The 48,938-nt window shown below is 60.1% G+C and carries 42 protein-coding genes, 4 tRNA genes and 2 pseudogenes (1 of these 48 running past the window's edge); 28 read left to right on the forward strand and 20 right to left on the reverse strand.

From position 1 onward, the window contains the following. Positions 1 to 3,173 carry the 5' portion of a dermonecrotic toxin domain-containing protein gene (locus GIW79_RS08670; protein WP_236455670.1) on the reverse strand. Its footprint begins 589 nt before the window's first position, so the window shows 3,173 of its 3,762 coding nt (coding positions 1-3,173); the start codon lies at positions 3,171 to 3,173; its stop codon lies off the left edge, out of view. Between the two features lie 216 nt (positions 3,174 to 3,389). Between GIW79_RS08670 and GIW79_RS08675 the strand changes: the two genes are divergently transcribed. Beyond that, positions 3,390 to 4,130, forward strand: a complete 741-nt coding sequence (locus GIW79_RS08675; RefSeq protein WP_034127195.1) for a DUF599 domain-containing protein — start codon at positions 3,390 to 3,392, stop codon at positions 4,128 to 4,130. 84 nt (positions 4,131 to 4,214) lie between these two features. On the opposite strand, the gene GIW79_RS08680 is transcribed toward GIW79_RS08675, so the two are convergent. Beyond that, positions 4,215 to 4,472, reverse strand: coding sequence for a hypothetical protein (locus GIW79_RS08680; RefSeq protein ID WP_034127196.1), 258 nt, complete (start codon positions 4,470 to 4,472; stop codon positions 4,215 to 4,217). A 157-nt stretch (positions 4,473 to 4,629) separates the two neighbouring features. Between GIW79_RS08680 and GIW79_RS08685 the strand changes: the two genes are divergently transcribed. The 4 genes from GIW79_RS08685 (at position 4,630) to GIW79_RS08700 (ending at position 8,478) form a co-directional block, all read left to right on the forward strand. After that, positions 4,630 to 5,106 (forward strand): PaaI family thioesterase, encoded by a 477-nt coding sequence (locus GIW79_RS08685; protein WP_197900605.1) that lies wholly within the window; start codon positions 4,630 to 4,632, stop codon positions 5,104 to 5,106. Further along, positions 5,103 to 5,555, forward strand: a complete 453-nt coding sequence (locus GIW79_RS08690) for a PaaI family thioesterase (protein ID WP_054898383.1) — start codon at positions 5,103 to 5,105, stop codon at positions 5,553 to 5,555. The genes GIW79_RS08685 and GIW79_RS08690 overlap by 4 nt, the downstream gene beginning before the upstream one ends. An 89-nt stretch (positions 5,556 to 5,644) precedes the next feature. Further along, complete coding sequence (gene htpG / locus GIW79_RS08695) at positions 5,645 to 7,549, forward strand: molecular chaperone HtpG (RefSeq protein WP_014717738.1); 1,905 nt, start codon at positions 5,645 to 5,647, stop codon at positions 7,547 to 7,549. Positions 7,550 to 7,749: 200 nt separating this feature from the next. Continuing rightward, entirely contained in the window at positions 7,750 to 8,478 is a 729-nt protein-coding gene (locus tag GIW79_RS08700; protein WP_054898384.1) for a dienelactone hydrolase family protein, read from the forward strand. A gap of 98 nt (positions 8,479 to 8,576) precedes the next feature. Here GIW79_RS08700 and GIW79_RS08705 read toward each other — a convergent pair whose 3' ends face one another. Both GIW79_RS08705 and GIW79_RS08710 read right to left on the reverse strand, forming a co-directional pair. Next, positions 8,577 to 9,443, reverse strand: coding sequence for a pirin family protein (locus tag GIW79_RS08705; protein WP_054899020.1), 867 nt, complete (start codon positions 9,441 to 9,443; stop codon positions 8,577 to 8,579). Positions 9,444 to 9,505: 62 nt separating this feature from the next. Continuing rightward, the gene (locus GIW79_RS08710) at positions 9,506 to 9,922 is read right to left on the reverse strand and encodes an OsmC family protein (protein ID WP_034127200.1); all 417 of its coding nucleotides are present in this window, start codon (positions 9,920 to 9,922) and stop codon (positions 9,506 to 9,508) included. Positions 9,923 to 10,061: 139 nt separating this feature from the next. On the opposite strand from GIW79_RS08710, the gene GIW79_RS08715 reads away from it, so the two are divergent. From GIW79_RS08715 to GIW79_RS29780, 3 genes and pseudogenes are all read left to right on the forward strand, one after another. After that, entirely contained in the window at positions 10,062 to 11,084 is a 1,023-nt protein-coding gene (locus GIW79_RS08715) for an amidohydrolase family protein (protein WP_054899021.1), read from the forward strand. Between the two features lie 96 nt (positions 11,085 to 11,180). Continuing rightward, positions 11,181 to 11,951, forward strand: a pseudogene (locus GIW79_RS29775) (MCP four helix bundle domain-containing protein); the annotation flags it as partial. Next, positions 11,943 to 12,806 (forward strand): methyl-accepting chemotaxis protein, encoded by an 864-nt coding sequence (locus GIW79_RS29780; protein ID WP_405647825.1) that lies wholly within the window; start codon positions 11,943 to 11,945, stop codon positions 12,804 to 12,806. The pseudogene GIW79_RS29775 and the gene GIW79_RS29780, both read left to right, overlap by 9 nt. A 185-nt stretch (positions 12,807 to 12,991) precedes the next feature. Here the strand turns inward: GIW79_RS29780 and fabB are convergent, their stop codons facing one another. The 5 genes from fabB to GIW79_RS08745 form a co-directional block, all read right to left on the reverse strand. After that, a complete protein-coding gene (gene fabB / locus GIW79_RS08725; protein ID WP_197900608.1) occupies positions 12,992 to 14,212 on the reverse strand; it encodes a beta-ketoacyl-ACP synthase I in 1,221 nt (406 codons plus the stop codon). 11 nt (positions 14,213 to 14,223) lie between these two features. After that, positions 14,224 to 14,739, reverse strand: coding sequence for a 3-hydroxyacyl-[acyl-carrier-protein] dehydratase FabA (gene fabA, locus GIW79_RS08730; protein WP_003190035.1), 516 nt, complete (start codon positions 14,737 to 14,739; stop codon positions 14,224 to 14,226). 249 nt (positions 14,740 to 14,988) lie between these two features. After that, positions 14,989 to 16,890 carry an ATP-binding protein gene (locus tag GIW79_RS08735; RefSeq protein WP_054899022.1) on the reverse strand — a complete coding sequence of 634 codons (1,902 nt, stop codon included), beginning with the start codon at positions 16,888 to 16,890 and terminating at the stop codon, positions 14,989 to 14,991. Next, positions 16,887 to 17,816, reverse strand: a complete 930-nt coding sequence (locus GIW79_RS08740; protein WP_054899023.1) for an ABC transporter substrate-binding protein — start codon at positions 17,814 to 17,816, stop codon at positions 16,887 to 16,889. The genes GIW79_RS08735 and GIW79_RS08740 overlap by 4 nt, the downstream gene beginning before the upstream one ends. Before the next feature lies 1 nt (position 17,817). After that, complete coding sequence (locus GIW79_RS08745) at positions 17,818 to 19,938, reverse strand: TonB-dependent receptor plug domain-containing protein (RefSeq protein WP_082631547.1); 2,121 nt, start codon at positions 19,936 to 19,938, stop codon at positions 17,818 to 17,820. Between the two features lie 193 nt (positions 19,939 to 20,131). Between GIW79_RS08745 and GIW79_RS08750 the strand changes: the two genes are divergently transcribed. The 9 genes from GIW79_RS08750 to GIW79_RS08790 all read left to right on the forward strand — a co-directional run bounded on the left by GIW79_RS08750 (position 20,132) and on the right by GIW79_RS08790 (position 28,639). Then, a complete protein-coding gene (locus tag GIW79_RS08750) occupies positions 20,132 to 21,157 on the forward strand; it encodes an NAD(P)H-dependent glycerol-3-phosphate dehydrogenase (protein ID WP_034127205.1) in 1,026 nt (341 codons plus the stop codon). Positions 21,158 to 21,167: 10 nt separating this feature from the next. Then, complete coding sequence (locus tag GIW79_RS08755) at positions 21,168 to 21,515, forward strand: DUF4389 domain-containing protein (RefSeq protein ID WP_054899024.1); 348 nt, start codon at positions 21,168 to 21,170, stop codon at positions 21,513 to 21,515. Then, positions 21,512 to 21,961 (forward strand): phosphohistidine phosphatase SixA, encoded by a 450-nt coding sequence (gene sixA / locus GIW79_RS08760; RefSeq protein WP_236454913.1) that lies wholly within the window; start codon positions 21,512 to 21,514, stop codon positions 21,959 to 21,961. The genes GIW79_RS08755 and sixA overlap by 4 nt, the downstream gene beginning before the upstream one ends. 741 nt (positions 21,962 to 22,702) lie before the next feature. Continuing rightward, entirely contained in the window at positions 22,703 to 24,355 is a 1,653-nt protein-coding gene (locus GIW79_RS08765) for an AMP-binding protein (protein ID WP_236454915.1), read from the forward strand. A gap of 30 nt (positions 24,356 to 24,385) precedes the next feature. Then, a complete protein-coding gene (locus tag GIW79_RS08770; RefSeq protein ID WP_014717751.1) occupies positions 24,386 to 24,829 on the forward strand; it encodes a hotdog fold thioesterase in 444 nt (147 codons plus the stop codon). A gap of 97 nt (positions 24,830 to 24,926) precedes the next feature. Continuing rightward, positions 24,927 to 25,730: an alpha/beta fold hydrolase gene (locus tag GIW79_RS08775; RefSeq protein ID WP_236454918.1), complete on the forward strand. Its 804-nt coding sequence runs from the start codon at positions 24,927 to 24,929 to the stop codon at positions 25,728 to 25,730. Then, complete coding sequence (locus GIW79_RS08780; RefSeq protein ID WP_236454920.1) at positions 25,727 to 26,581, forward strand: alpha/beta hydrolase; 855 nt, start codon at positions 25,727 to 25,729, stop codon at positions 26,579 to 26,581. Before GIW79_RS08775 ends, GIW79_RS08780 begins: the two co-directional genes overlap by 4 nt. 102 nt (positions 26,582 to 26,683) lie before the next feature. Beyond that, on the forward strand, positions 26,684 to 27,502 hold the full coding sequence (locus GIW79_RS08785) for a DUF4892 domain-containing protein (protein ID WP_197900612.1): 819 nt from the start codon (positions 26,684 to 26,686) through the stop codon (positions 27,500 to 27,502). 72 nt (positions 27,503 to 27,574) lie between these two features. After that, positions 27,575 to 28,639, forward strand: coding sequence for an AI-2E family transporter (locus GIW79_RS08790; protein ID WP_197900613.1), 1,065 nt, complete (start codon positions 27,575 to 27,577; stop codon positions 28,637 to 28,639). Between the two features lie 156 nt (positions 28,640 to 28,795). On the opposite strand, the gene GIW79_RS08795 is transcribed toward GIW79_RS08790, so the two are convergent. Together GIW79_RS08795 and GIW79_RS08800 are read right to left on the reverse strand one after the other, a co-directional pair. Then, the gene (locus tag GIW79_RS08795) at positions 28,796 to 29,827 is read right to left on the reverse strand and encodes a sensor histidine kinase (protein WP_054898848.1); all 1,032 of its coding nucleotides are present in this window, start codon (positions 29,825 to 29,827) and stop codon (positions 28,796 to 28,798) included. Further along, the gene (locus GIW79_RS08800) at positions 29,827 to 30,591 is read right to left on the reverse strand and encodes a response regulator (protein WP_034127268.1); all 765 of its coding nucleotides are present in this window, start codon (positions 30,589 to 30,591) and stop codon (positions 29,827 to 29,829) included. Before GIW79_RS08800 ends, GIW79_RS08795 begins: the two co-directional genes overlap by 1 nt. A gap of 259 nt (positions 30,592 to 30,850) precedes the next feature. On the opposite strand from GIW79_RS08800, the gene pyrF reads away from it, so the two are divergent. After that, positions 30,851 to 31,549 carry an orotidine-5'-phosphate decarboxylase gene (pyrF, locus tag GIW79_RS08805; RefSeq protein WP_161907402.1) on the forward strand — a complete coding sequence of 233 codons (699 nt, stop codon included), beginning with the start codon at positions 30,851 to 30,853 and terminating at the stop codon, positions 31,547 to 31,549. A gap of 122 nt (positions 31,550 to 31,671) precedes the next feature. On the opposite strand, the gene GIW79_RS08810 is transcribed toward pyrF, so the two are convergent. Further along, positions 31,672 to 32,679 carry an NADP-dependent oxidoreductase gene (locus GIW79_RS08810; RefSeq protein ID WP_089042713.1) on the reverse strand — a complete coding sequence of 336 codons (1,008 nt, stop codon included), beginning with the start codon at positions 32,677 to 32,679 and terminating at the stop codon, positions 31,672 to 31,674. Between the two features lie 229 nt (positions 32,680 to 32,908). Here GIW79_RS08810 and GIW79_RS08815 point away from each other — a divergent pair, with 229 nt between their 5' ends. The 4 genes and pseudogenes from GIW79_RS08815 (at position 32,909) to GIW79_RS29790 (ending at position 37,364) form a co-directional block, all read left to right on the forward strand. After that, complete coding sequence (locus GIW79_RS08815) at positions 32,909 to 33,670, forward strand: SDR family oxidoreductase (protein WP_003190072.1); 762 nt, start codon at positions 32,909 to 32,911, stop codon at positions 33,668 to 33,670. A gap of 200 nt (positions 33,671 to 33,870) precedes the next feature. Further along, a complete protein-coding gene (locus tag GIW79_RS08820) occupies positions 33,871 to 35,283 on the forward strand; it encodes an aminotransferase-like domain-containing protein (protein WP_054898851.1) in 1,413 nt (470 codons plus the stop codon). Positions 35,284 to 36,278: 995 nt separating this feature from the next. After that, positions 36,279 to 36,506: pseudogene (locus GIW79_RS29785) on the forward strand (HAMP domain-containing protein); the annotation flags it as partial. A 15-nt stretch (positions 36,507 to 36,521) separates the two neighbouring features. Next, positions 36,522 to 37,364 (forward strand): methyl-accepting chemotaxis protein, encoded by an 843-nt coding sequence (locus GIW79_RS29790; protein WP_371264160.1) that lies wholly within the window; start codon positions 36,522 to 36,524, stop codon positions 37,362 to 37,364. A 35-nt stretch (positions 37,365 to 37,399) separates the two neighbouring features. Here GIW79_RS29790 and GIW79_RS08830 read toward each other — a convergent pair whose 3' ends face one another. Both GIW79_RS08830 and GIW79_RS08835 read right to left on the reverse strand, forming a co-directional pair. After that, entirely contained in the window at positions 37,400 to 38,212 is an 813-nt protein-coding gene (locus GIW79_RS08830) for an alpha/beta fold hydrolase (protein ID WP_054898853.1), read from the reverse strand. Positions 38,213 to 38,504: 292 nt separating this feature from the next. Then, positions 38,505 to 39,275 carry a hypothetical protein gene (locus tag GIW79_RS08835; RefSeq protein ID WP_034127216.1) on the reverse strand — a complete coding sequence of 257 codons (771 nt, stop codon included), beginning with the start codon at positions 39,273 to 39,275 and terminating at the stop codon, positions 38,505 to 38,507. A 359-nt stretch (positions 39,276 to 39,634) separates the two neighbouring features. Here GIW79_RS08835 and GIW79_RS08840 point away from each other — a divergent pair. From GIW79_RS08840 to GIW79_RS08860, 5 genes are all read left to right on the forward strand, one after another. Then, positions 39,635 to 39,710: transfer RNA gene (locus tag GIW79_RS08840), tRNA-Glu, on the forward strand. Positions 39,711 to 39,713: 3 nt separating this feature from the next. Beyond that, a tRNA-Gly gene (locus tag GIW79_RS08845) sits at positions 39,714 to 39,789 on the forward strand. A 105-nt stretch (positions 39,790 to 39,894) separates the two neighbouring features. Next, positions 39,895 to 39,970, forward strand: a tRNA-Glu gene (locus GIW79_RS08850). 3 nt (positions 39,971 to 39,973) lie between these two features. Beyond that, a tRNA-Gly gene (locus tag GIW79_RS08855) sits at positions 39,974 to 40,049 on the forward strand. Between the two features lie 226 nt (positions 40,050 to 40,275). After that, positions 40,276 to 42,219 (forward strand): tyrosine-type recombinase/integrase, encoded by a 1,944-nt coding sequence (locus GIW79_RS08860; protein ID WP_023103875.1) that lies wholly within the window; start codon positions 40,276 to 40,278, stop codon positions 42,217 to 42,219. A 37-nt stretch (positions 42,220 to 42,256) separates the two neighbouring features. On the opposite strand, the gene GIW79_RS08865 is transcribed toward GIW79_RS08860, so the two are convergent. Then, positions 42,257 to 43,225 (reverse strand): Dyp-type peroxidase, encoded by a 969-nt coding sequence (locus GIW79_RS08865; RefSeq protein WP_020924940.1) that lies wholly within the window; start codon positions 43,223 to 43,225, stop codon positions 42,257 to 42,259. Positions 43,226 to 43,343: 118 nt separating this feature from the next. Beyond that, on the reverse strand, positions 43,344 to 43,997 hold the full coding sequence (locus tag GIW79_RS08870; RefSeq protein ID WP_023106332.1) for a substrate-binding domain-containing protein: 654 nt from the start codon (positions 43,995 to 43,997) through the stop codon (positions 43,344 to 43,346). A 119-nt stretch (positions 43,998 to 44,116) separates the two neighbouring features. Here GIW79_RS08870 and GIW79_RS08875 point away from each other — a divergent pair, with 119 nt between their 5' ends. Continuing rightward, positions 44,117 to 44,410 (forward strand): helix-turn-helix domain-containing protein, encoded by a 294-nt coding sequence (locus tag GIW79_RS08875; RefSeq protein ID WP_009459591.1) that lies wholly within the window; start codon positions 44,117 to 44,119, stop codon positions 44,408 to 44,410. A gap of 22 nt (positions 44,411 to 44,432) precedes the next feature. Here GIW79_RS08875 and GIW79_RS08880 read toward each other — a convergent pair whose 3' ends face one another. From GIW79_RS08880 to GIW79_RS08895, 4 genes are all read right to left on the reverse strand, one after another. Then, complete coding sequence (locus tag GIW79_RS08880) at positions 44,433 to 45,323, reverse strand: LysR family transcriptional regulator (protein ID WP_023103878.1); 891 nt, start codon at positions 45,321 to 45,323, stop codon at positions 44,433 to 44,435. A gap of 484 nt (positions 45,324 to 45,807) precedes the next feature. Continuing rightward, entirely contained in the window at positions 45,808 to 47,022 is a 1,215-nt protein-coding gene (locus GIW79_RS08885; protein ID WP_023093406.1) for a glutathione-independent formaldehyde dehydrogenase, read from the reverse strand. Between the two features lie 466 nt (positions 47,023 to 47,488). Then, positions 47,489 to 48,430, reverse strand: coding sequence for a LysR family transcriptional regulator (locus GIW79_RS08890; protein WP_028698648.1), 942 nt, complete (start codon positions 48,428 to 48,430; stop codon positions 47,489 to 47,491). 232 nt (positions 48,431 to 48,662) lie between these two features. Then, positions 48,663 to 48,938: hypothetical protein (locus tag GIW79_RS08895; RefSeq protein ID WP_218777672.1), on the reverse strand; the 276-nt coding region annotated here is incomplete at its 5' end.

A 48,938-nucleotide genomic window follows, 5' to 3' on the forward strand; every position in this document is an offset into this window, starting at 1 on the left:
ACCCATTCGCCGTTCCCTTTGTTCAAAAGCGTAGCCACCCGACGCTTTGTCTCGGGGTTTATAACGTTTACAAATCCTGATTCGAATTTGAACGCTGGGCTTATTTGATAGACCCTGCTCACGTCTGAGTTATCGGTGTAACGGATCAACCATTTTTCACCGACTTGTTGTGGCCCGGTGGCGCTGAGCGGTTTTCCTGCCAGTAGCTGATTATCCAGTGCGTGCGCGGCGAGGTCCCCACGGTTCTGTACAGGGTGGGCCGGGTTCGGCAATTGAGTCGGGATGCTTGAGGGGCGGCCGGCCGATATCGACGTACCCGGAACCGGTACGACGTGACCGCTTGGCGTACCGTTTGTACCTGCCGTGATTGTCAGTCGCTGTTGGAGCGTGCGCCCAGGGGTTCTGAACACTGGGCGCAACGGGGTCCTTTTGAGTAAAGGGATACCCGACGCAGCCATGGCGAAGTCGTTGTACACCGCCCCCCAGCGTCCCGGTTGGGTGAGGAGCTTGGGCAGGCTTTGTCCGGGTGTACGCAACGTTCTTAGCGCAGCCTTGGAGAGCCTGTTGGTGGCTGACATACCAGCGTTGACCGGTATGAGGCTTAGAACGAATTGGGCTATGTCTGCGGCGAACATTAATTTGTTGGCTGTGGATCGGGCCGATATCTCTGCGCTGGTTGTCATCCCAACCGACGCTCTCCCTCTGAGTAACCCCACCTCCTGCATGTACAGGTTTTCAGTGATGCTACCTTTGAACGGCTTCAGCCGGATGCCCGCTTCATGGTCGGCCGCGAATTTCTTGAGCCACGTGCCGAGCTGAGGCAAAAACAGGGTGTCGTGAATATTGTATCGATCAACAGGTGATACCCGCTGATCCATGTAGGACATCCACTCGGACGTGTTCAGCAGCGTGTTAAGTTGATCCTCGTCCACAATTTCTCTGAAAGGACGTCCGTCGGGAGCATCCGGGCTGTACAGCACCAGCGAGGGGTGGTTGGTCGGTTTGATGACCATCATGCCCTGGACGGGTTTGCCGTTCAGGACCACTCTATGCGAGACGATGGACGCACCATTCACGATTGGCCAGGTGGTGGAGTCGCTATGCTCAAGCGTCGCTTCGATCCATTGTTCGGCGATTTTTTGCCTGTTCAGATAGGCGTCGGGATCCAGGCTGGTGATGAACGCGTCCTTGGCCATCCTTGCCTTCAGATGGTTTTTCCACGCGTCGGGCAGCACCCTGGCTTCGTCGGAGGTGGCAGTGGGGCTGAGTTTGTCATCCAGTAGTTTGAGGTATTTGCCGCCCACATCGGTTTGGCTGATCAGGTCCTCGAGAAACGGCTTATCCAGGGTCAGCAGGTATTTTCCATTGGCACTTACGACGCGAGCGGCCCAGGTGCTCGTCGGCGAGCGTTCATGCCATGGCGTTGTGTTCATGAGCGTCAGGTCGGTAAGCGATCGGGTGTGGATCTTCGGCTTTGGTGCGTTTGCGGAACCTAAAAGGCCGCGATTGCTCGACTGCTGTGTGGTCATCTGAACCATCACGTGGTCAGGGTCTATTTCCTCGTGCCGGTAGCGGTCCGGCAGCTTGGCTTTCAACGCCTGGGCCAGCAACTGTTTGGCGAAAATGTTGGGGGCCGGGATGTTTGCCAATAGCGCTTGCAAGTGCGTAAGGCTTGTATCCTGTGCTTCCTCCAGCTCCCTATAGCTCGTTTCTTGTTGGGGAGTCAGTTCTTTAAGCCATTGTGGCTGCAGTTTGTTGTGCAGTTGCTCATTGCGTGCGAGCAGGGCATTACTGCCATCGAAATGCAGTGAAAGATCCGCTGCATCATTGATGGTTTCGACAGTTTGGGCAGAGAGCAACGACGGTGTGCGAGAGGAGCCAGCTTCGGCTTGCGCTTGGGCGAACCCGGCCTGCATGGTTTCATTGACCTCGTCAGCCTGTCGCTGCAACAACTGGGGAAAGGTTTGTGCCACTACGTCGCCGCAGACGGGGGCGAATCCCAGCATTAAATCATCACCCCACGGAGGGTTTCGACTGTGCTCTACCGACACCGGTAGACTTTTGAGTAGCAGGTTGGCCTTCTCGTCATCATTATCGATTCTCTGCATCAATGCTTCGCGGGCTTTGCCAGGGCTCGCGAACTCCTCGAAACCGTCCCCGGGGGTGTAAAGCACTACAGGCCCGGTGGTGTCATCCAGCCCGATATTACGGGTGTCACTTGCGGTGTAAGGTGCCTCGGCCGACGAGCCGTCGCTGCGAGTGATAAGAAAACAACCGGCTAAAAATGCGCCGCTTGCGGAGTTGTCATCTATCCGGATCGGATACACCCCAGGCCGATCCCCTGCGGGAAGTTCGCGCTCGCGTGCTTCAAGGGTGGGGTACTGAAAGGCGGTGTCGATCAACTTTTTGCCAGCCTCGCTGAGGGTTCCGTCTTCAACCCGCAGGGCTGCCTCGGTGGAAAGCATTTGCCGATGCAGGGCGAGCAGTTGGGCTGAACGTGATGGCTGCTTGGGGGAGCCTACGGGTGATCTTTTCCAGTAGCTACTGAGCGCGCCTGAAAAGCGGGTTGCGATATCGTGTGCAAGCGTCAGCAGGGAACCCTGATGCTCCAACCTGGTTTGGGGAGCACCCGCAGGTCCGTCAATGTAAAAGCCCGTTTGTATGTCGGCACTGTGCTCTTCAGTGTTGGGCGTGCCAGTGACGGCGTTTATGTGGACTTGCGCGACTTTTTCGAGCAATGCCTCCGATAAGGTTTGCGTAGAAATCAGCACGGGCTCTGCCGGCGGCTGTTTTCGATAGGTGTTGACGTGGATAATGTTCGGGTCGATTGATGTGAGCTGGGGAAAGGCTTTTTTCAACTGAGCCTGGGTGAAGCGTTGGAATGTCATCTGGTGACTGAGTAAATCAATAATTTTCTGGTTGTACGCCTGATGCTGCTCAATCAATTGGGATTGCGCGGCGACTGCGTTCGGCCCTGTATCATTGGCAACGACTGGCTTTATGCCGGCTACTTGGATTTTGATCCGATCATCCGGGTCTAGTCCCAACGGCTTGGGCTGAGGGTGATGCGATAAAGGCGGGTGTTGCGTTGTCGATTCAGAGGCTGTGCCCACGGACAGTTGGATCGCTTGCGGTGCAGGTGTTTGGCTGACGGAGAGAGACGTTGAGCGCATTTAACATCCTAAGGATAGATATGCAGTTCCTTCCGCCTGAGAAATGATCAAGGCTTCGTGCCCTGGGGCCAACTAAGTGAGTGGAGGCGTTCTATTGGTTCCAAGGCCCAGCTCATGTACATCTGGAAACAGGAATTCTCATAAAAGACAGGTAGTACGGCCGGGGTTTTGATATTTGTTGCACAACTCACCGGGCTCACATTTAGAAGGACCCGCATGTCGTTCGTCGAAACCAATCAAGTCCACCTGCTTGCCGCTCTTTGGTTCATCCTCTGCTGGGGCGGCTACACCCGTTACGCAACGTGGAAGGCTCGGGACACGGCCTGCCTGGCCAGCGTGTTGCACCTGTACCGTGAAGACTGGATGCGCCGCATGCTGTTGCGCGATAACCGCATCGCCGATGCCAGCGTGATCGGCAACCTGGAGCGTAATGCCTCGTTCTTTGCCTCCAGTACCTTGATCATCCTTGCGGGTATCCTGACCGTGCTCGGTGCTTCGGAGCGGGCGGTGTCGTTGCTGGCAGACATTCCGATGGTGCAGCAGGCGTCCCAGGGCATGTCGGAGGTCAAGTTGCTGTGCCTGGCCCTGGTATTCGTCTATGCGTTTTTTACTTTCAGCTGGTGCATGCGTCAGTACAACTTCGCGGCGGTGCTGGTGGGCTCGGCGCCGATGATTGGTGAACGACATGTGTCGGAGCAGGAGCGCAATGCATTTGCCTTGCGGGCGGCGCGGGTGATTTCGATGGCGGCCAACCAGTTCAACTTTGGCCTGCGTGCGTATTACTTCGGCATGACCATGCTGGCCTGGTTTGTCAGCCCCTGGTTGTTCATGTTGATGAGCAGCGGGGTGGTGCTGGTGCTGTACCGCCGCGAGTTCCATTCCGATGTATTGCAGGTGATGGTGTATACCCCGACCGATATGCCAGCAGTCGACGCTGTAAAAGAGGGCGCATCGTAGCGCTGGCAGTAAATCGCAGACAAAGAAAAGCCCGCTTAGTCAGCGGGCTTTCTTTTTGCTGCAATACAGCTTCAAACCCTGCGATTACTGCTTGGCAGGTTCTGCAGGTGCGGCAGGTGCAGCTTCTTTTGCAGCAGCTTCGTTCGATTCGGCCTGAGCTTTGGCAGCTTCGGCGTTTTCTTTCGCAGCGTCGTTCACTTTATCCTGTGCTTTAGCCATATCTTGCTGAGCTTGCTCAGCATGTGCAGCAGCGTCTTGGGCTTTGTCTTCGGATTTCTTGTCGCAGGCAGCCAGACCGAGAGCAGCGGCCAGCATCATGGAAATAGCTAATGTCTTACGCATGGGGTGTTTCTCCTTATTGAAGATATCTACTGGCCTTTCGAACCCAAGGGGCCAGCATTAGTTCCTTATGTCCCACAGATATATAGCATGTTTCGTACAGGAACTTTACCCAGTCATTCCAATCCGCCGAATTCACACTAATAAGAGTCTAAAAACAATGACCGTAAACCCTTTGTTGGAGCGTGCCGTGCGCTTCGTTTCGGCCCTGCGCCATTGCCAGGTGCTGGGTGTGGCGGTGCATGAAGCCAGCGAGGAGGGCATGACCCTCGTACTGCCTTATGGGCCGCATATTGTCGGTGATCCCCTGACCGGGGTGATCCACGGCGGCGCGCTGACCTCCTTGATGGACACCGCTTGCGGCATGGCGACCCTGTGCGTATTGCCCGAGTTCGAGGTTTGCCCCACCCTGGACCTGCGTATCGACTACATGCATCCCGCCGAACCCCATAAGCCGGTGTATGGCTTCGCGCAATGCTACCGGGTCACCACCGACGTGATCTTCACCCGTGGCGTTGCCTATCAGGATGACCCGCAACAACCTATCGCCCATGTGGTAGGCACGTTCATGCGCATGGGCAAGCGCCTCAAAGGGACTCAAGGCTTGGGCGCTGTCATCAAGGGAGAACAGGCATGACGCATCGGTTCAAGACGCGCCTGGAGCAAGCCCTCGACCGTGGCAACTACGATGCGCTGCTCGAGTTGGTGCCCTATGCCAGGCTGATCGGCATCGAATGCACCCGCCTGGGGGATGAGTTGCTGTTTCGCCTGCCGGCCAGCAAGGACAATATTGGTAACCCCATATTGCCAGCGCTGCATGGCGGGGTGATCGCCGGCTTCATGGAGCTGGCAGCCGCCATGCACCTGCTGGTGTTCACTGGCGCTCCGGGCCTGCCGAAAATCATCGACTTCTCCCTGGATTACCTGCGCGCCGGCCAGTTTCGGGACACCTATGCCAAGTGTCAGGTATGGCGCCAGGGCCGGCGCGTGGCCAACGTGGCGATTACCGCTTGGCAGAGCACGCCGGCCGAACCGATTGCCACTGCCCGGGCACATTTCAAAATTGAGGAATTGGTCCGCCCTTGAAATCCTGGTCTTAGTCCCCAACTTTGATGACAACCCGCCGCCAACCCTCAAGGGCGCGGCCACTGCCATCCAATTGGAGTTTGATGACCATGAGTGTGGAAACTCAAAAGGAAACCCTGGGCTTCCAGACCGAGGTGAAGCAACTGCTGCACCTCATGATCCATTCGCTGTATTCCAACAAGGAAATTTTCCTTCGCGAATTGATCTCGAACGCCTCTGACGCTGTCGATAAATTACGTTTCGAAGCCCTGTCCAAGCCCGAGTTGCTGGAAGGCGGCGCGGAACTCAAGATCCGTGTGAGCTACGACAAAGACGCCAAGACCGTCACCCTCGAAGACAACGGTATCGGCATGAGCCGTGACGATGCGATCACCCACCTGGGGACCATCGCCAAGTCCGGCACCGCAGATTTCATGAAGAACCTGTCGGGCGACCAGAAAAAAGACTCTCACCTGATCGGCCAATTCGGCGTGGGCTTCTATTCGGCCTTCATCGTCGCCGACAAGGTTGAAGTATTCAGCCGCCGCGCCGGCCTTGACGCCAGCGAAGGCGTGCACTGGGCTTCCAAAGGCGAGGGCGAATTTGAAATCGCCACTATCGACAAGGCTGACCGCGGCACCCGCATCGTGCTGCACTTGAAAGCCGGTGAAGACGAATTCGCCGATGGCTGGCGTCTGCGCAACATCATCAAGAAGTACTCCGACCACATCGCGTTGCCGATCGAGTTGCCCAAGGAACAGACCGTTGCCGAAGGCGAAGAAGCCCCTGCGGTGGAGTGGGAAACTGTCAACCGCGCCAGCGCCCTGTGGACCCGTCCGCGTACCGAGATCAAGGACGAGGAATACCAGGAGTTCTACAAGCACATTGGGCACGACTACGAGAACCCGCTGAGCTGGAGCCACAACAAGGTTGAAGGCAAGCTCGAATACAGCTCGCTGCTCTACGTACCGGCCCGTGCTCCGTTCGACCTGTACCAGCGCGAGGCGCCAAAAGGCCTGAAGCTGTACGTGCAGCGCGTGTTCGTAATGGACCAGGCGGAATCCTTCCTGCCGCTGTACCTGCGCTTTATCAAAGGTGTGGTCGACTCCAACGACCTGTCGCTGAACGTGTCTCGGGAAATCCTGCAGAAAGACCCGATCATCGACTCCATGAAGTCGGCGCTCACCAAGCGCGTACTCGACATGCTGGAAAAGCTGGCGAAGAACGAGCCTGAGCAATACAAGAGCTTCTGGAAAAACTTCGGCCAGGTCATGAAAGAAGGCCCGGCGGAAGATTTTGCCAACAAGGAAAAAATCGCCGGTTTGCTGCGTTTTGCCTCGACTCAAGGCGAAGACGGCGAGCAGGTTGTGTCCCTGGCTGACTACCTGGCACGTGCCAAGGAAGGTCAGGACAAGATCTACTACCTGACCGGCGAAACCTACGCCCAGGTCAAGAACAGCCCGCACCTGGAAGTCTTCCGCAAGAAAGGCATCGAAGTGCTGCTGCTGACCGACCGTATCGATGAGTGGCTGATGAGCTACCTCACCGAGTTCGACGGCAAAACCTTCGTCGACGTGGCCCGTGGTGACCTGGACCTGGGTAACCTGGACTCCGAAGAAGAGAAGAAAGAAGCCGAAGAAGTCGCCAAGTCCAAAGAGGGCCTGGTTGAGCGCATCAAGGCTTCCCTGGGTGAAGCGGTGAGTGAAGTGCGGGTTTCCCACCGCCTGACCGATTCCCCGGCGATCCTGGCCATCGGCGAGCAGGACCTGGGCATGCAGATGCGCCAGATCCTGGAAGCCAGCGGCCAGAAAGTGCCGGATTCCAAGCCCATCTTCGAATTCAACCCGTCTCACCCGCTGATCGAGAAACTCGATGGCGAGCAGAGCGAAGAGCGGTTTGGTGACCTGTCGCACATCCTCTTCGACCAGGCCGCCCTGGCAGCCGGCGACAGCTTGAAGGACCCGGCCGCGTATGTGCGCCGACTGAACAAGCTGTTGGTTGAATTGTCGGTTTAACACCGTTGTAGAAAAACCCGCTTCGGCGGGTTTTTTCGTTCTGGCTCTACTGTAGGAGCGAGCTTGCTCGCGAAGAACGTCAACGATAACGCGCAAATGCTGAATGAGCGCGGTGATCTCACGTTTTTCGCGAGCAAGAACTAGGCTTCACCCTCGCTCCTACAGGGAGCATCGTCAATCCATCTGAATTGGAGAAAATGATGAGCCAAGTCACTGTACGTTCCGTGGTCTATCAGATTGATGGCCAGTCTTATGAAAGCCGTCTGGCATTCGATGCCAGCCACAAGGGCCCGTTGCCGGGACTGCTGATGGCGCCGAACTGGATGGGCGTAAGTGCGGGGGCCGAAGAGATTGCGAAGGCCGTTGCCGGCAAAGGCTACGTGGTGCTGATTGCCGACCTCTACGGGCAAAACGTACGTCCTTCAAATGGCGATGAAGCGGGCGCGGCGATGATGCCGTTGAAGAATGATCGCCCGTTGCTGAACAAGCGCATGCAAGCCGCCTTCGAGCAATTGCAAGGCCAGGTTGAAGCCGCGGTGGACACGTCCAAACTGGCCACCTTCGGCTTCTGCTTTGGCGGTTGCTGCTCCCTGGAACTGGCCCGTACCGGCGCGCCGCTGAAGGCTGCCGTGTCGTTCCATGGCACTCTGGATACACCGAACCCCGCAGACGCGAAGAACATCAAGGGTTCAGTGCTGGTGCTGCATGGCGCCTCGGACCCGTTGGTGCCCAAAGAGCAACTGCCAGCGTTCGAAGATGAAATGAACGCGGCGGGTGTGGATTGGCAGTTGCTCAGCTACGGCGGCGCGGTGCATTCCTTCACCGACCCCCATGCCAATGTGCCGGGCAAGATGATGTACGACGCCAAGACCGCCGCACGGGCTTTCCAGTCGATGCATAACTTGTTGGATGAAGTGTTCAAGGGCTGATGCTTCGGCGCTTGTTCGGGCCTCTTCGCGAGCAAGCCCGCTCCCACATTTGACTGCGTTCACAGATCGAAATGTGGGAGCGGGCTTGCTCGCGAATGCTATCTAACAGGCAACTCGATTCTTTCTGACTCCCCCGGCACAGTCGGCCAATCCCCAGCCGCCCAACGCTGTCTCGCCTGCTCGATCACAGCCGGGTCGCTCGCCACAAAATTCCAGTTGATCCGCCGTGGCCCATCCAGCGGTGCCCCGCCAAATACCATCAGGTGGCAATCACTCTCGGCATACAGAGTCATCTCCTGCCCAGTCGGCAATACCACCAAGCTGTTGACCTCCAGGGCTTCACCGTCCAATTGCACCTCACCCTCCAGCACATACACCGCGCGTTCCTCATGTTCATCAGGAATCAACAGGGTGGTGGCGGTTTGCATCTGTACTTCGGCATACAGCGTCGGCGACAGCACCGGCACCGGTGATCTGAGGCAAAAACCATCACCGGCGATCAAACGCACCTGCACGCCGAGGTTATCGCTTATCGGCAAACTTGCGGCTGGGTGATGGCTGTAGTGTCCGGGCCCGGTCTCGTGGTCCTTGGGCGAGGCCAGCCACACCTGCAGGCCATGCAGGTTGAAACCCCTGGCCTTGACCGCTTCAGGTGTGCGCTCGACGTGGGCAATCGCGCTGCCGGCGGTCATCCAGCTGACATCGCCGGCTTGCACCACCTGGTCCGAGCCAAGGCTGTCCTTGTGCTGCAAGGTGCCTTCAAACAGGTAGGTGAGGGTGGACAGGCCGATGTGGGGATGCTGGCGGATATTCATGCCGTTACCCGGTGCGTAGCGGGTCGGCAGCATATGATCGAAAAATACAAAGGGACCGACGCTGCGGCATTCACGTGAGGGCAGGGGCCGCAGGATAGGCTGGCCTTCTACATCTTCGGGGCGAGGGCGAATCACGGTGAGGGTGGTCATGGGCATCCCAGTCTGAGCGGGTTGGATGCTTTGAGCATAACCCGCTCGATGGGAAGTTGGGGCTATTGGCTGAAGGCGCCTTCCGACAATTTCGTCTCGATAGTGACTTCGGCGGTGGTCATCAGCTTATGTACCGGGCACTTATCGGCCACGCGATGCAGTTCATCGCGCTGGGCGTCGGTGAGTACGCCCTTGAGGGTCAGCTTGACGTTGAGTTTGTATTTACCCTTTTGCTCTTCGTCGCTGTCGTGAGTGACCTCCACGGTCACGCCGGTCAGCGGGATATCTTTTTTCTGCGCGTAGAGCCTTACGGTCAAGGCTTTGCACGACGCCAGCGCAGCATCGAAATAATCGTGGGGGGAGGGCGCCGAATCGTCACCGCCCAGGCTCTTGGGCAGGTCGGTAAACAGCTCGTGATTATTGATATTCACGCTGTGACGGAAGTTTTCAGCGTTCAGCGTATTAACGGTAACAGGCATGGCAAACCTCATAAGGGCGCAGGATGAAGGTCATGCAGTTATAGAGCATGCTGGCACCCCAGTGTTCCGGTTTTTTCCATGCTGAACCCTGAAGGCTGGCGCAAGGTCTACCCGTATCAACCCTTATTGAGGTTTTACCGTGTCTGGAGCCCGCCTGAGTCTTGCCTTGTTGCTCGCCGCCAGCAGCCTTGTCGTGCAGGCCCGTGACTATGCCTACAGCGACGCGCACCTGCACTACGTGGATTTTTTCCAGGAAACCGCCGGCATGGACAAGCTGCTCAAGGCCATGGCGGACAACCGTATTGAGCACGTCATGATTTCCGGGATTCCCGTGGCCAAGAAATGGCACGAAGACGAGCCCAAGCGCCCGCGCTACTACGCCGGTGACGACGCCGATGCCTATTGGTACAGCGCCACGGATGTGATCGTCGCGGCGGCGGTCAATAAACTTTCCCCCGAGCAACGCCAGCACTTTCATCCCTTCCTCGCCGGTTTCAATCCCAACGACAAAAACTCCGCCGCCCACATCCAGCGTATGCTCGACCTCAACCCAGGGCTGTGGCAGGGCATCGGTGAAGTGTTCACCCGGCACGATGACCTTACCGCCCTGACCTCCGGTGACACCCCGCGCGCCAATAACGAAGCCATGACGCGCATCTATCACCTGGCGGCCGAAAACGACCTGCCGGTGATGCTGCACTCCAACATCACCTCCAAACGTGAGCGCAACCCGCTGTACCTGGCGGAAGTCGAGCAGCCGTTACGCAATCACCCGCACACGCGTTTTATCTGGGCCCATGCCGGTACCAGCAAGGAAATTCACCGTCATCAGGTGCAGATGGACTTTTTGTTGCCTACCCTGACGCGCCTGCTTGAGGCGTACCCCAACCTGTATATCGACCTGTCCTGGAGCATGCTCACGCCCTATCTGCTGGATGACGCCGGCAAGCCACGGCCGCAATGGGTTGCGCTGGTGGAGCGCTTCCCGGATCGCTTCATGCTCGGCTCCGATGTTGTGGGGCGCTTCAATAAGTTGGGCAAAGAGATGCGCCGTTTCGATCCTTTCCTCGATGCGTTGCCCGAAGACGTTGCCCACAAGGTTGCGCGCGACAACTTCCTCGCCATCCTGCCCAAGCCGCATCGCGATGGCGACGCGCCTTGATATCGCGTTTTGATCTTACGCCAATGACCTGAGGTGCCGATAACGTCCAAGAGACCCGCTGCAGGTGGATGCAGTACTTTTGGAAGGAACCCTGGCATGAATATCCGCAGTTTGAATATCGCCCCTCGCGCCGGCCTGGGCTTTGGTGTGCTGGCGTTGATGGTGTTCGTCTTGGGCGGCTTTGCCCTGTTGCAGATGGCCAATATGCGCCAGCAGTCGGACCAGGTGGAGACCAACTGGCTGCCCAGCGTGATGGCGGTGGGGGAGATGAACCAGGATGTGTTGCGCATTCGGGCGCTGACGTTGCGCTTGCTGGTCAACCGCGACCCCCAGGCGGTGGCGCAGAACGAGCAGAAAATTGCCGAAATAAAAACCGGTTTGCACCACGCTGAAGGCGTGTACGAGGCATTGATCGTCTTGCCTGAGGAGCGCGTGCTGTTTGATCGCTTCAAGGTCGAGGAGCAGCAGTACCTGCAACGCCAGGAGCAGGTGGTGGGCTTATCCAAGGCCAATCGGCTGGAGGAGGCCATTGCGGTGGTCAATGGCGAAATGAATCAGATGGCTGACCAGATGGCCGTGACGCTGCGTGAGTTGGTCAATCTGAACAAGTCCAGCGCCAACGAGGCCGCCCGGCTGGCACAGCAGGTGTTCAGCCAGTCGCGGGTTTGGGTGATGACCATGATTGGCGTCACGGCGTTGGTCACGATTGGCCTGGCGGTGTGGCTGACACGCAGCATCGTGCTGCCGCTGGCACAGTCGTTGAAAGTGGCCCAGGGCGTTGCCAGTGGCGACTTGACGGGCGACATCAGGCTCAGTGGCAGCGACGAGCCGGCGCGCTTGCAACAGGCGCTCAAGCGTATGCAGGAGAGCTTGCGCGACACTATCCGGCGCATATCAGAATCGTCGAACCAATTGGCGTCGGCTTCCGAAGAGCTCAGTTGCGTCACCGAGGATGCGACCCGTGGTTTGCACCAGCAGAACCAGGAAATCGAACAGGCGGCCACGGCAGTCAATCAGATGACGGTGGCGGTGGAGGAGGTGGCGAGCAATGCCGTGGCCACTTCCCAGGCGTCTCGCGAATCCGACCGGATTGCCCAGCAAGGGCGTGAGCAGGTGCAGCAGACGGTGGTGTCGATTGAAGCCCTCGCGACCGATGTGACCGCCAATGTGACCCAGGTCGAAGCGCTGGCGCAAAAGGTCTATGGCATCAGCACAGTGCTGGATGTGATTCGCTCGATTGCCGAGCAAACCAACTTGCTGGCACTGAACGCGGCGATTGAAGCGGCGCGAGCGGGGGATGCCGGGCGCGGGTTTGCGGTGGTAGCCGATGAAGTGCGGGCCTTGGCCCATCGCACGCAACAGTCGACCCAGGAAATCGAGCAGATGATCAGCGGGATTCAGCAGGGCACCGACCAGGCTGTCAGCTCGATGCAGCAGAGCAATACACGGGCGCGCTCTACATTGGATCTCGCCAAATCGGCGGGCATGGCCCTGGAAGAGATTGCCTCGGCATTCACCTTGATCAACGAACGCAACCTCGTGATTGCCAGCGCGTCGGAGCAGCAGGCGGCGGTGGCTCGGGAGGTGGATCGTAACCTGATGAATATCCGCGACCTCGCGCACCAGACATCGACCGGGGCCAACCAGACCAGTGCAGCGAGTCAGGAGTTGTCGCGGTTGGCGGTGGATCTGAATTCGATGGTGGCGCGGTTTTCGGTGTAGGGCGGGGAACCGGGTTGGCCCAGCCGCAGGCAAGCCAGCTCCCACACTGGACCGTATTCCTCCAGGATGAACGCGGTCGAATGTGGGAGCTGGCTTGCCTGCGATGAAGGCGACGCGGTTTCAAATCAAACGCAAAAAAAAGCCCCGAACCAGTCGGGGCTTTTTCGTGTGATCAACCTGCGGGCTTACTTGCCCTGCCAGCGCTTGAGTACCAAGGTGGCATTGGTGCCACCAAAACCAAAGCTGTTGCTCATCACGGTGTCGATCTTGGCGTTTTCAACGGTCTTGGTCAGGATCGGCATATCAGCCACAACCGGATCAATCTCGTCGATGTTGGCCGAGCCGGCCATGAAGTTGCCTTCCATCATCAGCAGGCAATAGATCGCTTCGTGAACGCCAGCGGCGCCCAGGGAGTGACCCGACAGGCTCTTGGTGGAGCTGATTTTCGGAGCCTTGTCGCCAAATACCGCACGCACGCCTTCCATTTCCTTGGCATCGCCGACCGGGGTCGAGGTGCCGTGGGTGTTCAGGTAGTCGATTGGGGTGTCGACGGTGGACATTGCCATCTGCATGCAGCGGATGGCGCCTTCACCGCTTGGCGCAACCATGTCGTAGCCGTCGGACGTCGCGCCGTAGCCAACGATTTCCGCGTAGATCTTCGCGCCACGGGCCAGGGCGTGTTCCAGCTCCTCGACCACCACCATGCCACCACCGCCGGCGATGACGAAACCGTCACGCTTGGCGTCGTAAGCGCGGGAGGCTTTTTCTGGGGTTTCGTTGTACTGGGTGGACAATGCGCCCATGGCGTCGAACAGGAACGACTGGCTCCAATGCTCTTCTTCACCGCCGCCGGCAAATACGATGTCCTGCTTGCCCAGTTGGATCTGCTCAACGGCAGTCCCGATGCAGTGGGCGCTGGTGGCGCATGCGGAGGAGATCGAGTAGTTCACGCCCTTGATCTGGAATGGCGTAGCCAGGCAGGCGGAAACGGTGCTGCCCATGGTCCGCGTGACACGATAAGGGCCGACGCGCTTCACGCCTTTTTCGCGCAGGATGTCCAGCGCTTCCATTTGGTTGAGGGTCGATGCGCCGCCGGAGCCGGCGATCAGGCCGGTGCGTACGTTCGAAACCTGGTCTTCGCCCAGGCCGGAGTCGGCGATCGCGTCTTTCATGGCCAGGTAGGCGTAGGCGGCAGCGTGGCCGACGAAGCGATAGATCTTGCGATCGATCAGTTCTTCGAGGGGCAGGTCAATGGAGCCGGAAACCTGGCTACGCAGACCCATTTCGGCATATTCCGGGTTGAAGCGGATGCCAGGGCGACTTGCACGCAGGTTAGCGGTGACGGTCTCTTTGTCATTGCCCAGGCAAGAAACGATGCCCAGACCAGTGATAACGACGCGGCGCATGCGGATAACCCTTAAAAGTTGTCAGTGGAAGTAAATACGCCGACCCGAAGGCCTTCGGCAGTATAGATCTCGCGACCGTCGACAGTCACCGAACCGTCGGCGATGGCCAGGTTCAGCTTGCCCTTGAGGACGCGCTTGATTTGAATGTTGTAGGTGACTTTCTTGGCGCTCGGCAGTACCTGGCCAAAGAACTTCACTTCGCCCGAACCCAGGGCGCGACCGCGGCCCGGCAGGCCTTGCCAGCCCAGGTAGAAGCCAACCAGTTGCCACATGGCGTCAAGGCCCAGGCAACCTGGCATCACAGGGTCGCCTTCGAAGTGGCAAGCGAAGAACCACAGGTCAGGGGTGATATCCAGCTCGGCGACCAATTCACCTTTGCCGTACTTGCCACCCTCTTCGCTGATATGGGTGATGCGATCCACCATCAGCATGTTCGGGGCGGGCAGTTGCGCGTTACCTGGGCCGAACAGCTCACCGCGACTGCAGCGCAGCAGGTCTTCCCGAGTAAAGGCGTTTTGTTTGGTCATGCGAGCTCCTCAATAATCCCATGCGGCAGGGTAGGGCAAATCTTCCCGAACCGAATGAAGCGTTCATGCCTCATAGCGGCAGCCTACACATAGACTATTGCGTTGTAGTGAAAGTCACAGCGGCAAGGCACTGAATGTACACTTGTTCACTGAAATTTTAAACCGGGCCTGTTTATCAGCCCGTTCGGGTGCCTAAGACTGCCGCACTTTCGTCTTTCACGCCAGTCGCAGTTGGCTGATGGCGCGGCGCTATTGCACCCAGCGCTGCAGGATTTGCTGCAAATCCGTGCGTTTGAACGGCTTGGCCAGGTAATCGTTCATTCCGGCTGCCAGGCAGGCTTCGCGATCGCCCTGCAAGGCGTTGGCCGTCAGGGCGATGATCGGCAGATCGGCGCAACCGGGCAGTTGGCGAATCTGCCGTGTGGCTTCGTAGCCGTCGATCAAGGGCAGGCGACAATCCATCAGGATAGCGGTGAAAATCAGGCTCTCGGCGCTGCGGATCGCCTCGGCGCCGTCCGTGGCCAGGCTGACTTCAAAACCCAGGCTGCGCAGCATCGCTTCGACCACGGTGCGGTTGACCGGGTTGTCCTCTACCAACAGCACGTGGCGCCCATCGCCGGCGCTGGCTTTGCCAAGCGCGTCAGGTGCGGTGACCGGGGCATGCTGCTGGTCAATGGCCAGCGGAATCTCCAAGGTGAACACTGAACCTCGACCTTCTTCGCTCTGGGCGCGCAAGGTGCCACCCATACGTTCGGCCAGGGTGCGCGCAATCGGCAGGCCCAGGCCCGTGCCACCGTAACGCCTGGAAATGGAGCTGTCTGCCTGCTGGAATGCATCGAACATCAAATCCAGGCGTTCGGCGGAAATACCGATACCGCTGTCGCGTACGGTGCAGGTGAACCACACCAACTCATGGTCCAGGGTTTGCCAGTGGGGCTCGACGGTCACGCTGCCATGTTCGGTAAATTTCAATGCATTGCCGATCAGGTTCACCAGAATCTGGCGGATCCGCGTCGGGTCGCCGCGCACACGCAGAGCCTCCATGCCCATGGGAATGGGCAGTTCCAGGCTCAGCCCGCGCTGCTGGGCGCTGTGCTGGAAAGCCTGGGCGCAGCTGTTGATCAGATCGGCCAGGTTGAACGGAATATGTTCCAGTTCCAGGGCGGCGCGTTCAATGCGTGAGAAATCGAGGATGTCATTGATCACCTTGAGCAAATGCTCGGTGGACTCGCACGCCAGCGCCGCGTACTCGGTCTGCTCCTCGGTCATCTCCGTGGTTTCCAGCAGTTGCAGCATGCCCAGCACGCCATTCATGGGCGTGCGCAGTTCGTGGCTCATCATCGCCAGAAAATCCGACTTGGCGTTGTTCGCCCGCTCGGCTTCTTCACGGGTCTGGATCAACTGGGCCATGGCTTGTTGCTGTTCGCGACTGGCCTGTTGAAGGCCCTCGGCCAGGTTGTTGATATGCCGCGAGAGGTCGCCCAATTCCGAGTCATCGACGATGGGCAGTGGCGTCTTGTAATCGCCTTGCTGGATGGCCTTGACCGCGTGCCCCATGGCGCTGATCGGCTGTGACAGGCTCGCCGACAAGCGTCGCGCCAGCAGGAAGGTAAACAGCAGGGCAAACAGCGCCAGGACCCCTGCCTTGAACAGGATTTCCTGCTGGCGCTGGCTGAAGGCGTCGTTGGACATGCCCACAATCACTCGCCCCAGGTAGTCCGCGCGGGGTGCCTTGGGTTCGCTGAGGTTGTCCTGGAAAAAGTCATTGTTGAGCTGGATGTGTTGCAGGCGGATCGGTGCCTGGAACACCTTCACCGACAGCGAACGGTCATGCCGCTCGGACGGCTGCTCCACATACACCAAGATGTTCTCGGCGCTGTCCTGGATCTCCAGGAAGCGCACATGGGGTGTGGCCAAGGTCGCACGCAGCAGGGTTTCAAGCACATCGTTGTTGCCGGAAATCACGCCGTACTCAGTGGCAGGCGCCAGCTGGTTGGCGATCAATTGACCGGTGTGGTCCAGCTCCTGGCGCAAGTCCTGGATGCGCACGAAGGTGAAGAAGGTGATGAGCAGCAGGGTCAACAGCAGCGCGGGGCCCAGGGTAATGAGCTGGGTGCGGGTGTTGATATCCCAACGACGGCGCAAGGTCATGGGCGTTGTTCTCCTTCGGCCAGGCGGGCGGCAACGGCGATTTCATCGACCTGTTCGATGCCCAGTGAGCGCGCGACTTGTGGGTTGCCCACGACTTTGAAGTACTGCGGGTAGAGCGTGCTGGGCCAACTGGCCGGCGGCTGGTCCAGCAGTCGGTCCAGTACCGCGAGCCAGTCGGATTGATCGCTGTAGGTGCTGGCCAGGCTGCCGGCCCGCACAAACCCAGCGTTGGGCCCCACCAACGGCAGTTGTTGGGCGTAGCTGCTCAGCAACAGGTTTTTTACGGTCTTGGGGTTGTACAGCTGCGGATCGTCGAGGCCCAGTAGCACGTCGCTGTTTTTGAACAGGGTTTGCAGCGGGCGACTGTCGCTGGTGTTGTCCCATGGCTGGGGCATGATTTCCAGGCCCATGGGTTTGGCGAACTGGATCAGTTCGCGCAGCAGGAATTCGCTATCGACGCCGTACAGCACGCCGACGCGCCGGGCCTGGGGCAGGATATTGGCGATCAGGCGCAGCTGACGCTCCAGCGGCGGGTCGCTCCATAGCAGACTGATTTTTGCCGGGTGGGAGTTGCCCAGGCGTTGTCGGGCCTGCAGGCGGCTGATGCGCAGCACAAGGGTTGGTGGCCCCTGAGCATCCTGCAGGCGCCAGTCCAGACCCGGCAGGTCAAGGAGAATCAGGCGGGTGCTGGCAGGCAGGTGACTGGGCGCTGGCAACTGCTTGAGTGGCGTGAAGCTGACCTGGTCTTCGGGGCGTTGTTGGGCAAGGGCCTGGGTAAAAGCGCGCACGCCGGCGCTGTCTTCGGCGGCCGTCAGCAGAATGTCGGCACTCCACGCCGGCGCTGTCAGCAACAGGCAGGCGAGCAGCAGGCCGCGGCGCCAAAACCGTGAAACCAACAAGAGGGTCATCCGTGACTGGTCGGCCATGTCAGAAGTCCAGCTCGGCGCTGAAGTAGAGAACGTGGCGATGGTCGTAGTTGTTGTCGGCCCAGGTGGTGGGCTGGTCATCCAGGCGTTGCTGCAACATGCCCGCCAGCTCCACATTGGCTTTGCCTACGGCAATGCGCTTGGCCACCCGCAGGTCGACCCGCTGGAAGCGATATTGGTTGAGTGCGTCGTCGCCATAGTAGAACAAGGCGCTGGACCAACCCTGGCCCCACTCACGCAGCCAACCGGCCGAGCCACTGTTACGCGCGGTTTGCGCTTTGTCCAGCGGGTTGCTGGAGGTGGCGTCTACATAAGCATAGGTCAGGCGCAGGCGGTCGGCGTCACTCACGCGCCAGTCGAACTGCGACTCGGCACCGCTAAAACGCGAGCTGTTGGCGTTGCTGGCGATGTATTGGTTGTTGCGCAGCGGCGAGCTGATCATGTCGGTGATTTCGTCATAGAACAGCTTCACGTCGACATTCAGCCCCAGCTCGGCAAAGAAGCCGTTGTAGCCCAGTTCGCGCGAGCGCATCAACTCTTTGTCGAGGTTGCCAGGGCCGCGCGTCACGACAAAATATTGACCGGCGTTTTGCCCGTAGGTCGGGGAGCTGAGATTGGTGACGCGGTAGCTCCAATTGACGTTGTTCTCGAACATGTCCGGCGAGCGGATTGCCTCGGAGTACACCGCGCGCAAGCCGTGGCGAGGATTGATCAGGTAATTGACCGCCACACGCGGCGTGAGCGAGTTGCCGCTCAGGTGAGTGTCTTCGTACATGGCGCCACCTTGCAGCAGCCAGTGCTCGCTGGCGCGCCATTCCAGGTGGCCGAACAGGCGCCAGGTGGTGTCGTCCAGGGTGCCATTGAAGTAGGTTTCGGAGTCGGCGCGGTCATAGCGGTAATTCATACCGCTGACCAGGCGCAGGCTGTCGGAGAGGCTGAGCGTGTCCTGGATCTCCACGTCGTAGCGGCTTTCGCGGGTGCTTTGGTCGATATCGCCGCACACGCTTTGGTTGGCACCGTTGCGCCACTGGTCCAGCACCTGGTTGGCCAAGGCCTGTTCGGCGGCGTTACCCGGTGGGGCGGAGCCTTGGCTGTAGGTGTCCATGTGCCGTGCCAGCAATTCGGCATAGTTGGGGTTGAGCTGCCATAACTGGGTCAGTTCAGGGCTGAACGAGGCTTTGGCGTCACAGGCTTTCCAGATTTGCTTGCGGTCCCATTGCTGTGCCGAGCCCTGGATATACAGGCTGTGGTCGGGGTTGAAGTCGAAGTTCCAGCGCAGGGAGCCTGCGTAGTCCTTGGCGGTGACATCGGAATTGGTGCCGCCTTCGGTAATTCCGGCAAACACCGGGGTGTAGGTATAAGGGCGCTGGTTGGTGCCTTCCTTGACGTTCAGTTGCCAATCGAGACTTTGTTGCGCGTTCAAGGCCTGGCTCACCGCCAGGCTGAAACGGTTGAGACGACGCCCGTCACGGCGGTCGGCGCCGACCGCGTCGCTGTCAAAACCATTGTCCTGTTGCCCGGACAGAGACAAGCGCAAATCGCCGGTCTCCCAGCCCACACCCTGGCTGGCATAGAAGTCATTGATGCCACGCTCGCCACGGATGACCTTTACCCGCGAGCCGTGGCTGTTGGCTGGCGAGCGGGTGAGGATATTCACCACCGCCATCAGCGCATTGGCACCGTAGCTGACGGTGTTGGGGCCGCGAAAGACCTCGATGCGCTCGATGTCCTCCATGGCCACTGGGATATCGCTCCAATCCACCGTGGCCAGGCCGGCGCGGTAGACCGAGCGACCGTCGATCAGCACCTGCATGCGCCGTGCGTCACTGGCGCTGGTGCCATGGTAATTCACCGACGCCTGGTTGCCGCTGGTGTAGCCGACCATCATCCCCGGGACCAGCCGCAGCAGTTCCGAGATGTCCCGGGCACCGCTGGCCTTGATCAGCTCACTGTCGATCACCGTCATGCTGCCGGGCACGGCGGCGGCCGATTGCTTGAGACGCGTGGCGGTCAAGACCTGCGGTAGCGGCTGGCTGTCGAGGAACAGATCGTCGGCCTGCGCGCAGGTAGCGCACAACAGCACCAACAACAATGATGAGCGAGGAGGAGGGCCCAGATACACGGCACGGCCTTGTTAATTGCGGATAGCCGCCCATGTTAACCGAGGTGCGGCTGTTTGCCAGTCGTCGGACTTGCATTTACTTCGCACGCCTCTGGCATTTTCTGACTCGCGCGAATTGATACGGGGGCTGGCCGCAAGCGGGGCGCCCCGTATAATGCCGCCATCGCCACTGGTATGGATTAACGGATTGCATATGACTGAACAGCGCCCTATTGCGGTCCTGGGAGGCGGAAGTTTTGGGACCGCCGTGGCTAACCTGCTGGCCGAGAACGGTCACGCGGTGCGCCAGTGGATGCGCGACCCCGAGCAGGCCGAAGCCATTCGCGTGCATCGCGAAAACCCTCGTTACCTTAAAGGTATCAAGATTCATCCCGCCGTCGAGCCGGTGACCGACCTGCTGGAAACCCTCACGGCCTGCGACCTGTGCTTTGTCGCGCTGCCTTCCAGCGCCTTGCGCTCGGTACTGGCGCCACACGCCGAACGCTTGGCCGGCAAGTTACTGGTCAGCCTGACCAAGGGCATCGAAGCCCACACCTTCAAGTTGATGAGTGAAATCCTCACCGAAATCGCCCCTCAGGCGCGCATTGGCGTGCTGTCCGGGCCAAACCTTGCGCGGGAAGTCGCCGAGCACGCGTTGACCGCCACCGTGGTCGCCAGTGAGGACGAGGCTTTGTGCGAGCGCGTCCAGGCCGTGTTGCACGGCCGTACCTTCCGGGTCTACGCCAGCGGCGATCGCTTCGGCGTCGAATTGGGCGGGGCCTTGAAAAACGTCTACGCGATCATTGCTGGCATGGCCGTGGCCCTGGGCATGGGCGAAAACACCAAGAGCATGCTGATTACCCGCGCACTGGCCGAGATGACACGTTTTGCGGTGAACCAGGGCGCCAACCCGATGACCTTCCTCGGCCTTGCGGGCGTAGGGGACTTGATCGTCACCTGTTCTTCGCCCAAAAGCCGCAACTACCAGGTCGGGTTCGCCTTGGGCCAAGGGCTGAGCCTGGAGGAAGCGGTGACGCGTCTGGGCGAAGTGGCCGAGGGGGTCAACACCCTCAAGGTCTTGAAGGCCAAGGCCCAGGAAGTGGGCGTGTACATGCCGCTGGTCGCCGGCCTGCATGCGATCCTGTTCGAAGGGCGCACCCTGAACCAGGTCATCGAGTTGCTGATGCGGGCCGAGCCCAAGACCGATGTCGACTTTATTTCCACCAGTGGTTTCAACTGAGGAACGCGTCATGAACGATCCCAAAGCTGCCCCCCCATACGAGTCGATTGTCTTGCGCATCCTGTGGATGCTGGTATTTGCGCTGGTGTGGCAGGTAGCCCAATTCCTGCTCGGTGCGCTGGTGGTGGTGCAATTGGTTTACCGGCTGATCTACGGCGCACCGAACCTGGGCCTGATGAACTTTGGCGACAGCCTCAGCCAGTTCCTGGCGCAGATTGGCCGCTTCGGCAGCTTCCACACCGAGCAAAAGCCCTGGCCGTTCGCCGATTGGCCAACCCCACGCGCCCCCGAAGGCGAAGCGGCCCACAGCGTACCGCCGGCACCGCACCCGGTGCGTGATGAAGAGCCGAAGCTATGAAAGTATGGATTCTGCGTCACGGCGAGGCCCAAGCGCATGCGCGCACGGACGCCGAGCGCAACCTTACCGAGCATGGGCGTGCTGAAGTATTGCGCAGTGCTGCGCACCTGATTGGCCAGCCCTTGGGCGCCATCATTGCCAGCCCTTATGTTAGGGCGCAGCAGACGGCGCAGTTGGTGCGCGATGTGCTGGGGTTTGAGCCTGATATCTGCACGGTGCCGTGGTTGACGCCCGATGGGGATGTCCAGCGAGTGCTGGAGAAACTCGACACCGACGACGACGTGCTGTTGGTTAGCCACCAACCGCTGGTGGGTAGCCTGATCAGTTTTCTGCAGCATGGGCATCAGCGCCAGCCACAGCCGATGTACACGGCCAGCCTGGCGGAGCTTGAGGGTGACTTTCCGTTGGCTGGCTTGATGAGTCTGGTGGATGTGAAGAATCCTTAGGCATCGTGCGACGCTGTGGCGAGGGAGCTTGCTCCCGCGACGGCCTGCCAGCCGGCGCCTATCTCGCTGACGCCCCGCGATCCAATTGTGGGAGCTGGCTTGCCTGCGAAGGCGGCCTGCCAGCCGACGCCTATCTCGCTGACGCCCCGCGATCCAATTGTGGGAGCTGGCTTGCCTGCGAAGGCGGCCTGCCAGCCGACGCCTATCTCGCTGACACCCCACGATCCCACTGTGGGAGCGGGCTTGCCTGCGATGACGGCCTGCCAGCCGACGCTATCTCGCTGACGCCCCGCGATCCAATTGTGGGAGCTGGCTTGCCTGCGAAGACGGCCTGCCAGCCGACGCCCATCTCGCTGACGCCCCAACGATTCCACTGTGGGAGCGGGCTTGCTCGCGAAGACGGCCTCACAGTCGACACCGTTATACCGAGTACATATCCATTCCTGCGGTAACGGCCACTTAGGGTTCCGCCCTGAACGGCGGGGCACTTTGGCAAAGCCGGAATGCCGGTCCAGCCCAAAGTGACCAAAGGGCTCTTGCCCCACCACTCGGCACCTCGCCCAGGCTCGGTGTGCCCGTAATCCGCCAGTGATTTGGGGGGGCGCCTAAGATCAAGAGCAGATCAAGAGCGTCTCGCGTCGCATCGTGGTTAGCGGCAGGCCGTTTCCTTCGTCTGTGCTATACAGTCAACCAAGCAAGTGCTTGGTTGGCTGTATCTCGGATCACAAAGGAGCGCGTCCCATGCCTGTCGCTTTTCGTTTGCCGTTGCAGGTCTTCTTCGAGCGTGAAGCGCGGCACCCGCGCAAAGTCTTCCTCGTTCAACCCATCGGCGGCGGTGAGGTGCAGGCCCTCACCTGGGGCGAGGTCGGCCACCAGGCTCGTTGCGCCGCGCACTGGCTGCGCGCGCGGGAGTTGCCCCAGGGCTCGCATATTGCCTTGATTTCAAAAAACTGCGCCCACTGGATCATCGCCGACCTGGCGATCTGGATGGCTGGGCATGTGTCGGTGCCGCTTTATCCCAACCTCACCGCGGACTCAGTCGCCCATGTGCTGACTCACTCGCAGGCGCGGTTGGCGCTGATCGGCAAGCTGGATGATTGGTCGGCGATGGCGCCTGGCGTTCCTGTGGGTGTGCCGACTATCAGTCTGCCGCTGTGCCCTCCTGAAGAGACTTTCGATTTCAGTTGGGCGGACCTGCAAGCCTGTTCACCGATCCAGGACAACCCGCTACCGGATGCCGCCAGCCTGGCCACTATCATCTACACCTCCGGTACGACCGGCCTGCCTAAAGGGGTGATGCACAGTTTCGGCGCCTTGGGGTTCGCTGCCTCGGGCGGTACTGAGCTGTTTGGCCTGGGGGAGGGCGACCGGTTGCTGTCGTACTTGCCGCTGTGTCATGTGGCGGAGCGGATGTTTGTAGAAATGGCGTCGATCTATACCGGGCAAACCGTTTTTTTCGCCGAGAGCCTGGAAACCTTCCTCACCGATCTGCGCAGGGCGCGGCCGACGGCCTTGTTTGGCGTGCCGCGCATCTGGACCAAATTCCAACTGGGCGTCTACGCCAGAATCCCGGAAAAACGCCTCGATACCCTGTTACGCCTGCCTTTTATCGGCAAACGCGTCGGCCATAAAATTCTCGCCGGCCTGGGGCTGGATGCGCTGCGCATCGCCCTGTCCGGCGCCGCGCCGGTGCCCGAGGCGTTGCTGCGTTGGTATCAGCGCCTGGGCCTGGATGTGCTGGAGGTGTACGGCATGACCGAAAACTGCGGCTATTCCCATGTGTGTCGCCCAGGTGGGCAAACGCTCGGTTGGATCGGCCAGCCCTGCCCAGGCGTGCAAGTGCGTATCGACCCGTCAGGCGAAGTGCAGGTACACAGTGGCGCGACCATGTTGGGCTACTTCAAGGACCCGCAGAAAACCGCGGATACGCTCACCGCAGATGGCTTCCTGCGGACGGGTGACAAGGGCGAGCAGGACGCGGACGGTCGCCTGCGCCTGACCGGACGTCTCAAGGAAATCTTCAAGACCAGCAAAGGCAAATACGTAGCCCCGGCGCCGATTGAAAACCGCCTGGCCGAACATGCACGTATTGAACAGGTGTGTGTGGTCGGCGAGGGGCTCAGTGCGCCGATAGGGCTGTGCGTGTTGTCGGCACCCGGCGAGGACCGCCAAGCCCTCGGCGGTGGTTTTGAACGCTGGCTGGCACAGGTGAACGCAGGCCTGGACAAGCACGAACGCATGGGGCAATTGGTGGTGGTGAAAGACCAATGGGCGGTGGAAAACGGTTTTCTCACGCCGACCTTGAAGATCAAACGCAACGTGATCGAGTCGACGTACGGGCCACAATTGCAAGCATGGAGCGCGCGCGCCGAAACCGTTTTGTGGCAGGATTAGGGCCGTAATAAAACCAACAAGGACAATCGTATGAGCCTGTGGCGTACCCAACCGAATATCGAACACCTCAACGCGATCCAGAAAAACACCATCGGTGAAATGCTGGATATTCGTTTCGAAAGCTTCGACGACGAATCCCTTACCGCCAGCATGGTGGTCGACCACCGCACCCATCAGCCCTACGGCCTGCTGCACGGCGGGGCCTCGGTGGTGCTGGCCGAAAGTGTCGGCTCCATGGCCGCCTACTTGTGCATTGATGCAAGCAAGTTCTATTGCGTGGGCCTGGAGGTCAACGCCAACCACCTGCGCGGCGTGCGCAGCGGCCGGGTGACGGCGGTGGCCAAGGCTATTCATATCGGGCGCACTACTCAGGTGTGGGACATCCGCCTGAGCAGCGACGAGGGCAAGGCCAGTTGTGTCTCGCGGCTGACCATGGCCGTGGTGCCGCTGGGTGAACAACCGCCGGCGCGATAGGCGTGGCGTGAGTGTCATCATTCCTGGCAGTTACAGTCATTGCTGTAGGGGCCGGGCATGGTGACAATCCCCCTCTGTTTTTGTTGATGGAACCTGTATGTCGCAGCACGTGTTTTTTACCCACGCCAATGGCTTCCCTTCGGCCACCTACGGCAAGCTGTTTGCCGCCCTGGCCCCGGAATATGCGGTGGCCCATCTGCCGCAGCACGGTCACGACCCCAGGTTCCCGGTGGATGATAACTGGCAAAACCTGGTGGACGAGCTGATCCATCATCTGGAGCAGCAGCCAGAGCCGGTATGGGGCGTGGGCCATTCCCTGGGTGGCGTGCTGCATTTACACGCGTCCATGCGCTGCCCGCACCTGTACCGGGGCGTGGTGATGCTGGATTCGCCGGTGCTCACCCGCGCAGACCGCTGGGTGATCCGCGCTGCCAAGCGCTTTGGTTTTATCGACCGACTCACCCCGGCTGGGCGCACGCTTGGCCGGCGCGAAGAATTCACCGACCTGGACACCGCGCGCAGCTATTTCGCCGGCAAGACCCTGTTCCGTGGCTTTGACCCCGATTGCTTTGACGCGTACCTGCAACATGGCCTGCAGCAAGTGGGCGATCGCCTGCGCCTGCGGTTCGACCCAGCCACCGAAATCAGCATCTATCGCGGCGTGCCCCACACCAGCCCGGGCCAGGTGCGCCAGTTGAAGGTGCCGCTGGCCGTGGTGCGTGGCCGCCAGAGCCGGGTGGTGATGCGTCACCATGCCAGCGGTGTTGACCGCTTGCCCATGGGCGAAATGCTCACCATGCCCGGCGGCCATATGTTTCCCCTCGAACGCCCTCAGGACACTGCTGCCTTGATCAAGACCCTGTTCGCCCGCTGGCAGGCCCGTGAGCGCAGTTGCGCATGAGTACGCCCGTCGAAGAGGTACGCCTGAGCCTGCCGCACATCGAACTGGCCGCGCATCTGTCCGGGCCCGAGGACGGCCTGCCGGTAATTGCCCTCCATGGTTGGCTGGACAACGCCAACAGCTTTGCGCGCCTGGCGCCCAAGCTGCGAGGGTTGCGCATCGTCGCCCTGGACATGGCGGGGCATGGGCATTCGGCGCATCGCCCGGCTGGCGCCGGTTATGCCTTGTGGGATTACGTCTACGACGTGCTGCAGGTGGCTGAGCAACTGGGCTGGAAACGTTTTGCATTACTTGGCCACTCCCTGGGCGCCATCGTCTCTTTGGTATTGGCCGGGGCCTTGCCGGAGCGGGTGACACACCTGGGCCTGATTGACGGCGTGATCCCACCGACCGCCAGTGGCGAGAACGCGGCCGAGCGCCTGGGCATGGCGTTGCAGGCGCAATTGAGCCTGCAGGACAAGCGCAAGCCGGTCTACAACAGCCTTGATCGAGCGGTCGAGGCGCGGATGAAAGGCGTGGTCGCGGTCAGCCGTGAAGCAGCGCAGCTCCTGGCCCAGCGCGGTTTGATGCCCGTACCGGGCGGTTATACCTGGCGCAGCGATAGCCGCCTGACCCTGGCGTCGCCGATGCGCCTGACCGACGAACAAGCCATGGCCTTCGTGCGAAGAGTCGGGTGCCCTACCCAGTTGGTGGTCGCGGCTGACGGCATGCTGGCGAAACATTCCGAATTGCTTTCTCAGCTACCCTTCACGGTTACCACGCTGCCAGGCGGCCATCATTTACACCTGAATGACGAGCCCGGTGCGGCTCTTGTTGCAGACTGTTTCAATCGGTTCTTCTCCACGCCTTGACTTGGCGGGGTCAACTGCCGAGGCTGGGCGGATTGAAAGGGAGTCAACCATGAACACACTCGATATCGCTGTGACCAACATTGGCCAGGGCTCACTGATCCGATGAGCCTGGGTAAAGGATGTATCCGTGCCCTGGGCCTTTGTTGTTTCAGCCCCCTGGTATTTGCCGCCGATCTGCCCGGCAGCCAGGATCTACCGGCGGTAGCCCGTCAGGTTGATGCGCAAATCGTCGATTACCGCCCCGCTGAAGACAAGGAACGCATTTACCCCACGGGCGCGATCCGCAAGATCAGCGGCCAGTTGCGTTATGAAGGCCAGGCCATCGCACGCGGCCCAGCCACTGCAATCACCTATGAATTGCCCGCCGAACACAGCTCCAGCGCCGCCTTTACCGCAACGCGCGAAGCTTTGCAGGCCAAGGGTGCGCAGTTGTTGTTCTGGTGCAAGGCCCGCGATTGTGGCGAAAGCAGCCTGTGGGCCAACGAAGTGTTTGGCAACGCCAAGCTGGTGGGCGCCGACGGCCAACAGGAATACCTGCTGCTACGCCTGGCCGCCCCGCAGGACAATTCCCTGGTCGCGCTGTACGGGATCACACGTGGTAACCGCCGCGCCTACCTGCATGTGGAGCAACTCGACGCCAGCGCGCCCTTGGGCGAGCTGCTGCCCACCTCAGCGACCCTGCTGCGTGAACTCAAAAGTACCGGCGAGCTGGATTTTCCCGCGCTGGGCGCCGAGGCTGACGACACTTGGCTGACCTTGATATCCCGAGCCTTGAACCTCGACACCACCCTGCGCGTGAGCCTGAGCGGGCCGCAGGCCGAGGCCTGGCGCCAGGCGCTGGTGGAGAAGGGCGTGCGCACCGCCCGTCTGGAAACCGGCACCGGTGAAACCCAAGGGCTGCATCTGCATCTGATACGCTAAGCACCACAGGGCGAACGGACCCGTGCCGTTCGCCTAAGCTCTCTTCCTACAGCCTTCTTTTCGAGATACCCGATGCTCAATAACGATCGCCTGCTGGTGCAAATCCTGCTGCTGGTGCTGTTTGGTGCCAGCTTCTGGGTCATGGCGCCCTTCTGGTCGGCACTGTTCTGGGGCGCGGTGCTGGCATTTGCCAGCTGGCCGCTGATGCGTTTGCTCACCCGTTGGCTCGGCGGCCGAGAATCCCTGGCCGCTGGCATCCTGACGTTGGGGTGGATGTTGCTGGTGGCGGTGCCATTGGTATGGCTGGGGTTCAACCTGGCTGACCATGTGCGTGATGCGGTGGCGCTCATCAAGGACATCCAGGTCGACGGCTTGCCCGAGGCGCCGACCTGGTTGGGGTCGATCCCCTTCTTAGGCGAGCGCCTGGTGGCGACCTGGGACAGCATTGATCAACAAGGCGCGGCGCTGATGGTGAGCATCAAGCCGTACCTGGGCCAGGTCGGCAATTGGTTGTTGGCGCGCAGTGCGCAAATTGGCGGCGGCATTCTTGAGCTGACCCTGAGCCTGGTCTTCGTATTCTTTTTCTACCGTGACGGGCCGCGCCTGGCGATGTTTGTGCACCGCCTGTTGGAGCGCCTGATTGGCGAGCGCGCTGGCTATTACATCGAACTGGTGGCCGGCACGGTGCAGCGGGTGGTCAATGGTGTGATCGGCACTGCTGCGGCCCAGGCGCTGCTGGCGCTGATCGGCTTTCTGATCGCTGGCGTACCGGGCGCGCTGGTGCTGGGTATCGTGACTTTCTTGCTCAGCCTTATTCCCATGGGGCCGCCGCTGGTGTGGATCCCGGCCACGGCGTGGCTGGCGTGGAAGGGCGATTACACCTACGCGGTATTCCTGGGCGTGTGGGGCACGTTCGTGATCAGCGGCGTGGATAACGTGCTCAAGCCGTACCTGATCAGCCGTGGCGGCAACCTGCCGTTGGTGATTGTGCTGTTGGGTGTGTTTGGTGGGTTGATAGCGTTCGGCTTTATCGGCCTGTTTATTGGCCCGACGTTGCTGGCGGTGGCCTACAGCCTGTTGACAGACTGGAGCGCGAGCCAGGCGCAGGTGCGCCGTGAAGACAAACCGTGTAACTGATGGGTGTACCTAACTGTGGTGCGCCGCGGTACTTGTGGGAGCTGGCTTGCCTGCGATAGCGGTGGGCGAGCCAGCACTTCATCGACTGACACTGCGCAATCGCAGGCAAGCCAGCTCCCACATTTGGATCGCGGCGCGTCAGGTAAATGGGAGTGCTTAAACCCTCGGCAACCACATCACCGCCGTCAACCCACCGCCCGGTGTATCTTCCAGGCTCAGGTGGCCGCCGAGTCGCTCGACGGCCTCCCTGGCAATGGTCATCCCCAAACCGACCCCTCCGGAATTGCGGTTGCGCGAACCCTCCAGGCGAAAGAACGGCTCGAACACCGCTTCGCGCTTATCGGCGGCGATTCCCGGGCCGTGGTCGATCACCCGTATCACCAGGGCGCCACGGCTGTCAGCCAGTTCTACCCGGGCGGTGCCAGCATACCGCAGGGCGTTGTCGATCAAATTGTTCAGGCATGAGCGCAGCGCCATCGGCTGTACCTGCAACGGTGTACAGGTGCCGGAAAATTTCACGTCGCGGCCTTGGTCCTGAGCGTTTTCACTCAGGGATTCCACCAATGCCTGTACGTCGAGCCAATGCCGTGTCTCGCTGGTGCGCTGTTCGTGCAGGTAGCTCAAGGTGGCATCCAGCATGCCGATCATGTCGTCCAGGTCTTGGCGCATCTGGCCTTGCAACTTGGGGTCTTCGATCTGTTCCAGGCGCAGCTTGAGGCGCGAGAGGGGGGTGCGCAGGTCATGGGAGACTGCGCCGAGCATGCGGGCGCGCTGGCTGACTTGTTCGCGGATGCGCTTTTGCATCAGGTTGAAGGTCGAGGCCGCCTGGCGTGCTTCGCGAGGGCCGGATTCCAACAGGGGCGGGCTGTCGAGGTCGACGCTCAAGCGCTCGGCCGCCGCGCTCAGGCGCTGGATCGGCCGGCTCAGCAGTTTGGCGCCGTACCAGGCGGCGATGATCAGCGAGATAAATTGAAATGTCAGGGGTACCACCGGGCCGCCAAACCAGGGGCGAGGCGTCTTGTGCAAGGGCGTGAGACTGCCGTCCGGTTGTTCGACGAACGCCGCGCGGGGCGGTGGCGGTGGGCCGTAGTGGTGGAACCAGAAGAACGCCAGCACGTGGGCCAGCACAATCGCCACCAGCAACAGGCCGAACAGTCGCCCGAACAGCGTATTGAAGGGCGCGCGCATCAACCGATATCCCGGGCGTCGAACAGGTAGCCTTCGCCGCGTACGGTCTTGATCAGTTGCGGAGCCTTGGGGTCATCCCCCAGTTTCTGACGCAGGCGCGACACCAGCAAGTCGATGCTGCGATCAAAGGCCTCGATAGAGCGCCCACGGGCCGCGTCCAACAGCTGTTCGCGGCTCAGCACACGGCGTGGGCGTTCGATGAACACCCACAACAAACGAAACTCGGCGTTGGACAACGGCACCACCAGGCCATCATCGGCCACCAACTGGCGCAGCACGCTGTTCAGGCGCCAATTGTCGAAACGGATATTGGCCCGCTGTTCGGTGCGGTCATCACGCACCCGGCGCAGGATTGTCTGGATACGCGCGACCAGTTCCCGGGGTTCGAACGGCTTGGACATATAGTCGTCTGCCCCCAGTTCCAGGCCGATGATGCGGTCGGTGGGTTCGCAGCGGGCGGTGAGCATCAGGATCGGAATGTCCGACTCGGCGCGCAGCCAGCGGCACAATGTCAGCCCGTCTTCGCCCGGCAGCATCAGGTCGAGCACCACCACATCGAAGGTCTCCGCTTGCATGGCTTGGCGCATGGCGGTGCCGTCGGTGACGCCTGAGGCGAGAATATTGAAGCGTGCCAGGTAGTCGATCAGCAGTTCGCGGATCGGCACGTCGTCGTCGACAATCAGCGCGCGGGTGTTCCAGCGCTTGTCTTCGGCGATCACCGCGTCTTTTGGCGCTTCGTTTACAGGGTCGCAAGGGGTATGCATAGCGAGGTCATCTGCCTGGTTGTGGCTGTCAGCATAGGCGCCCAGTTCCAGGGCTGGAAGTGCTGGGCGGGCGGTCATGTGCGCGAGGCTAGCCGGACGGCGTATTGAGGGCATGTCGTGAATGTATCGGCGCTGAAACAATCACCCTGAATCGCCGGTATTGGGCGCTTGATCGGTATTTACCGATCATCGGATCCCGCAACGGCGCTGCTTGCGCTACAATCCGCGCCGATTTCGACTTGCCTGAGAGCCCATTCCAATGTCCGTCTGCCAGACTCCTATCATCGTCGCCCTGGATTACCCCACCCGTGACGCCGCACTGAAGCTGGCTGATCAGTTGGACCCCAAGCTTTGCCGGGTCAAGGTCGGCAAGGAACTGTTCACCAGTTGCGCGGCGGAAATCGTCGGTACCCTGCGTGACAAAGGCTTCGAAGTGTTCCTGGACCTGAAATTCCATGACATCCCCAACACCACGGCGATGGCCGTCAAAGCCGCGGCCGAGATGGGCGTGTGGATGGTCAATGTGCACTGCTCCGGTGGCCTGCGCATGATGAGCGCCTGCCGCGAAGTGCTGGAACAGCGCAGCGGCCCAAAACCGTTGTTGATCGGTGTAACCGTGCTCACCAGCATGGAGCGCGAGGACTTGGCGGGCATTGGCCTGGATATCGAGCCGCAGGTTCAGGTGTTGCGCCTGGCAGCCCTGGCGCAGAAAGCCGGCCTCGACGGCCTGGTGTGCTCAGCCCTGGAAGCCCAGGCCCTGAAGAACGTTCACCCCTCGCTGCAACTGGTGACACCGGGTATCCGTCCTACCGGCAGCGCCCAGGATGACCAGCGCCGCATCCTGACCCCACGCCAGGCCCTGGATGCGGGCTCGGATTACCTGGTGATTGGCCGTCCGATCAGCCAGGCGGCGGATCCTGCCAAGGCGTTGGCAGCGGTCGTCGCCGAGATCGCCTGATTTTTAGAGCGGCAAAAATGTGGGAGCTGGCTTGCCTGCGATAGTATCAACTCGGTATCACTTAGAGACCGAGTTGCTTGCATCGCAGGCAAGCCAGCTCCCACATCTGTTTTTTTGGTGTGTCAGCTGACTTTGAGCACCAACTTCCCGAAGTTCTCGCCATTGAACAGCTTCATCAGCGTTTCCGGGAATGTCTCCAGCCCTTCGACAATATCTTCCTTGCTCTTGAGCTTGCCCTGGGCCATCCAGCCGGCCATTTCCTGACCCGCCGCCGCGAAGTTCGCCGCGTGGTCCATCACCACAAAGCCTTCCATGCGCGCACGATTGACCAGCAATGACAGGTAGTTGGCCGGGCCTTTGACCGCTTCCTTGTTGTTGTACTGGCTGATTGCGCCGCAAATCACTACGCGGGCTTTGAGCGCCAGGCGGCTGAGCACGGCGTCGAGAATATCGCCGCCGACGTTATCGAAATACACGTCCACGCCTTTGGGGCACTCGCGCTTGAGGGCGGCGGGCACGTCTTCAGTTTTGTAGTCGATGGCGGCGTCGAAGCCCAGCTCATCCACCAGGAACTTGCACTTTTCGGCGCCACCGGCGATCCCCACCACGCGACAGCCTTTGAGCTTGGCGATCTGCCCGGCGATGCTACCCACGGCACCGGCAGCACCGGAGATCACCACGGTGTCACCGGTTTTCGGGGCGCCGGTCTCCAGTAGGGCAAAGTACGCCGTCATGCCGGTCATGCCCAGGGCGGACAGGTAGCGGGGCAGAGGTGCCAGCTTGGGGTCCACCTTATAGAAACCACGGGGCTCGCCGAGGAAGTAATCCTGCACGCCCAGTGCACCGTTCACGTAGTCCCCCACCGCGAAGTTCGGATGCTTCGAGGCAATCACCTTGCCTACGCCCAAGGCGCGCATCACTTCGCCGATGCCTACTGGTGGGATGTAGGACTTGCCTTCATTCATCCAGCCACGCATGGCCGGGTCGAGGGACAGGTATTCATTGCGCACCAGCACTTGGCCGTCCTGGGGTTCGCCCACTGGCACTTCCTGGTAAGTGAAGGTCTCTCGCGTGGCGGCACCGACCGGGCGTTTGGCGAGCAGAAATTGGCGGTTGGTCTGGGCGGTCATGGCAAGGACTCTTTAGAAATGGAACATGAGTGATAGACCCTCAGTGGCAGAAGGGCAAGGGTGTGCAAAGCAGGCGAATGCCCGGTAATAGGCTTCGCTGATAATCAGCCGGGCGGCTTTATCACTGCGATTCATGCAGCGCCAACCGGCCTTCTGATAGTGCTGACGCACGGCTGCGGGCGTTGGCTAGACTCGCTCCACCGTTACTAACCCCCACAGGACAGTTCCCATGAGCATGACGTTTTCCGGCCAGGTCGCCTTGGTGACCGGCGCCGCTGCTGGTATTGGCCGCGCCACCGCGCTGGCATTCGCCGCCGAAGGCTTGAAGGTGGTGGTCGCGGACCTTGATGTGGCAGGAGGCGAGGGCACTGTGGCACTGATCCACCAGGCCGGTGGCGAAGGGATATTTGTGCGCTGCAACGTCACGCTCGACACGGACGTGCAGCAATTGATGGCACAAACCGTCGCCACCTATGGGCGCCTGGACTACGCCTTCAACAACGCCGGCATCGAGATCGAAAAGGGCAAGCTGGCCGACGGCAGTCTTGATGAATTTGATGCCATCATGGGGGTTAACGTCAAAGGCGTGTGGCTGTGCATGAAGTATCAGTTGCCGTTGCTGTTGGCCCAGGGCGGTGGGGCCATCGTCAACACCGCATCGGTGGCGGGGCTGGGGGCGGCACCGAAGATGAGCATCTATGCGGCGTCCAAGCATGCGGTGATTGGCCTGACCAAATCGGCGGCCATCGAGTACGCGAAGAAGAAAATTCGCGTGAATGCCGTCTGCCCGGCCGTGATTGATACCGACATGTTTCGTCGCGCCTATGAGGCCGACCCACGCAAGGCTGAGTTTGCCGCAGCCATGCACCCGGTGGGACGCATTGGCAAGGTTGAGGAAATCGCCAGCGCCGTGTTGTACCTGTGCAGTGATGGCGCAGCGTTTACCACCGGTCAGGCCCTGGCGGTGGACGGTGGCGCGACGGCGATCTAGGACCGCGCTTGGCACGCTGTTTGAAAAGAGCGCGGGGTGATGTGGGGCGTTTCCATAGCTGGCAGAGTGCCGTGGCTGAATATGTTTCCGAAGGTAAATAATCTAATAAAATCAATACTTTAATAAAACTTGGCGACCGGTTTTACCAGGCTTCTGTGCTTAACTGTTTTGGGTTAACAGACAGTTTAAGTGAGTGGCTCATGGATTTAGGGATCGATCGACAAGCCCTGGTACCGGTTGTTCAGCAGATCGTCGGCGCGGTGGCAGAATGGATTCGCAAGGAGGGGGTGAGCCCTGGCACACGCTTGCCGTCCATTCGCCAATTGGCCCTCGATAACCTGCTGAGCCAGTCCAGCGTGATCGAGGCATTCGAGCGCTTGGTGGCCCAGGGGCTGCTGGCTCCCAGGCAGGGTTCGGGGTTCGTGGTGGCGCATCCCGCCACGGCCCACGAAAACCATTGGTATGAAGGTGCGGAACAAGGCTGGGGTGCATTTACCGATAGCCCGCTGGGCGAGCTGAAGTTGGGCTGCGGTTGGTTACCCGACACTTGGCGCGAAAGCGATGACATCAGCTACGCGATCCGTGAACTGAGCCGCACCGACACTGGTGGCCTGTTCAACTACAGCACACCCTTGGGGCTGCCGGCGTTGCGCGAACAACTGCTCAAGCGCCTGACGCAGATTCACGTGCCCGCCAGCCTGGACTGTATCCTGACCACCCATGGCGCCAGCCATGCCCAGGACCTGCTGATACGCACGCTGCTCAAGCCCGGTGATGAGGTGGTGGTCGAAACACCCGGGTATGGCAATCTCTACCGCCAACTGGCCTTTCGAGGGGTCACGCTGCTGCAAGTGCCACGTGCCCATGGCGGCCCGGATATCCCGGCATTGGAAGCGCTGCTGCAAACCCATCGGCCCAAGTGCCTGTTCATCAACAGCCTGTATCACAACCCCACCGGCACCAGCCTGTGCCGCCCGGTGGCGGAGCGGTTGTTGGAGCTGGCCCGCGAACTCGACTTCCTGATTATCGAAGAGGATGTGTACGGCGACCTGCAGCATGCCAGTTGCACGCGCTTGTCAGCGCTGGCCCATGATGATCGGGTGATCTATGTGTCGAGCTTTTCCAAAACCCTGAGCAGCGCCCTGCGCGTGGGTTACCTGTGTGCCAGTGCTGCGATCATTACGCAATTGGCCCAGCTCAAGACCCTGACAGGCATCGGCACTTCACGGTTTGCCGAAGCCATGGTGGCGACGTTGCTGAGTAACGGCACTTATCGTAAGTGGATGCAGCGCCTGCGCAAGCGCTTGAATGCGCAGATGGCCGCCACGTTGCAGGTACTGGAGGATGAAGAGTGGCAGGTATTTGCCGCACCCGCGGGCGGTATGTTCCTGTGGGCACGACCAGGCATGGCCGACCCCTCGCGATTGCAAGCCTGCGCCCAGCGGCTGGGTGTGTTGCTGTCGCCCGGCGCATTGTTCAGCCCCACGGGTGAGCGCAGCGAATGGTTACGCATCAATGTGGCCTACGCGGCTGATCAACGCGCATTGACGCTGTTCCGAGCCATGGGCGCGGCAAGATCGACCTCGACCATTCTGAAAACGACGCGCATGTAGCTTTTTGCCATTATTCCGGCGCCAGCGGCTTGTGCTCAGTGCCTCGGGGTTGCGAATCTCGCTGCTTGTAAACCTGGCTTATGGCATTTGCCATTGCAAGAGGATCAAGTGCAATGATTTCGGGCGTGCAACGACGTTTCGCCAACCTCGGTATGGCAAAAAAACTCGGCTTGGGGTTTACCCTGGTACTGCTGCTGACGGCCTTGGTAGCGGCCATCGGTGTGTGGTCCCTGCAGACCATCGGCCAGCGCTTCGAAGGCCTTACGTCGATGTCGACGCTCAACAGCGACCTGCTCAAGGTGCGCTTGATCGAGCAGGACTATGCGTTGCACGCCGACCCCAAGGCCGTTGATGCCCTGCATGCCAGTGTCGATGCGCTGCTGGCCCAGGCCACGCGTCTCAAGGCTCGGTCTGCCAGCAACGAGCGAGTGATGGGTGACGTTGAGCAAGCCTTGGTCGCCTACCGCCAGGCATTCGATGAGTTCGTCGAGTTGACCCAGACCAAGGACCTCGCCCTGGAAATGGCCAGTTGGTCGGTGTCCAGCGTGGCCAATAACCTGGATGTGCTGCAAGCCGGGCTGGCGGACGACGGTGCCTATGGCCTCAAGGAAAGCCAAGGCAAGGAGGGCGCGGAGTTTATCGAGCAGGCGGGGCAGGTCAGCCAGGTGTCGCGTCTGATGTTGCAGGCCATGAACGAAGCGCGGGTGCGCCTGGATCAGAGCCGCAGGGCGGACGCAGACGACGCCGGGCAGGGCAAGATCGAGCAAGCCGACCAGGCCCTGGCTGAAGTCGAGAAACTCAAAACCACGGTCAAGGACCCCGGCTACCAGACCGTGCTCAATGAAGTCTCCGGGCATATCGCGTCGTTCAGTGACAAGCTCGGCGAATACACCGGGCTGTTGGCCCAGGAAAAAGTGGTCTACACCCAGTTGCATCACCGCGCCGAGCAAGTGGTGAATCGAGTCAACCAGGCGTACGCCGCCGAAGACCAGTCCATGCAAACGCAGTTGCAGCACAGCACGCTGCTGATCATCGGTTCATCTGCCCTGGCGCTGCTGGTGGGCTTGATCGCTGCATGGGTGATCACCCGCTTGATTGTTGCGCCGTTGCGGGCGGTGATCGCCGTGGCTCAGCAGATCGCCTCGGGTGACCTGAGTGGGCGCATGGAGATCAGCCGGCGTGATGAAATCGGCCAGCTGATGCAGGCGATGCAGCAGATGGGCAACAGCTTGAGCCAGATGGTCAGCGGGTTGCAGGCGGGGATCGAACAGCTCGCCAGCTCCGCGCATTCATTGTCCAGCGTCACCGAGCAAACCACTGCCGAAGTCAGCAACCAGAAGGACGAAACCGAGCAAGTCGCTACGGCGATGAACCAGATGACCGCCACGGTGCACGATGTGGCACGCAATGCCGAGCAGGCTGCCCAAGCCGCACAGACCGCGGATGCCAAGGTCGATAGCGGCCAGCAGGTGGTGCGCATGAGCCTGCAGCGTATCGAGTTGCTGGCCACATCCAGCAACAGTGCCAGCGCCAGTATCGAAAGCCTCAGCGCGCAAATCCAGAATATAGGTACCGTCTTGAGCGTGATCCAGAGCGTGGCCGAACAGACCAACTTGTTGGCTTTGAACGCTGCGATTGAGGCGGCGCGTGCTGGTGAGCAGGGGCGTGGCTTTGCAGTGGTGGCCGATGAAGTGCGGGCATTGGCCAAGCGCACCCAGCAATCGACCGAGGAAATCGAACGGCTGGTCAGCACGCTGCGCAGTGCGGCGCAGTCCTCGGTGCAGCAGATCCAGCAGAGCGGCGAGTTGGTGAAACTGGCGGTCAGTGATGCGCTGGAAACCGAAGGGGCCTTGGGCAGCATTGCGGCGGCTGTTTCATTGATCCAGCAGATGAACCAACAGATCGCCGCCGCAGCCGAGGAGCAAAGCTCGGTGGCCGAAGAGATCAACCGCAGCGTCACGAGTATTCGGGCGAGTGCCGATCATTCGGCGTTGAGCATGCAAGGCAATGCCGCCTCGAGCATCCAGTTGGCGCAGTTGGGCGCGCAACTCAAGGGGATGGTGGGGCATTTCCACCTTTGATCGCAGCGTAGGCGCTGCGATCTGAGGGCGGGCGATCAGGCGTGGTTGGCGAGGAAGGTCAGCAGCGCCTCGTTGACGAAATCCGGGTTCTCGCGGCTGGAGATATGCCCGGCTTCGGGGATCAGGATCAGGCTGCAACCGATCAGGTCGGCCATTTCCTCGGACTCGGCGGGTGGCCGGGGTTTGTCCTGCTCGCCGCACATCACCAGGGTGGTGTCGGAGTCCAATGCAGGTAAGTGCGCCAAGATGTCTTCGCGGCTGAAGATCAGGCGGCCCAGCGGCACGATACTGTCCAGCAAGCGTTCTCTGGGGAAGTCTTGCAGTGACTGGCGAAAATCCCGGTACAGCGCGGATTCGCGGTCGATGCCCGGGCGGAAGAAGATCGGTGCGATCACATCCAGCAACGGTTCGGGGATCGCCCCGGCGTCTTCAATCATCTTGAACAGCGAGAAATAATACTGGCGCGTTGCTTCGGGTTCGGCCCCGAGGTAGGTGTCCATCAGCACTACGCTGTTGATGCGCTCGGGAGCCTGCAATGCCAGGCGTGCGCCCCACATGCCGCCGACCGAGAGGCCCACCAGGTTGGCTTGCTCGATGCTCAGGTGATCCAGCAACGCCAGGGCCTGGCGGGCGAGGTCATCCAGGGAATGGGTGGGTGCTGGCAACGGCCCGGACTCACCGTGGCCCCACAACTCGGGGACGATCACGCGGTATTGCTGCGACAGCGCTTCAATCTGCGGCGCCCACATGTCGCTGGCCCACAGGTAACTCGAACCCAGTAGCACGACAGGGCCGGCGCCCTGGTCGATATAGTGCAGCGGTTGTCCATCAATCACGGCGACAGGCATAACAGGCCTCTAATTTCACGGAGTGAGGGGCACTTTTTTACGCTAGTCGGGAGCGGGGGGATAGGTGCACATTGATGGCATGTGATGATTTCACTGTGGGAGCTGGCTTGCCTGCGATGAAGGCCTGCCAGCCGATGCTCACCTACCTGACACCCCACAATCCCACTGTGGGAGCGGGCTTGCTCGCGAAAGCGGTGTGTCAGTCAACATCAATGTTTGCTGGGCCGACGTCTTCGCAGGCAAGCCACCACCTTTGATCTTCGTTGCTATGAGCATTGCGTTCGCGTTGCCATCAATCGTAGATCGCTTTCTTCTTCCACTCGGCGTCGGCATCGACGACTTTCAAGCCCTCGGTCAGCTCGTTGACTTCGTCCTCGGCCGGCTTGCTGTTGGTCAGCACTGTGGAGTTGGCGCGCGCCAGTTGGGACTCCAGCAGTTGCAACTGGGCGCTGTAGAGCACCGGCTCCGGTTGTTTGCGCAGGTACTGCACGCCGCGCTCGAACGCCAGGCGTGCCTGGCCGGGTTGGCCTTGCAGCAGGGCGTGCTGGCCGAGGTTGTTGAAAAACTCGATATGCAGCAGCACCAGGATATGACGGATTTCCTTGATCCAGTGCTTGGCCTCGTTGGTCGGCAGGAAGCCATCCTGGGCGGCGCGGGTGACTTGGCCGTGCAGGGCTTCGAGCAGGAAGCGCACGTCCTTGGCCTTGGCTTCGGTCTGGATCGGGGCCGGTGGGTTGGGCACCGGAATCGATTCGCCTTGGGCGATCAGCGCATTCAGTTCGTTGATGCGGGCCTTGAGCGGTGTGCTGGACTTGTTGAGGTTCAACAGGCGCTGGTTGACGTTCAGTTCCAGGCGAGCCAGCAACAGCTTGAGCGCTGGGGTCATCAGTTGGCCGGGGAAGGTCTCGGTGATTTCACCGCAGCGACGCAGCCGATCGTTAAGCTCGATCTCGGTACGCTTCTTTTCCAGCTTGTTGTTTTCCACCACGTGGTTCATGTAGCCAATGGCGATCAGTATTACGATCCCGGCTATTACCAGCAGGGTGATCATGAGTGGTGTCACCGGTGTGACCTCTTTAATAGGGTGTGCTGTGGAGTGTAGTGACTGGGTCATCCGGCGGATAGGACCGATCGACCAGTTGCCCAGGTGATTTCTTCTATATAGGTAGGCGCTTCCTGAATGGATGCACATTGCCATCATTTGTCAGGGTGAACTATAGCGTCTTGTCGAACGCCAGAATATAGGCGCCAAGGCTCGGACGGTGCCAATGCCCGCGAAGGCCGTGAAACCATGGCGAAGTCATTGATTTAAATAAATTTATCCTTGGGGGTTGACGACCTTTCAATCCATCCATAGAATGCGCGCCACTTACAGCGTAAAGCACACAGCGAAACGCGGTAGGGAGTGAATGTTGTAGGTGTGTCCCCTTCGTCTAGTGGCCTAGGACACCGCCCTTTCACGGCGGTAACAGGGGTTCGAGTCCCCTAGGGGACGCCATATGCGGGAATAGCTCAGTTGGTAGAGCACGACCTTGCCAAGGTCGGGGTCGCGAGTTCGAGTCTCGTTTCCCGCTCCAATTTACAAGCAGTGTGGCCTTCGGGCGGCATTGAGTGAAACCAGGACCAAGTCTTCGGACAAGGCCTCTGGGCACTGGAACACACACCATGTGTTTCAGTAGCGTGTCCCCTTCGTCTAGTGGCCTAGGACACCGCCCTTTCACGGCGGTAACAGGGGTTCGAGTCCCCTAGGGGACGCCATTTGCGGGAATAGCTCAGTTGGTAGAGCACGACCTTGCCAAGGTCGGGGTCGCGAGTTCGAGTCTCGTTTCCCGCTCCAAATTTTGATCCACAGACTTCTACTGGGGTCTGTAGGTCATTGAAAAAAGGAGCTTCGGCTCCTTTTTTCATTCCAGCGAGTGCCACGGAAATCCACCCACAGCTACCGTTTTTGAGTGACCAAATAAGGCACAAGAATACGGGTGGGTCGGCTACCGGATAGTTGCTGGGGCTGAGCGGGGACCATGACGAGCATAGGGCCTAAGTCATTACTTAGGAGTCTCGAAATGGCGCTCTCTGATCTGACCGTCCGGCAGGCGAAGACCACCGGAAAACGCTACACCCTCTCCGACAACGACTGCCTGGGCCTGATGGTCTCAGCCGCAGGCGGCAAGTCATGGCAATTCCGCTACTACTGGCTGGGCAAGCAAAAGCGCCTGTGCCTGGGCGGCTATCCTGCTCTCAGCCTGCGCGAGGCCCGGATCGAGCGAGACAAGGCCCAGGCCCTGCTCGCCAGGGGGATCGATCCTCAGGTCGAGCGCGACCAGAAACGGCACGCGGCCAAGCTGGCGGGCGAATACACCTTCAAGACCGTCTTCGATGCCTGGGTCGAGCATCGCCGCAAGGAACTCAAGGAAGGCCGTCAAAGCACGCTGTCGCAGATCCTGCGCATCTTCAACAAGGACGTGTTGCCCACCCTGGGAAGAATGTCGATCTACGACATTCGCCGCCCCCAACTCCTGGGCGTCTTGGCGGCGATCGAGAAACGCAAGGCGTTCACCACCGCCGAGAAGGTCCGCACCTGGTTCAACCAGTTGTTCCGCTATGCCCTGGTCATTGCCGAGGGGTTGGAAGTCAACCCGGCCGCCGACCTGGACGTGGTGGCAGAGCCCAAGCCCCCCGTAGCCCACAATCCCTACCTGCACCTGCCCGAGATGCCCGAGTTCCTCCAGAAGCTCCGGCTCTACAACCCCCGTGGCTGGCAGACCCAGCTTGGCGTCCGGCTGCTGTTCCTGACCGGGGTGCGCACCGGCGAACTGCGATTGGCCGAACCCGAACAGTTCGACCTCGACAGGGGCTTGTGGATCATCCCACCGCAGATCGTCAAGCAGCTCCAGGATGAAATGCGCAAGGCAGGGAAGCGGCCGCAGGATGTGCCCCCCTATATCGTGCCGCTATCCCTGCAGGCCATCGAGATCGTGCGCTATCTCCTGGGGGTGATGCGGCCGGCGCAGAAGTACTTGCTGTCACACCGCAGCGAACTCAAGAAGCGCATCAGCGAGAACACCCTCAACAAGGCCGTGCAGCTCATGGGCTATGAGGGGCGCCTGACCGGCCACGGCATCCGCGGCACTATCTCGACGGCGCTCAACGAGATTGGCTACCCGAAGATTTGGGTGGACGCGCAGCTTTCCCATTCCGACCCCAACAAGGTGAGTTCGTCCTACAACCACGCCAAGTACGTTGAGCCGCGCCGTCGGATGATGCAGGACTGGGCCGATCGGCTCGACCTGCTCGAACAGGGCGAAGTGGAAGCCGCGAGCGCGCATCTGACCATCCGTATCGACGGGGCGCCGGCGATGGCAGAAGTGGAGGAAGCGGTGGATGCGACCCTCGCGATGGCCGAGCCCACTCCTCCCGGCGTCCCGCCCGTCGTGGCCACGCCTATTGTCGTAACCCCGAGCAGCGGCGGCATCACGTTCCAGCGGCTGTCTCAGGTACCGCCGCCTCCGACGCATGCCCCAGAGCCGGAAGTGTCCGCGATCCAGCGCGAGCGCGAGGAAATGCTGACCATCTACGAGTCTCCAAGCAGCTTGCCGGTCCCGCTGTTCGGCAAGCTGGCCGGAAAGTCCAAGGACCAGATCAACCGCGAACTGAAAGCGGGCAAGTTGCTGTCCATCAGTTTGGGCAATCGGGGGCAGCGTGTTCCCGATTGGCAACTGGTGCCGCTCAAGCACAAGCTGGCCCAGGTGCTCATGAACCAGTGCCCGCACGCGGATTCGTGGGATCTGTACCGCATGCTGACCCAGCCGCACCCTGACCTGGGGGACCGCGCGGCCATTGATGCGGTCACGCCGACCAACGTACCGGCGATCATCCAGGTCATCATGGGCGACTACCAGCACTATGCGGATATGCCCGAGGCCATTGCCCCGTACCCCATCCCCGAGGATGTGCGGCAAAGCGTTCGTCGGCTGGTGGATAGCGCAGTAGTTCTAGACGGAGCATAGGGCTCTCAAACCTTGCAGGGGCCTTGCGGCCCCTGCATTACGCTTGCACCGCCTCCACGAGTTCGCTCAGCGTGCGCGGTGCGGGAGCGAAGAACACGGCGCCGGTGTGCGCCGTCGAGAAATCGAGCAGGCGGTCGTGCATGCCTGGCGGATCGCCGAGGAACATGCGCTCCAGCATCTTCTGCGTCACCCACAGATGCCTGGAGTAGCCGATGAAGTAGGTGCCATATTCGCCCTGGCCGGGGCGGCCGAAGGGCATGTTGTCGCGCAGGATGTCGTGCTCGGTGCCGTCGTCGTCCACGATCGTGGCGAGGGTCTTGTGCGATTTCTGGCCGCTCGTCGCGTCGGGCAATTCGACATTGCTGACGATCTCCCGGCCGATGATCCGCTCTTGCTCGTCCTTGGCGAGCCGAGCCCACGGCTGCATTTGGTGCAGATACTTCTGCACCACCAAGTAGCTGCCGCCGGCGAACGCCTGATCTTCACTGCCGACCAGCGTCGAGGCGCCGATGTCGTGCCCGGTCGGGTTGGCCGTGCCATCGACAAAGCCAAGCAGGTCGCGGGAGTCGAAGTAGCGAAAACCGACCACCTCGTCGGCCACCGTCACGCTGCTGCCCAGTTGGTCCAGCAGCAGGCGCTCGAATTCAAAACAGAGGTCCTCGCGTTCGGCACGGATGTGAAAGAACAGGTCGCCGGGCGTGGCAGGCGCGGTGTGCTTGGCACCCTCGATGGGCACGAAGGGCCGTAGTTCCTTCGGGCGCTTCCCGGTCTGGAAACGGTCCCATAGCGCCGATCCCAGTGCAGTGATGCACGACAGCCGGCCGTTGAGATCGCGGAAGCCCACCGTTTTGATCAGGTCGTCCAGCCCGTCCAAGACGCCGGCGACCGCCTGAAGGGCCTCGTGGCCCTCGGCGACCGTCAACGTGAGAAACACCGCCGCGCGCGACAGCGGCGCATCGATGCTTTGCGAGTCAATTGGTACTCGATCCCAACCACTTCCAACCATTCGTGCCTCCAAAGACCATGTTAATTCATCATATTGCCAGAGATGGAAGCGCTATCACTGGCGCGCTAACAGGCGCGTGCCGCTGCAATTACCCGCACGCAGCCTCGGCGAGAGCGGGCTATGGGGTATTCGAGCAAGCCGCCCTGTCCCTGGCAACCAGCATTGCCCTGTGCTCGAACCGCTCAGAAACAACATTGGCTCGTCCGTGGGGTCGCTGCAGGTATGTCACGATCTCGTAGGGGCCGTCTGAAAGCGGTCGCATAGTGATCCCCCACGCATGGGCACGCTCAATGCGCGATTGCGCGGAGAGCCCCACTCCGTAGCCAGCGGTCACCCAAAGCGCCATCATCTCGAACGAAGTCACGTGCTGAATGCTCTGCTGGCTCAACGGAAGAAAGGACAGTCGCTGATCCAGCAGTAGGCAAGCCTCCGCCGGCCAGCGAAACACCGGATAGTCCAGAAGCTCGGCAAGCGTGATCTTCGCCTGGGCAACTAAGGGGGACCCCAGCGGCACTGCAACAGCCACGTTCTCCACCCAGAGCGGTTGGCTTTTCACAGCCGGAGCACCAGCGTTCCGAAGCGTCATTCCAGCGTCGTAGCGGCCTTCCTCAAGGCCCGTCAACAGATCATCGGCTGAGGTCTCAAAGAACGTGATGGTGACTTCTGGTTCCTCCGCGCGCTGTAGGGCAAGAAGCGTTGTGAGGCAAGAGGATGGCACTCCGGGCGCGATAGCAAGCCTGAAATGGGAAAACTGGCTGGTGGCGTCATGCATGAGGGCCCCCAATAAGCGATCTGTCCAGAAAGGCAAACCAGCGTTTCAGGAAAGAGTGAAGTTTAACGTCGTTATCTTTAACGTGGTTAATTGTGGCAGATTGTTTGACGCTTCTGCTAATGCAGAAATCAACAATTCAGCCAGGCCGTCCTTCTGGCACATCGACGTATGAATCCGAGTCGGCGTTAGCCTTCGGACAGGCCGTGCGCGCTGCGCGCGTCGCTCAAGGAGTCGCGCAAGACGAGTTCGCATCTCGGGCAAGCATTTCGCGTTCTCACATGGGTAAGATCGAGCGTGGTGAGCACGTGCCCACGCTTCCGCTCATACTGAAAATTTCTACGGCACTTGGAATAAGCGCGGCTGACCTGATGACGGCGACCGAACGCAATCTGCGTGCCGACACTGATCCCTGAGTGTCTAGCCTGCCAGGCTCCGTCAACCGTCCGAAGAGTCGCGAAGGCGAACGATAAATCGCTCCACCGAAGCCGATAAATTGCCGCCGTCCGGCCGAAGCAGGTAGGTGGTGATCACGGCAGAATCCATCGCCAAGGGGCGGATCACCACATCCGGCCGTTGGGAGATGGGAATCTTGGTCGCCGTCATGAAGCCGATGCCGTAGCCGGCGCCGACCAACGTGAGCATCATGTCCAGCGAGGACACTTCCTCGACAACATTCAGCTTGTGCTCCAACGTGTTGAGCAGCCGCTTGAGTTCGCGGCAATAGCCCTCGCATACCTGCGGGTCGCACAGGACAAGTGGATGGCCTTGAAGTTCTTGAAGTGGCACCTCCTTGTAGGTGAGCAATGAGTGACGAGCTGGCACCGCAATCACCAGCGGGTCGTGCCAGATTGGTTCGGCAGCGATACCGTCGCCGACATCGCCCGTGTGCGCGAACCCGATCATGAAGTCGCCCGAACGCAAGCCACGCACTTGCTCTGCCAGAGGCACTTCTGACAAGCGTATTTCGATCTCCGGCTCCTCGGCGCGGCAACGAGCCAGAAATGCCGACAGCCGTGGATCGATAGCCCCATCTGATACAGCGATGCGCAGGCTACCGCGCAAGCCCGATGCCACAGCCTTGGCATTTTCACGAGCCTGTTCCAGCACTGTGAATAGACGGCGAACATCTTGCAAGAAGACCGCGCCCGCCGCCGTTAGAACTGTTCCTCGTCGGTTTCGGTCGAAGAGCACTACGCCCAACTCGTCCTCAAGTTCCTTGATGGCTCGTGATAGCGGTGGTTGTTCGATATGCAGGCGCTCAGCCGCCCGCGTGAAATGTAGCTCCTCAGCAAGAACTACGAAGCAGCGAAGATGGCGCAGCTCCATAGGCCACCCTCCCGTTCCGACTTATCCAACACTGTGCTATCTCCCTATAGAAGTGACTGCCATTCTGGCGGCGGCGAGTTCGGCCACATCATTGGAAACTTCTGGCTGAATGAGCCAGGGCTGGGTTGACCGTGCGATGGCCCGAGGCAGGCACAACACTAGGCGAGCCTGATCAAGTCCGTGGGGTGATAAGGATCAGACGAAGGCTATCTCCAGCCACGCACGTCAATGGATGCCGTGCATCGTCCCCGTCTGACCCTTGGCCGATTGCGAACCAAGCGCTTGAACACGCTTGCGGTTGATCATCACCTGCGGATTGCTGAGGCTCTGCTCCTGGTCCGAGCCAAGGCAAGTACCCTGGGGCAGACGGCAAATGCCGGCGAAAATATTCGCCGGCTCCAGTTGCTGCCCGGAGACTGGCGGGACCAGAATGCCTCTCACCAGAAAGTGTGAGACATCCTGATGCTTAGCCCGCGCCGGATGCTTAATGCCGCACTGAACCATGCGGGTCGATGACGTACTTGTATGCAGAACCCGCGTCGAACTCTTTGTACGCGGCGGGCGCGTCTTCGAGCTTGATGAACTTAGTGTTCATCATCGGCGAAAGGTAAGGCATGCGATCGTTCAGTATCGCCCGCATTAACGCGTGGTTGTAGTTGGCCGTCGGAGATTGACCAGCCGACATTCGCGGCGACTTGATCCAGGCGTTGGACCATTCCAGATCCATATGGCCTTTCTTGGCTTTCGGGTCTTTCGAGATCGGGTTTGCGCAGTACACACCGACCGTACTGGTCATTCCGCCGAAGCGGACATATTTGAGCATTGCGTTGGTAACAGCGCTCTCCACGATCTTGTCAGCCTCCGCGCCAAACCCGCGGCAGTCCACACCAACATAGTCGATGACGCGATCCACCTCCCTGTGCCCGGTAATGCGTTCGAGATGCTCCTCGATCGGCACGCCGTCGGAAAGGTTGATGGTTTCCACGCCGTGTGGCTTGAGAAGGTCCAGCCGCTCTTGAATGTAATCGGCAACGATGATGGCGCCTGCACCCAGAAGTCTGGCGCAGGCGGCACCCGCTCTGCCGACCGGCCCGGCACCGAAGATCAGGATGTTTTCGCCGACGACGTAGGCCGGCGCGGCTGGCCAGTCTGGGCCAGCGAACCCATGGAAAGCTGTGGGTAATACGTCAGAGAGAAGGGTCAGGTCGCGGATTTTTTCCATGGCGGCATCCTTGTCAGGGAAGCGAAGGAGATTGAAATCCGCATACGGTACGAAGAGATAATCACCTTGCCCCCCCGTCCAGCCACCGAGGTTGAACCCGTAGGCTCCGCAGTCGATTTCGGGGTTGGTGTTCTCGCATACATCGGAGCGCATATGCTTGCAGTTGTAGCAACGCCCACACCCCACATTGAAGGGAACGGAAACGATGTCGCCCTTCTTCACGACTTCGACGTCTGATCCCACTTCGATCACTTCGCCGGTCATTTCATGGCCCATGGTCATTCCCTTGGGAACAGCAAACGAACCGCGATAAATGTGAAGGTCGCTGCCACAGATATTTGTGGTAACTATTTTGAGGATAGCGCCATGGGGTGCGCTTTTCCCTTGAGGGGTTATCAGCTCTGGAAATTTGAAGGTGTTGACCTTCATTTCCAAGGGCTTCTCGAAAGTCACGATTCGGTTACCGGTCGGAGTCATTTCGTCACCTCTGTGCGTTAATGTTTCCATCTTCTAAATCGAAGTGGGAAACGAAATTTACCGCTGTCAAGAAGAACGATCGTGGTACTGCCTAGCCGTTGGCCGCGTCTCCTTCTGCGGTCTTGACAGCATCGGATCAAGCTCAGAAGTGGTCAAACTGGAATAATCTATGTACAGATAGGCACGATCTATCTACGCGGGATCGTCGAGCCGTGCTCGTCTCCTAGCCGGGAGAGGGCAACGATCATCGCTACATCGCGCCTCCTAGCTTGATCTAGGAACAGTCAGCTCGACCCAGCGAGACATGAGGAGGCCGCATGCAGCAGGTACTCCTGTCCCCCGAGTTGCCCCTGGACCTAGTGGCCTTCGATGGGTTGCTCAGCACGTGGCGCCTGTTAGCGGCGCACACGGCATGCCTGCAATCTTCGCCTGGTTGAAGCAATACAGAGTTGCTCTTCAAGACTCGCTATTTCAGGGGGCTTTGAGATGAGTCTGCTTTGGGCTGGAACCGACGATGGATCGATATAACGGATTGAAGAGTGGCGGCGAGTTCGGGGGTGTGCACCATTTCGAGCAATGCACGCGATGACGGTGCCTCGAACGCATTTTTCCCAGCAACGAATCCGACATTTGAGTGCGACATTGGTCCATTGATTGCGATTGCGTGGAGATTTGGAATGTGCGCGAGTTGGCCGGCGAGAGATTGCGGAAGAACTGCCGAATATTTTCCTGTCGCCACGTGTGCCGATAGCACGTCAATTGAATCAGTGCGAATAGTCTGCGCGGTACATTGCATCAGCCTATCTTGAATGGGTTCAGGTACTGCCGAGTTCAGCACGCAGAGTTGTCTATTGAGAACATGGTCCCACGTTGTGCTTCGGGGTTGCTGTGTTCTCGCGGCGTGAAAAAGGAAAATGCGTTCACGGTACAGAAGGTGAGTATCGAAGTCTTCCCCTGGGATATCCTCCAAATGCATGAGTGCGATATCCAAATTGTTTTCTCGAATCGCCTGTAGCAGGGAAGAAGCGCCGGAAACCAGAACTGATTGTTGAAGTAAGGGTGTTTTTTCAGCAAGGGCGATGCTTAATGTGGGCGCTACACCGGCAGTTCCTGGGAGTATCCCTAGCCGGAATTGCCCCTCTATACCTCGCCGTAGTGCGGAGAGTTCTCGCTCCAGCCCTTTGCAGTCGTCATACATCTGCTGAGCCCAAGACAGTACGCGCATCCCTTCAGAAGTGAGGCCGTCATAGCGTCGGCCATGACGCACGATCTCGACACCCATGTCTTCCTCCAATTGCTTAATGCCCGCGGAGAGTGTCGGCTGAGAAACATTGCAGCTTTTGGCCGCGTTGCCAAAATGGCCTTCACGGTGCAAAGCAAGCAAGTATTCAAAGTTTCTTACGATCATATATTTTCTTCTGATAAAGTTGATTAGATTTTATACTTTCACGAAAAACCCTGCGCACGCTTCGATCCGCGTCCAACCTTGGGCACGTAGCTGGCACGCATGAAAGGCTGCCGCGCGCAGTGCCCATACAGTAGGTTCGACTCGTCATCGACGGTCAGCACCACAACGCACGGGACAGCCAATAGCGCGAACACAGGTGCTTTGCGCTGTGGGCGAGTCGTCCTCATGTAGCTTAGCAGTTGGCGCGTTCTGGAAGGGAGTAAGCGTGAGTGGTGAGGCACGCAACCGCAAAAGGCGGTGCTAAGCTCTTGAGCTGTTCGGGTCGTGGCCGTTGAAGCGGGGAGAGAATGGAGCCTGCCATGGCCGTTGTGGCGCAGCTGGGGAAATCCTGAAAAAGACTTCCTGATTTGGCAAAATCCCCGGACACCAATCGCCGAGCTTTTCGATGATGAAACAAATGACCTTCGCCGATGCCGAGTACGCCGGTAAGCGCAAGCAGACCCGCAAG

Origin of the sequence: Pseudomonas sp. PA-7-1E (genome assembly GCF_021605325.1) — a bacterium.
Lineage (GTDB): Bacteria > Pseudomonadota > Gammaproteobacteria > Pseudomonadales > Pseudomonadaceae > Aquipseudomonas > Aquipseudomonas fluorescens_BV.

What these genes read in the sequence shown, in the direction of transcription:
- GIW79_RS08675 (WP_034127195.1), top strand. Translation starts at nt 3,390, where the DNA reads ATGTCGTTCGTCGAAACCAATCAAGTCCACCTGCTTGCCGCTCTTTGG.
- GIW79_RS08680 (WP_034127196.1), bottom strand. Translation starts at nt 4,472, where the DNA reads ATGCGTAAGACATTAGCTATTTCCATGATGCTGGCCGCTGCTCTCGGT.
- GIW79_RS08685 (WP_197900605.1), top strand. Translation starts at nt 4,630, where the DNA reads ATGACCGTAAACCCTTTGTTGGAGCGTGCCGTGCGCTTCGTTTCGGCC.
- GIW79_RS08690 (WP_054898383.1), top strand. Translation starts at nt 5,103, where the DNA reads ATGACGCATCGGTTCAAGACGCGCCTGGAGCAAGCCCTCGACCGTGGC.
- htpG (WP_014717738.1), top strand. Translation starts at nt 5,645, where the DNA reads ATGAGTGTGGAAACTCAAAAGGAAACCCTGGGCTTCCAGACCGAGGTG.
- GIW79_RS08700 (WP_054898384.1), top strand. Translation starts at nt 7,750, where the DNA reads ATGAGCCAAGTCACTGTACGTTCCGTGGTCTATCAGATTGATGGCCAG.
- GIW79_RS08705 (WP_054899020.1), bottom strand. Translation starts at nt 9,443, where the DNA reads ATGACCACCCTCACCGTGATTCGCCCTCGCCCCGAAGATGTAGAAGGC.
- GIW79_RS08710 (WP_034127200.1), bottom strand. Translation starts at nt 9,922, where the DNA reads ATGCCTGTTACCGTTAATACGCTGAACGCTGAAAACTTCCGTCACAGC.
- GIW79_RS29780 (WP_405647825.1), top strand. Translation starts at nt 11,943, where the DNA reads ATGCAGGAGAGCTTGCGCGACACTATCCGGCGCATATCAGAATCGTCG.
- fabB (WP_197900608.1), bottom strand. Translation starts at nt 14,212, where the DNA reads ATGCGCCGCGTCGTTATCACTGGTCTGGGCATCGTTTCTTGCCTGGGC.
- fabA (WP_003190035.1), bottom strand. Translation starts at nt 14,739, where the DNA reads ATGACCAAACAAAACGCCTTTACTCGGGAAGACCTGCTGCGCTGCAGT.
- GIW79_RS08735 (WP_054899022.1), bottom strand. Translation starts at nt 16,890, where the DNA reads ATGACCTTGCGCCGTCGTTGGGATATCAACACCCGCACCCAGCTCATT.
- GIW79_RS08740 (WP_054899023.1), bottom strand. Translation starts at nt 17,816, where the DNA reads ATGGCCGACCAGTCACGGATGACCCTCTTGTTGGTTTCACGGTTTTGG.
- GIW79_RS08750 (WP_034127205.1), top strand. Translation starts at nt 20,132, where the DNA reads ATGACTGAACAGCGCCCTATTGCGGTCCTGGGAGGCGGAAGTTTTGGG.
- GIW79_RS08755 (WP_054899024.1), top strand. Translation starts at nt 21,168, where the DNA reads ATGAACGATCCCAAAGCTGCCCCCCCATACGAGTCGATTGTCTTGCGC.
- sixA (WP_236454913.1), top strand. Translation starts at nt 21,512, where the DNA reads ATGAAAGTATGGATTCTGCGTCACGGCGAGGCCCAAGCGCATGCGCGC.
- GIW79_RS08765 (WP_236454915.1), top strand. Translation starts at nt 22,703, where the DNA reads ATGCCTGTCGCTTTTCGTTTGCCGTTGCAGGTCTTCTTCGAGCGTGAA.
- GIW79_RS08770 (WP_014717751.1), top strand. Translation starts at nt 24,386, where the DNA reads ATGAGCCTGTGGCGTACCCAACCGAATATCGAACACCTCAACGCGATC.
- GIW79_RS08775 (WP_236454918.1), top strand. Translation starts at nt 24,927, where the DNA reads ATGTCGCAGCACGTGTTTTTTACCCACGCCAATGGCTTCCCTTCGGCC.
- GIW79_RS08780 (WP_236454920.1), top strand. Translation starts at nt 25,727, where the DNA reads ATGAGTACGCCCGTCGAAGAGGTACGCCTGAGCCTGCCGCACATCGAA.
- GIW79_RS08785 (WP_197900612.1), top strand. Translation starts at nt 26,684, where the DNA reads ATGAGCCTGGGTAAAGGATGTATCCGTGCCCTGGGCCTTTGTTGTTTC.
- GIW79_RS08790 (WP_197900613.1), top strand. Translation starts at nt 27,575, where the DNA reads ATGCTCAATAACGATCGCCTGCTGGTGCAAATCCTGCTGCTGGTGCTG.
- GIW79_RS08795 (WP_054898848.1), bottom strand. Translation starts at nt 29,827, where the DNA reads ATGCGCGCGCCCTTCAATACGCTGTTCGGGCGACTGTTCGGCCTGTTG.
- GIW79_RS08800 (WP_034127268.1), bottom strand. Translation starts at nt 30,591, where the DNA reads ATGCATACCCCTTGCGACCCTGTAAACGAAGCGCCAAAAGACGCGGTG.
- pyrF (WP_161907402.1), top strand. Translation starts at nt 30,851, where the DNA reads ATGTCCGTCTGCCAGACTCCTATCATCGTCGCCCTGGATTACCCCACC.
- GIW79_RS08810 (WP_089042713.1), bottom strand. Translation starts at nt 32,679, where the DNA reads ATGACCGCCCAGACCAACCGCCAATTTCTGCTCGCCAAACGCCCGGTC.
- GIW79_RS08815 (WP_003190072.1), top strand. Translation starts at nt 32,909, where the DNA reads ATGAGCATGACGTTTTCCGGCCAGGTCGCCTTGGTGACCGGCGCCGCT.
- GIW79_RS08820 (WP_054898851.1), top strand. Translation starts at nt 33,871, where the DNA reads ATGGATTTAGGGATCGATCGACAAGCCCTGGTACCGGTTGTTCAGCAG.
- GIW79_RS29790 (WP_371264160.1), top strand. Translation starts at nt 36,522, where the DNA reads ATGGTCAGCGGGTTGCAGGCGGGGATCGAACAGCTCGCCAGCTCCGCG.
- GIW79_RS08830 (WP_054898853.1), bottom strand. Translation starts at nt 38,212, where the DNA reads ATGCCTGTCGCCGTGATTGATGGACAACCGCTGCACTATATCGACCAG.
- GIW79_RS08860 (WP_023103875.1), top strand. Translation starts at nt 40,276, where the DNA reads ATGGCGCTCTCTGATCTGACCGTCCGGCAGGCGAAGACCACCGGAAAA.
- GIW79_RS08865 (WP_020924940.1), bottom strand. Translation starts at nt 43,225, where the DNA reads ATGGTTGGAAGTGGTTGGGATCGAGTACCAATTGACTCGCAAAGCATC.
- GIW79_RS08870 (WP_023106332.1), bottom strand. Translation starts at nt 43,997, where the DNA reads ATGCATGACGCCACCAGCCAGTTTTCCCATTTCAGGCTTGCTATCGCG.
- GIW79_RS08875 (WP_009459591.1), top strand. Translation starts at nt 44,117, where the DNA reads ATGCAGAAATCAACAATTCAGCCAGGCCGTCCTTCTGGCACATCGACG.
- GIW79_RS08880 (WP_023103878.1), bottom strand. Translation starts at nt 45,323, where the DNA reads ATGGAGCTGCGCCATCTTCGCTGCTTCGTAGTTCTTGCTGAGGAGCTA.
- GIW79_RS08885 (WP_023093406.1), bottom strand. Translation starts at nt 47,022, where the DNA reads ATGACTCCGACCGGTAACCGAATCGTGACTTTCGAGAAGCCCTTGGAA.
- GIW79_RS08890 (WP_028698648.1), bottom strand. Translation starts at nt 48,430, where the DNA reads ATGATCGTAAGAAACTTTGAATACTTGCTTGCTTTGCACCGTGAAGGC.